This is a genomic window from Nocardia sp. NBC_01503, assembly GCF_036327755.1.
Classification (GTDB): domain Bacteria; phylum Actinomycetota; class Actinomycetes; order Mycobacteriales; family Mycobacteriaceae; genus Nocardia.
In genome coordinates this window covers 911954-969624 of the sequence record NZ_CP109596.1, presented here as the reverse complement: position 1 = coordinate 969624, position 57671 = coordinate 911954, and the positions used below count along the sequence as shown (strand labels likewise).

At 66.4% G+C, this 57671-nt stretch carries 52 protein-coding genes and 1 pseudogene (2 of these 53 running past the window's edge); 24 read left to right on the top strand and 29 right to left on the bottom strand.

What is annotated here, in order from left to right; translation table 11 throughout:
- A protein-coding gene (locus OHB26_RS04555) for an AMP-dependent synthetase/ligase (RefSeq protein WP_330182985.1) crosses the window boundary here: on the top strand, positions 1-121 show its end. The gene continues 1682 nt to the left of window position 1, outside the view; the window shows 121 of its 1803 coding nt (coding positions 1683-1803); its start codon lies beyond the left edge, outside the window; the stop codon is at positions 119-121.
- Between the two features lie 280 nt (positions 122-401).
- Positions 402-1622 (top strand): IS256 family transposase, encoded by a 1221-nt coding sequence (locus OHB26_RS04550; RefSeq protein WP_330181113.1) that lies wholly within the window; start codon positions 402-404, stop codon positions 1620-1622.
- Between the two features lie 1047 nt (positions 1623-2669).
- On the opposite strand, the gene OHB26_RS04545 is transcribed toward OHB26_RS04550, so the two are convergent.
- The 5 genes from OHB26_RS04545 to OHB26_RS04525 form a co-directional block, all read right to left on the bottom strand.
- Positions 2670-4628 carry an HNH endonuclease signature motif containing protein gene (locus OHB26_RS04545; RefSeq protein WP_330182984.1) on the bottom strand — a complete coding sequence of 653 codons (1959 nt, stop codon included), beginning with the start codon at positions 4626-4628 and terminating at the stop codon, positions 2670-2672.
- Between the two features lie 100 nt (positions 4629-4728).
- Positions 4729-5064 (bottom strand): thioredoxin, encoded by a 336-nt coding sequence (gene trxA, locus OHB26_RS04540; protein ID WP_330182983.1) that lies wholly within the window; start codon positions 5062-5064, stop codon positions 4729-4731.
- Positions 5061-6005, bottom strand: coding sequence for a redoxin family protein (locus tag OHB26_RS04535; RefSeq protein WP_330182982.1), 945 nt, complete (start codon positions 6003-6005; stop codon positions 5061-5063). The genes trxA and OHB26_RS04535 overlap by 4 nt, the downstream gene beginning before the upstream one ends.
- A 74-nt stretch (positions 6006-6079) precedes the next feature.
- Positions 6080-7489 (bottom strand): serine hydrolase domain-containing protein, encoded by a 1410-nt coding sequence (locus tag OHB26_RS04530; RefSeq protein ID WP_330182981.1) that lies wholly within the window; start codon positions 7487-7489, stop codon positions 6080-6082.
- Between the two features lie 36 nt (positions 7490-7525).
- Positions 7526-8536, bottom strand: coding sequence for a poly(ethylene terephthalate) hydrolase family protein (locus OHB26_RS04525; protein ID WP_330182980.1), 1011 nt, complete (start codon positions 8534-8536; stop codon positions 7526-7528).
- Between the two features lie 438 nt (positions 8537-8974).
- On the opposite strand from OHB26_RS04525, the gene OHB26_RS04520 reads away from it, so the two are divergent.
- From OHB26_RS04520 to OHB26_RS04485, 8 genes are all read left to right on the top strand, one after another.
- A complete protein-coding gene (locus OHB26_RS04520; protein ID WP_330182979.1) occupies positions 8975-9379 on the top strand; it encodes a hypothetical protein in 405 nt (134 codons plus the stop codon).
- Between the two features lie 102 nt (positions 9380-9481).
- Positions 9482-11152 (top strand): condensation domain-containing protein, encoded by a 1671-nt coding sequence (locus OHB26_RS04515; RefSeq protein ID WP_330182978.1) that lies wholly within the window; start codon positions 9482-9484, stop codon positions 11150-11152.
- 3 nt (positions 11153-11155) lie between these two features.
- The gene (locus OHB26_RS04510; RefSeq protein WP_330182977.1) at positions 11156-12592 is read left to right on the top strand and encodes a glycosyltransferase; all 1437 of its coding nucleotides are present in this window, start codon (positions 11156-11158) and stop codon (positions 12590-12592) included.
- The gene (locus OHB26_RS04505) at positions 12589-13548 is read left to right on the top strand and encodes an ATP-binding cassette domain-containing protein (protein ID WP_330182976.1); all 960 of its coding nucleotides are present in this window, start codon (positions 12589-12591) and stop codon (positions 13546-13548) included. The genes OHB26_RS04510 and OHB26_RS04505 overlap by 4 nt, the downstream gene beginning before the upstream one ends.
- Positions 13545-14378 carry an ABC transporter permease gene (locus OHB26_RS04500; RefSeq protein WP_330182975.1) on the top strand — a complete coding sequence of 278 codons (834 nt, stop codon included), beginning with the start codon at positions 13545-13547 and terminating at the stop codon, positions 14376-14378. The genes OHB26_RS04505 and OHB26_RS04500 overlap by 4 nt, the downstream gene beginning before the upstream one ends.
- A gap of 15 nt (positions 14379-14393) precedes the next feature.
- Positions 14394-15791: a hypothetical protein gene (locus tag OHB26_RS04495; protein WP_330182974.1), complete on the top strand. Its 1398-nt coding sequence runs from the start codon at positions 14394-14396 to the stop codon at positions 15789-15791.
- Between the two features lie 110 nt (positions 15792-15901).
- The gene (locus OHB26_RS04490; protein WP_330182973.1) at positions 15902-16714 is read left to right on the top strand and encodes an alpha/beta fold hydrolase; all 813 of its coding nucleotides are present in this window, start codon (positions 15902-15904) and stop codon (positions 16712-16714) included.
- A 3-nt stretch (positions 16715-16717) separates the two neighbouring features.
- Positions 16718-16912, top strand: a complete 195-nt coding sequence (locus tag OHB26_RS04485) for a hypothetical protein (RefSeq protein ID WP_330182972.1) — start codon at positions 16718-16720, stop codon at positions 16910-16912.
- Between the two features lie 2 nt (positions 16913-16914).
- On the opposite strand, the gene OHB26_RS04480 is transcribed toward OHB26_RS04485, so the two are convergent.
- Positions 16915-17475 (bottom strand): PadR family transcriptional regulator, encoded by a 561-nt coding sequence (locus OHB26_RS04480; protein ID WP_330182971.1) that lies wholly within the window; start codon positions 17473-17475, stop codon positions 16915-16917.
- 136 nt (positions 17476-17611) lie between these two features.
- Here OHB26_RS04480 and OHB26_RS04475 point away from each other — a divergent pair, with 136 nt between their 5' ends.
- Complete coding sequence (locus OHB26_RS04475; RefSeq protein ID WP_330182970.1) at positions 17612-18622, top strand: AurF N-oxygenase family protein; 1011 nt, start codon at positions 17612-17614, stop codon at positions 18620-18622.
- 84 nt (positions 18623-18706) lie between these two features.
- Positions 18707-20209: a flavin-containing monooxygenase gene (locus OHB26_RS04470; protein WP_330182969.1), complete on the top strand. Its 1503-nt coding sequence runs from the start codon at positions 18707-18709 to the stop codon at positions 20207-20209.
- Positions 20210-20304: 95 nt separating this feature from the next.
- On the opposite strand, the gene OHB26_RS04465 is transcribed toward OHB26_RS04470, so the two are convergent.
- The gene (locus OHB26_RS04465; protein WP_330182968.1) at positions 20305-20841 is read right to left on the bottom strand and encodes a hypothetical protein; all 537 of its coding nucleotides are present in this window, start codon (positions 20839-20841) and stop codon (positions 20305-20307) included.
- Positions 20802-21254: a hypothetical protein gene (locus OHB26_RS04460; protein WP_330182967.1), complete on the bottom strand. Its 453-nt coding sequence runs from the start codon at positions 21252-21254 to the stop codon at positions 20802-20804. Before OHB26_RS04460 ends, OHB26_RS04465 begins: the two co-directional genes overlap by 40 nt.
- Before the next feature lie 407 nt (positions 21255-21661).
- Between OHB26_RS04460 and OHB26_RS04455 the strand changes: the two genes are divergently transcribed.
- The 3 genes from OHB26_RS04455 to OHB26_RS04445 all read left to right on the top strand — a co-directional run bounded on the left by OHB26_RS04455 (position 21662) and on the right by OHB26_RS04445 (position 25198).
- Complete coding sequence (locus OHB26_RS04455) at positions 21662-22684, top strand: helix-turn-helix transcriptional regulator (protein WP_330182966.1); 1023 nt, start codon at positions 21662-21664, stop codon at positions 22682-22684.
- The gene (locus tag OHB26_RS04450) at positions 22681-24102 is read left to right on the top strand and encodes an aminotransferase class I/II-fold pyridoxal phosphate-dependent enzyme (protein WP_330182965.1); all 1422 of its coding nucleotides are present in this window, start codon (positions 22681-22683) and stop codon (positions 24100-24102) included. Before OHB26_RS04455 ends, OHB26_RS04450 begins: the two co-directional genes overlap by 4 nt.
- Before the next feature lie 106 nt (positions 24103-24208).
- Positions 24209-25198: a hypothetical protein gene (locus tag OHB26_RS04445; RefSeq protein WP_330182964.1), complete on the top strand. Its 990-nt coding sequence runs from the start codon at positions 24209-24211 to the stop codon at positions 25196-25198.
- Here OHB26_RS04445 and OHB26_RS04440 read toward each other — a convergent pair.
- Positions 25164-25403, bottom strand: coding sequence for an alpha/beta hydrolase (locus OHB26_RS04440; protein ID WP_330182963.1), 240 nt, complete (start codon positions 25401-25403; stop codon positions 25164-25166). The two genes, OHB26_RS04445 and OHB26_RS04440, sit on opposite strands and share 35 nt — an antisense overlap.
- Before the next feature lie 176 nt (positions 25404-25579).
- On the opposite strand from OHB26_RS04440, the gene OHB26_RS04435 reads away from it, so the two are divergent.
- A complete protein-coding gene (locus tag OHB26_RS04435; protein WP_330182962.1) occupies positions 25580-26638 on the top strand; it encodes an aminotransferase class V-fold PLP-dependent enzyme in 1059 nt (352 codons plus the stop codon).
- A gap of 32 nt (positions 26639-26670) precedes the next feature.
- Here OHB26_RS04435 and OHB26_RS04430 read toward each other — a convergent pair whose 3' ends face one another.
- Together OHB26_RS04430 and OHB26_RS04425 are read right to left on the bottom strand one after the other, a co-directional pair.
- Positions 26671-27369 (bottom strand): hypothetical protein, encoded by a 699-nt coding sequence (locus tag OHB26_RS04430; RefSeq protein WP_330182961.1) that lies wholly within the window; start codon positions 27367-27369, stop codon positions 26671-26673.
- Positions 27370-27540: 171 nt separating this feature from the next.
- Positions 27541-28491: a carboxylesterase family protein gene (locus OHB26_RS04425; protein ID WP_442942850.1), complete on the bottom strand. Its 951-nt coding sequence runs from the start codon at positions 28489-28491 to the stop codon at positions 27541-27543.
- 228 nt (positions 28492-28719) lie between these two features.
- Here OHB26_RS04425 and OHB26_RS04420 point away from each other — a divergent pair, with 228 nt between their 5' ends.
- Entirely contained in the window at positions 28720-30069 is a 1350-nt protein-coding gene (locus OHB26_RS04420) for a M20/M25/M40 family metallo-hydrolase (RefSeq protein WP_330182960.1), read from the top strand.
- Positions 30066-31592 carry a YfcC family protein gene (locus tag OHB26_RS04415; protein ID WP_330182959.1) on the top strand — a complete coding sequence of 509 codons (1527 nt, stop codon included), beginning with the start codon at positions 30066-30068 and terminating at the stop codon, positions 31590-31592. Before OHB26_RS04420 ends, OHB26_RS04415 begins: the two co-directional genes overlap by 4 nt.
- Here the strand turns inward: OHB26_RS04415 and OHB26_RS04410 are convergent, their stop codons facing one another.
- The gene (locus tag OHB26_RS04410) at positions 31593-32156 is read right to left on the bottom strand and encodes a TetR/AcrR family transcriptional regulator (protein ID WP_330182958.1); all 564 of its coding nucleotides are present in this window, start codon (positions 32154-32156) and stop codon (positions 31593-31595) included.
- Positions 32157-32264: 108 nt separating this feature from the next.
- On the opposite strand from OHB26_RS04410, the gene OHB26_RS04405 reads away from it, so the two are divergent.
- Positions 32265-33575 carry a family 1 glycosylhydrolase gene (locus OHB26_RS04405; protein ID WP_330182957.1) on the top strand — a complete coding sequence of 437 codons (1311 nt, stop codon included), beginning with the start codon at positions 32265-32267 and terminating at the stop codon, positions 33573-33575.
- A gap of 12 nt (positions 33576-33587) precedes the next feature.
- Here the strand turns inward: OHB26_RS04405 and OHB26_RS04400 are convergent, their stop codons facing one another.
- Positions 33588-34580: an LLM class F420-dependent oxidoreductase gene (locus OHB26_RS04400; protein ID WP_330182956.1), complete on the bottom strand. Its 993-nt coding sequence runs from the start codon at positions 34578-34580 to the stop codon at positions 33588-33590.
- A 126-nt stretch (positions 34581-34706) separates the two neighbouring features.
- Positions 34707-35174 (bottom strand): MarR family winged helix-turn-helix transcriptional regulator, encoded by a 468-nt coding sequence (locus tag OHB26_RS04395; protein WP_330182955.1) that lies wholly within the window; start codon positions 35172-35174, stop codon positions 34707-34709.
- A gap of 86 nt (positions 35175-35260) precedes the next feature.
- On the opposite strand from OHB26_RS04395, the gene OHB26_RS04390 reads away from it, so the two are divergent.
- Both OHB26_RS04390 and OHB26_RS04385 read left to right on the top strand, forming a co-directional pair.
- Positions 35261-35584, top strand: a complete 324-nt coding sequence (locus OHB26_RS04390; RefSeq protein ID WP_330182954.1) for a rhodanese-like domain-containing protein — start codon at positions 35261-35263, stop codon at positions 35582-35584.
- Positions 35585-35665: 81 nt separating this feature from the next.
- Positions 35666-36388, top strand: a complete 723-nt coding sequence (locus OHB26_RS04385) for a dienelactone hydrolase family protein (protein WP_330182953.1) — start codon at positions 35666-35668, stop codon at positions 36386-36388.
- Here OHB26_RS04385 and OHB26_RS04380 read toward each other — a convergent pair.
- The 3 genes from OHB26_RS04380 to OHB26_RS04370 all read right to left on the bottom strand — a co-directional run bounded on the left by OHB26_RS04380 (position 36289) and on the right by OHB26_RS04370 (position 39485).
- Positions 36289-37191, bottom strand: a complete 903-nt coding sequence (locus OHB26_RS04380; protein WP_330182952.1) for a sterol desaturase family protein — start codon at positions 37189-37191, stop codon at positions 36289-36291. The two genes, OHB26_RS04385 and OHB26_RS04380, sit on opposite strands and share 100 nt — an antisense overlap.
- Before the next feature lie 228 nt (positions 37192-37419).
- Positions 37420-38607, bottom strand: coding sequence for an MFS transporter (locus OHB26_RS04375; RefSeq protein ID WP_330185491.1), 1188 nt, complete (start codon positions 38605-38607; stop codon positions 37420-37422).
- 242 nt (positions 38608-38849) lie between these two features.
- Positions 38850-39485 (bottom strand): GntR family transcriptional regulator, encoded by a 636-nt coding sequence (locus OHB26_RS04370; RefSeq protein ID WP_330182951.1) that lies wholly within the window; start codon positions 39483-39485, stop codon positions 38850-38852.
- Between the two features lie 158 nt (positions 39486-39643).
- On the opposite strand from OHB26_RS04370, the gene OHB26_RS04365 reads away from it, so the two are divergent.
- Positions 39644-40108, top strand: a complete 465-nt coding sequence (locus tag OHB26_RS04365) for a PaaI family thioesterase (protein ID WP_330182950.1) — start codon at positions 39644-39646, stop codon at positions 40106-40108.
- Between the two features lie 72 nt (positions 40109-40180).
- On the opposite strand, the gene OHB26_RS04360 is transcribed toward OHB26_RS04365, so the two are convergent.
- Genes OHB26_RS04360 through OHB26_RS04350 form a run of 3 tightly spaced genes read right to left on the bottom strand, consistent with a single transcriptional unit; the run spans position 40181 to position 42443 of the window.
- Positions 40181-41197, bottom strand: a complete 1017-nt coding sequence (locus OHB26_RS04360; protein WP_330182949.1) for an NADP-dependent oxidoreductase — start codon at positions 41195-41197, stop codon at positions 40181-40183.
- Positions 41194-41745, bottom strand: a complete 552-nt coding sequence (locus OHB26_RS04355; RefSeq protein ID WP_330182948.1) for a TetR/AcrR family transcriptional regulator — start codon at positions 41743-41745, stop codon at positions 41194-41196. Before OHB26_RS04355 ends, OHB26_RS04360 begins: the two co-directional genes overlap by 4 nt.
- 5 nt (positions 41746-41750) lie before the next feature.
- On the bottom strand, positions 41751-42443 hold the full coding sequence (locus OHB26_RS04350) for a type 1 glutamine amidotransferase domain-containing protein (protein WP_330182947.1): 693 nt from the start codon (positions 42441-42443) through the stop codon (positions 41751-41753).
- A gap of 117 nt (positions 42444-42560) precedes the next feature.
- On the opposite strand from OHB26_RS04350, the gene OHB26_RS04345 reads away from it, so the two are divergent.
- Positions 42561-43484, top strand: a complete 924-nt coding sequence (locus OHB26_RS04345; RefSeq protein WP_330182946.1) for a LysR family transcriptional regulator — start codon at positions 42561-42563, stop codon at positions 43482-43484.
- 35 nt (positions 43485-43519) lie between these two features.
- Here the strand turns inward: OHB26_RS04345 and OHB26_RS04340 are convergent, their stop codons facing one another.
- The 3 genes from OHB26_RS04340 to OHB26_RS04330 are packed head-to-tail and all read right to left on the bottom strand — an operon-like array spanning position 43520 to position 46874.
- Positions 43520-45286, bottom strand: a complete 1767-nt coding sequence (locus tag OHB26_RS04340; RefSeq protein WP_330185490.1) for an oleate hydratase — start codon at positions 45284-45286, stop codon at positions 43520-43522.
- Between the two features lie 50 nt (positions 45287-45336).
- Positions 45337-46197, bottom strand: coding sequence for a 3-hydroxyacyl-CoA dehydrogenase (locus OHB26_RS04335; protein WP_330182945.1), 861 nt, complete (start codon positions 46195-46197; stop codon positions 45337-45339).
- Positions 46194-46874: a TetR/AcrR family transcriptional regulator gene (locus OHB26_RS04330; protein ID WP_330182944.1), complete on the bottom strand. Its 681-nt coding sequence runs from the start codon at positions 46872-46874 to the stop codon at positions 46194-46196. Before OHB26_RS04330 ends, OHB26_RS04335 begins: the two co-directional genes overlap by 4 nt.
- A 114-nt stretch (positions 46875-46988) precedes the next feature.
- On the opposite strand from OHB26_RS04330, the gene OHB26_RS04325 reads away from it, so the two are divergent.
- A complete protein-coding gene (locus OHB26_RS04325; protein ID WP_330182943.1) occupies positions 46989-48302 on the top strand; it encodes a hypothetical protein in 1314 nt (437 codons plus the stop codon).
- Here the strand turns inward: OHB26_RS04325 and OHB26_RS04320 are convergent.
- From OHB26_RS04320 to OHB26_RS04295, 6 genes and pseudogenes are all read right to left on the bottom strand, one after another.
- Entirely contained in the window at positions 48296-49471 is a 1176-nt protein-coding gene (locus tag OHB26_RS04320; protein WP_330182942.1) for a baeRF3 domain-containing protein, read from the bottom strand. The two genes, OHB26_RS04325 and OHB26_RS04320, sit on opposite strands and share 7 nt — an antisense overlap.
- Positions 49472-49560: 89 nt before the next feature.
- Positions 49561-49791: pseudogene (locus OHB26_RS04315) on the bottom strand (amidase family protein); the annotation flags it as partial.
- A 36-nt stretch (positions 49792-49827) separates the two neighbouring features.
- Positions 49828-50703, bottom strand: coding sequence for an alpha/beta fold hydrolase (locus OHB26_RS04310; RefSeq protein WP_330182941.1), 876 nt, complete (start codon positions 50701-50703; stop codon positions 49828-49830).
- Positions 50704-50783: 80 nt separating this feature from the next.
- Entirely contained in the window at positions 50784-51566 is a 783-nt protein-coding gene (locus OHB26_RS04305) for a phosphatase PAP2 family protein (RefSeq protein WP_330182940.1), read from the bottom strand.
- A 126-nt stretch (positions 51567-51692) separates the two neighbouring features.
- Positions 51693-53102: an aminotransferase class I/II-fold pyridoxal phosphate-dependent enzyme gene (locus tag OHB26_RS04300; protein ID WP_330182939.1), complete on the bottom strand. Its 1410-nt coding sequence runs from the start codon at positions 53100-53102 to the stop codon at positions 51693-51695.
- A protein-coding gene (locus tag OHB26_RS04295) for a type I polyketide synthase (protein ID WP_330182938.1) crosses the window boundary here: on the bottom strand, positions 53099-57671 show its 3' portion. Its footprint extends 1820 nt past the window's final position; only the last 4573 of its 6393 coding nucleotides appear in the window; its start codon lies beyond the right edge, outside the window; the stop codon is at positions 53099-53101. Before OHB26_RS04295 ends, OHB26_RS04300 begins: the two co-directional genes overlap by 4 nt.

The following is a 57671-nucleotide window of genomic DNA, read 5'->3' as shown; positions in this document are numbered from 1 at the left end:
AACCCGCATCCTCGCCGCCGACTGGACTCAGGAAACAGGCGAGCTGACTCCCAAGCTCTCTCTCAAGCGTGCGGTGGTCCTGGAGAAGTACGCCACCGAAGTAGCCGCTATCTACTCCTGATCTTGCCCTGTCGGCGTACTGGACAGGGGTGGCCGACCCATGTGTGTGGTCGGTTCGCGGGATGGTGTTGCCTTTGCTCAACCGGGCTGCAAAGCGGAACGGGCAGTGTGGTTGCCTCGCCTGCCGTACCCGGCTTTCGCTCCCGGTTGAGTCCAGCAGAATGGTGTACGAGCTGGCGGCCTGATCTGCCGCCGAGTCTGGCGTAATCCCCGGACAGCAAGGTGGTCACCGCGTGATCCTCGAAGGACCTCTCACAGTCTCTCGAAGGAGAACTCACGCGATGACCGATATCCAGCCTATCGACCCGACCGCCGTACTGTCCGAGCAACCGGACCTGCTGCGCGGGTTGTTGTCCACGTTCATCCAGTCCTTGATGAGTGCCGAGGCCGACGCGCTCTGCGGCGCCGACTACGGGCAACGCAGCGACGAGCGCGTCAACCAGCGCAACGGCTACCGCCACCGCGACTTCGACACCCGCCTGGGCACCGTCGATGTCGCGATCCCGAAACTGCGCTCGGGCAACTACTTTCCCGACTGGCTCCTCGAGCGCCGCAAACGCGCAGAGCGTGCCCTCACCAGCGTGGTCGCCACCTGCTACCTACTCGGCGTGTCCACGCGCCGGATGGAGAAGCTCGTCGAATCCCTCGGGGTCACAACACTTTCCAAGTCACAGGTCTCGATCATGGCCCGTGATCTGGACGCCCAGGTCGAAGCATTCCGCACCCGCCCCCTCGATGCCGGTCCCTACACGTTCGTCGCCGCGGACGCCCTGGTACTCAAAGTGCGTGAGAACGGGCGGGTGGTCAACGTTCACGCCCTGGTCGCGACCGGCGTCAATGCCGACGGGCACCGCGAAATCCTGGGGCTGCAGGTGGTTTCCGGGGAAAACAAGGCCGGCTGGCTGGCGTTCTTCCGTGACCTGGTCGCGCGCGGGCTGAGCGGGGTTGCCTTGGTGACCTCCGATGCCCATACCGGCCTCGTGGCCGCGATCGGGGCGACCCTGCCCGGCGCGTCCTGGCAGCGTTGCCGCACCCACTACACGGTCAATCTCATGTCGGTTTGCCCGAAATCGTCGTGGCCGTGGGTTCGCACGTTGTTGCACTCGGTATTCGATCAGGCCGACACCGAATCGGTTGCCGCCCAGTATGATCGGATGCTCGACGCGCTCGCCGGCAAGCTCCCGAAAGTCGCCGATCACCTCGATGGGGCCCGCGCGGATCTGCTGTCGTTCACCGCGTTTCCCAAACAGATCTGGCGCCAGATCTGGTCCAACAATCCCCAAGAACGGTTGAACAAGGAGATCCGCCGCCGCACCGACGTGGTCGGCATCTTCCCGGACCGCGGCTCGATCATCCGCCTGGTCGGGGCGGTCCTGGCCGAGCAACACGACGAATGGATCGAAGCCAAACGCTACCTCGGCCTCGAGGTGCTCGCCCGCTCACGCGGGCTGGCACCCACCGACGAACAGGAGGAACCAGCACCCACCGAACTCACCGCCTGACACGACAATTCGGATCCTGCGGTGACCACCGAGTTACACCACGCATTTGGACTTGACCTTCGCTCCCCCATCGGGAGCCGCACCCTCACGACCCAGCCTGGCCGGGTGGCCGTGGGAACCTTCAGAACCACAACCCCAAAAACCAAGAACAAAACGACAAGAACCAAGACAAAAGACGCCAGGACAAGAAGAAAGACGGGCCCAAGGGCCCGAAACCCCGCCACCACAACACTTTCAGGACCCCGAAGCACTCCGTCACATCCCGTTCGGAGCCTCCGACGACCTGGACCGTTCGCTCACCAGGAACTCACGCACCGAACCCCGGCGTGTCGCGTACATCAGTTCCTGCTCGACGCCCGAATCCCCCTGGACACGCGATCAGGGGGGCACTGGTGCGGCGATCTCCGGCGTGTCCCCTGCATGAGCGCCCCCCTGATCGCACGTCCAGGGCCTCGAGGGTGGTGGTTCTTCTCGTCTGGGCGTCATGGGGTGGGGTCTTTGTTCGCTCTTGTCTTTTCGGGTTGTGGTTCTGAAGGTTCCCACGGCCATCCAGCCCGGCTGGGTCGCGAGTATTCGCGCTCGATGGGGGGAGCGACAGTGGGGTACGGCAGGCGACGCCACCAGCACTGCCGCGTTTGTTTTGCGTGTCCTCCCGAACCCCGCTGGGACCGCGGGTGATTCGGGCGAGTGTGCTACGAAGTCCCCGGGTGGTAGCCCACTGGTCTTGCGATGGACCACGACCCACGGGTGAGCACCCGAGCCGCGAAAGGCACATAGCCGCACCAGCAGACCCGGTTGCACCGGCAGATGATGCTCTGACGGTTTCCTCGTATGCGCGATTCTCGCCCTCGGCAGCCAGTGTGGAAGTGTCGGGTCATGCGGTGGCACTCGCGGGAATGATCAGCGTCTGGATCACGGAGGCTGGGTGCAGGTGCAGGTGCGGGGTTGGGCGTAGGCGCAGGGCGAATAGGTCAGGGCCGCACCGCACAACACGCCTGTAGCACCGGCGGGTGGTTCCCTGTCGGTGGTACAGGCTGCTCAGCGTCGCTATCGCCGGGTGTGGGAGGTGTTGCGGGTGTTGAGCCATTCCTCGAGCCGTGCCCGCTCGCGTTCGTCACGGGCGTGGATACGGGCCAGGGTCGCGGCCGTCAACTCTCCCGGATGGTGCCGGTGATTCACTTGGGGTGTGCCGGTGGGGTCGATGTGCGGGGGTGCGATCCACCCCGTGTGGCCGGGGTAGTCGGTGTCCGGGCCCATGACCACGGTTTTCCATCCGCCGGGGCCGTCGTGGACCAGGCCGTGGCAGGCATCGCACGCCAGTGTCAGGTTCTCGATATCGGTCGGTCCGCCCTTGACCCATTCGGTGATGTGATGCACCGCCGACAGCGAGGCGGGCGCGGTGCATCCCGGTCGGGTGCAGCCTTTCTCGGCGGCGATCAACGCCAACCGTTGGGCTCCGGTGGCCAGGCGCTCGTTCTCACCCAGGTGCAGGGGCAGGTCGGTGACGGTGAAACCGGGTGCGGGACTGGCCGATACGGCACCGGTCGCAGCAGACGCGGCACCACGAGTGGTGACCGGTGTCGCGCCACAGGCCGTGCCGGATGCGGCGCTGCTGGATATGGCAGTGCCGGTCAGGGCACCGCCGCCAGATCCAGCACAGCCGGACAGGGTACTGCCGCCCAGGGTGCCGCCCGATGCGACACTGCCATTTGCAGTACTGCCATTTCCAGCACTGCCAGGCATGGCACCGATGGTGCATGACGCCCTGCCGCGAGATGCGCCGAGCACGGCACCACCGCACGCCACACTGCCAACTCCGGCCTTTCCCGCACCGCCAACTCCGGCACCGCCAACTCCCGCATTGCCGACTCCGGCACTGTCAGGTGTGGCACCGCTGGCGCGGGCAGCCTTCCCACGAGACCCAGCGGATGAGCGACGGACGCGGGCCAGGTGGATCGGGGCCCCGGCCTTGTCCAGCACCGCCACGAAAGTACTCGAATCGCTGGCGGTGGCAGCCAATTTCAGGGCCTCGGACACCGACAGGGTGCCCCCGGTCGCGGTGGTCGCGATACCGGCACCACGCTCCACATCGGCCACCGACATACTCAACACCGCCGCGACCGGCAGGCCACGATGGTTGCCGAGCATGGCCGGGTCCACTCCGAAACGCAGGAAACCCAGCAGCGCATCATGATTGCGTTGCGCGGCGGTGCGGCCATCACGCTTGGCCGCCGCCGCCAACACCCCACGGTCGGCGGCATCGGCGGTGCTACGAGGGCTGTCGGTGTCCTCGGGGTTACACACGCCCGGGCGCGCCCACTTGGCCAGCATCGGATCCAACACCGCACGCAACGCCGGAGTGATCTCCCCCGACACCGGGGACATACCGTTCACCCGCTGATGCCCGATACTCAACCCACGCAAACGTTGACGATCACGCTCGGCGGCCAACTCCCCGTCGGGGTGCACCCGGATCAGGATCTCGTTCCCCAACCGCGGCAGGGCATCGGGCAAACCCGCGCGCGCGTAGTCGGTCAGGATCCGTTCGGCGGTCTCCTTCCTCTCATCCGGGAGGGTGTCGGGGAGTTTGTGCAGCGCGGCCACGATGTGCCGGGTGTGATCAGCCGAGATCGCACCCGCACGCTGAGCCTCGGCAACCAAGGGCAGTATCGGGTCGAGCTCGCCGGTGGGAAACACCCGGGGCGACACCAGCTTCGCGGTGTTCCAGCGCCCGGTGGCCTCGGCATGGGACAGGCGCAGGGTTTGTTCCAGGAACTTGACCGGGGTCGACACACCCGCACGCGCGGCCAGGCAGCGGGTACCGGTCTCGACCGTGAAACGATGTTTGACCGCCTCCAGTGCGCGGATCGCCGTTTCCACCACCCGCATTACCTCGATGAATTCCTCATCGGAATGCGGAGTCAGGGACGCGTCCAGGAGGCCGTCCACCGCGGCGAGCAGCGCCGAAGCGCTGCTCACGAGTGCGGTGGTCCCTCCCGAATTCATGCCTTTATTCTACCGTGATAGAACAGGCCGGGAAAGGCTAATTCTATTGTGATACAAGAATATTCAGAAGCGATCGCCTTTCGCTGGATTGGACTTTCGACTATTCGTGGCTCGCGCTCAGTATCTCGTCGAGTTCGGCGAGCAGCTTCGCTTTGGATCGGGCTCCGACCATGGTTCGGACGGGCTCGCCGTTGCGGAACAGGATCAGGGTTGGTGCCGACATGATGTGGTAATCCCTAGCGGTGCTGGGATTCTCGTCGGTGTTCAGCTTTCGGATGGTGAGGAGTCCGTGCCGCTCTGCGGCGATGGCATCCAGGACGGGGGCGATCATTCGGCAGGGTGGGCACCATTCTGCCCAGAAGTCCACCAGGACAGCGCCTTCATGGGTGAGGACCTCGTGTTCGAAGGTTTCGTCGGTGACGGCGGTGATACTCACAGCGGGTTCTCTTTCAACCAGGAAAGCACTTGCTCGGCATGCTGATTCGGGGGGAATGCGGGGTAGAAGACGTGCTCTATCGCGTTGTTTCGGATGATCAGGGTCAGGCGCGTGTACAGGCGGGTTCCGTCGACCTCGAATGTCGGCAGGGATAATGCGTTTGCGAGGCGCAGTTCGGGGTCGGACAGCATGGTGAAGGGCAGACGCAGTCGATTGACGACTTCGCTTTGATAGTCGGAAGATTGACTCGAGAGGCCGAATACGTTATCCGCGCCCGCGGCGATCAGATCCGTGTGATGGTCGCGGAAACCGCACGCCTCCGCCGTGCACCCTCGAGCCCCCGGGAGGGCATCCCATCCGTCGGGGAGATCGGTGTCGGGCCGACCGGTCAGCGGATACAGGTAGAGGACGGTTCGCCGCCCCCCGAGCGTTGCGAGATCGATTCTCGCGCGGGCACTATCGGACATCGTCAGCTCGGGCATTCGCAGCCCGGGCAGATGTGCGGCCGCTCCGTCATCCTGGGGCTCCGGCATATCGCTGGGTAGTGTCGATAGATTCGGCGTGGATGTGACTGTCGGAGCTGCGGTATTGCGATGCGCGGCATCACGCAGCCGACGAACAAGTTCGTCCCTGCGCTCCGTCAGCGTCGCGATCTGATCGGTCAAATCGGCTATGGCCCTGCGGTATTCGGCCAATGATGCCGGGCAGTCATCCACGAATTCGCCACCCGATGACAGGCACTCGAGGAAGGGCCGCGTCTCCTCCACCGCGATACCCAGACGGTTCAAGGCCCGGATTTCGCGGACCAGCCGAACGGACTCGTCGTCATATTCGCGATAGCCGTTGGGATGGCGCGCGGGTGTGACCAACCCCAGCGCCTCATACCGCCGAATCGCCTTCGGGCTCACCGCGGCCAGTTGTGCGAGTTGACCAATCCTCATCAACCGAATGTAAACGCTGCCCCCGGGGGCAAGGTCAAGTCAGGCGCTCACCCACCTCGTGGTATCGAGACCGGTCAGCGCTGACCTTTGCCGAGCGCGGACAGCACTCCGGCGAGCTGGCCGGCGGTGTCGATGGTGGCGGCGAAGATGTCCTGGGGGACGAGTTTGCCGTTGCACCACAGGATATTGCAGTCGGTCGAGGCGTATGGGCCTGTGCCCAAAAGGATTTGGGCGACCTGGGCGGGGTCGGTCCAGAAGGCCAGGTCGTCCAGGGAGCCGATTACCGGGCCGAAGTTGTCGGCGTAGCGGTACGGGTCGTCGTAGGGTTCGGCCGGTTGGTCGGAGACCGCCGCGGTTACCCGGCGGAGGAATTCCTTGTTGTCCGGATTGGATTCGGCGGCGAGGGAGGTCTGGATATTGTTCGGGTCGATACCCGAGGGGACGCCCAGGCGGACGATCACCATATCTCGGCTGGGGATTACGGCCACGAATTGACCCAGTGCGCCTACGAAGGAGTAGAGGTCACGGGGCGCGCCGGGGAACATCGCGTGGTCGAATACCTTCGCGGTGGGGACCGTCGCGGTTTTGTAGGAGTCGCCCGCATTGAGCCAGAACAGGAAGCCGTAACCGCCATTGGCGGAGGTCGGTTCGGTGGCCTGGCGAATGTAGTCGGGGTCGATCAGTTGCCGATCACCCCAGCGGCCGTTGTCGAGCATGAGCTGGCCCAGCCGCGCGAGATCGTCGGCGCGCATGGCCATGCCGCCGTTGACGGCGGTATGGCCGCTGCGGTCGCGCAGCCAGATCCAGTTGCCGCGATCGATTCCCAAGGGGGACATGAGTTCTCGCTGGACGAAGTCCTGGAAGTCCAGACCGGTGGTGATCTCCACGATCCGGGGGAGCAGGACGAGCACGGCCTGGCTGTACTGGAAGGTGGTTCCGGGCGCGAAATCCAAAGGAGCGGATAGGGTTTGCAGTACCTCATCGGTGGCGATACCGGCGATATCCGCGGCCCAGCTGAAGTGCAGTCCGGTGGTCTGGTTCAGCACCTGGCGGACCGTCAGCGCGGCGTGTTCGGGATCGGCCCGAGGAAAGAATCGACCCAGCGGATCATCGAGGCTGAAGTAGCCCATGGTGATCGCCCGCCCGATGGCCACCGAGGCGACGCCTTTGGAGGCGCTGGCCAGCGGCGCCGGGAGATTGCCGGTTTTGGTGCGGTCGCCGACCAGGCAACCGTGCCGGTACACCTGTATGGCGTATGCGCCCTTGCCGGAGCCGAAATCGAGCGCGTCGTTCAGCACCGCGGGATCGAATCCGGCATCGGCGGCCTCCGAACGCTGGAAAGGAGTCGACCCGGCGGGTTCGGCGCATTCGGCGGGATCCGCTGCGGCGGTGGGTAGTACGGGCGACAGCAGCGTACAGGTGGCGGCCAGCGCGGTGCTGGTCAGTGCCGCGCCGAAGCCATGCCGCCAATGTCGAATTTTCACGGTCTTCCTTCGAAAGGTATTCGTCGAGAACATGATTCAGCGGACCTCGTTGGCCAGCGCATTGCGCTCGACACTGAAGTAGGTCTGGTCGGCGGGCAACTGCCAGTCGGGCCCGACGAAGTAGCTCTTGGCGGTCTCATCGCCGAATCCCAGATAGCGCAGCCAGGCCACCGCAGTACCCGCAGAGAGATAGTTGTCGATCCCGTCGACCACCGAGAAGTGGCTCACCCCACGCGCGTTCGCGATCCAGGCGGGTGCGTTGAAGGTCAGGTTGTACTGCCACCACCGCACCCACGCGAAGTCCGGCACCACGAAATCGTTGTAGCCGGTGAGGAATAGCGTCGGCACATTGATGAGCGCGCCCACCGCCAGCGGACCGGGCTGAATGGCCAGTACACCGGTCACATGCAGTTCGGGATCGACGGACTTCTCCACCGGCGGGAGCAGCGTGGCGATTTGCAGCGATGCCTGCCCGCCACCGGAGTGGCCCGCGAATACGGTGTGCGACAAATCGATTCGCCGATACAGCGGAGAGGCCGGATCGCGATCGGTCGTCATGGCCACGGCCAAGGCCGCCGCGGGCACATATGCCAGCGAGTTGAACCACTCGTAGGCGATCACCACCACGAACCCGTTGCTGACCCACTGCCGCGCCAGCCGGTCGTACTGGCCCGGATTGGAGTCGAATCCACCGGTGAGCACGATCAGCGGCGCACTGCCGAGGTCGGCGATATCGGCCGGATAGTAGGTGTTCACGCCCGCCGGGGACTCCAGGCCATTGGGGAACGCCTGCGTACAGGTCAGATCGTCGCGATTGCCGAGCAGGTGCACGGCGATGTGCTGGATCATCCCGTACACCGAGTCCTGGCAGGGATTGGTGCGCACCGACGTCGACACCGGATGTGGCCCGTCACCACCGAAGACGGTCTGCGCGGTGGCGGCGGGCGCGGGTTCATCGGCCGCCGCCACCGCGGTCCAGGATCCGGCGAGCATGGTCGCCGCCGCCAGTGCCGCCGCGACGGCGCGCCGCGGTGCCATAACCCTCATCGTCGAGGTCCTTCCATTCCCTGCCCCAGCCGAATGAGTGAAACCAGCTGGTCTCAGAGGAGGCTAGCGAAGAGTGGCGCACAGCACAATGACTCGAGTCGCCAGCGTGCACGCGCATCGGACCCCGGTGCCGGTGCGGCGCGGATTGTGCGCGCCCGCACCGAATTCCGCGCGCTGAAATCCGGTGAAAGTGAATGACGGGCCAATTTTGTTTTGCAGTGGCCTGGCGCACAGTGAAATGGCGCGGAACATTCCGTTAACCATTTGTTTGCGAGCACTTGTATTGCGGAGTACGCGAAACGGTGATGTTCTTGGTTCGCGCCCGAATCGGCGCCATTCCCGGCAGCGTCGCCGCCGCTCTCTCAAACTGCTCGTCAGCCGAGCCGCCGTTTCGGCGCACCGCTTCAAACTGATGAAGGTTCGAAAGGAATTCAGGCAATGAACGCACGTTTCGTCACCCGGGTTGCCGCCGTATGCACCGGCGCCGCACTGACATTCATCGCGCCTGCCCTGGCTACCGCCGCACCGGCGGGAGACGGCGCCTCGTCTCCCGCCGATGCGGGCAAATCTGGCGCTCAGTCCCTGTTGCCGCAGCTCGGTACCGGTTCCGCCGCTGTCGGCACCGGTAGCGCGACCGGCGCGGGTGTGCTGGGCGCACTCGGCACCGGCAGTTCGGCCGCGGGATCGCTGGCCGGACTCGTTCCCGGACCGGGCTCGATTCTCGGGCTGCTCGGCACCGGAAGTGGCGCGGCCAGTGGTTCCGCGCAGGCGGGCGGCACGCTCGCACAGGCACTCGGATCGGGCAGTGCCGCCGCAGGCGCCGGCTCCTCCGGTGCGAACTAGCCATTAGCTTCCAATTCGCTCGAGGTGAATAGAAGGGTTGTGGATCTTTACGAAATCCGTACGCCCCGACCATTGAGCATCTAATTCGATGAGGACATCGATATGGAATACACGCACCTATCCGAATTCGCCCTGCGCCCGGGAACATTGACGCTGTGGCGGCCCGAGCTCGGCGCGGACCACGATTGGACCGCCGACGAACGACCCTTCACCAGCGTGCAGGTCCGGCATTGCCTGGACACCGACCCGGACGATCCTCGCCCCGGTCGCGGGCGCTGGATCGGCACCATCTTCGAAATGGATGCGCCCTTCCAGGCCGAACATTGGCGTGAAACCGTACGCCGCTGGCATGCCCGGCACGAGGGACTGCGCACCACACTCGACACCGCGAGCGGACCGGAACCGCGCCGGATGAGCTGCGCTCCGGAGGCGGTGGACGTGGCCGACGAGCCGGTGCCGGGCATCACCGACTCCGGAGCGATCAGCGAATACCTCTGCGACACCTTGGAACAGCGGCTCTCCGCGCTGGTGTGGCCGCACTGCCTGCTCGCCACGGTCGAACACGCGACCCCCGATTTCACCGTGCTGATCGCCGCCGATCACTCCGTCATGGATGCCTATTCGCAGGCGATCGTGATTCTGGAGCTGCGCACCCTCTACCGCTCGATCGTGAACGGCGAACCCGTACGGGAGTCCGAAACATTCGGCAGTGCGGCGGATTTCGCGGTTCGAGAGCGCGATGCCGCCGCCACGCTCACCCCGGGCTGCGAAGCCGTGCGACTGTGGCAGAACTTCCTGGACGGCTCCGGCGGCATGCTCCCGCGTTTCGAACCCGCCATTACCAAGGGCAGCGGGACGCCGTCGGCGCTGCCGCAGACCAGCGTTTCGCGAAAATTGCTGCCGCTCAATGAACTCGAGCAGATCGAGACCATGGTCACCGCGCGCGGGCATCGCCTCTCGGTGGCGGTCTTCACCGCACTGGCGATTGCCTACCGGCGGGCTTACGGATACATCTCCATGCGGGCGATCATGCCCATCGCCACCCGTCCTGACCTGAAGTGGCTCGAATCCATGGGCTGGTTCGTCAATGTCGTCCCCATCGACATCACCCTGGACCCGGATCTGAACCTCGACAACGCATTGGAGTCCACCCGCAAGACCCTGCGCCGCTCCCGAGTCGCCAACGACGCCACCTGGACTCGCGCCCTGGAGCTGTTGAACTGCGGCGACCACCCGCGCTTCGGCATCTCTTTCCTGGATATCCGGGTCCTGCCCGACTACGAACTGGTCGAATCCCTGCGCGGCCACACCCTGCGCGCCGAGTCCTACTCCGGTGACGAGGTCTTCTTCTGGATCGTCCGCGCCGCCGACGGACTGCGCCTGTCCACCCGTTTCCCGGCCGCGTTCCCGGCTCACGAAATGGACCGCTTCCTCACCGAATTCACCCGCGCCATGCGCGAATTCGCCCAATCGGAGACCGCCGTCGATGCGGTATCGGAGGAGGTTGGCGAGGTCAGCTCCGCCGGGTCCAGAGCGCTACCCGACCCGATGCCCGCCGCACCTGTCCTCGCCTCGGCTGTGGCGGCGCGTGAACAGGCACCCGCTGTCTCCGGGCAGCGGTCGGCGGGGCGGCCCGCCGGCGAAGTGGTACCGGTCGCCAGCGGTCGAACGCCGATGGAAGGGCCGGAGTGTGCGGTGGTGCCCGCCGAAGCCGTCGCGTCCGCCGCTGATAACGCGGCCTCGCAACGGGTTCCGGTATCGGCGCGGGGCTGAGCCGTGAAGGTGCTATTGGCCTTCGCGGGCAGCCGGGGTGATGCACAGCCCGGAACGCTGCTGGGCCGGGAGCTGGCCGCTCGCGGGCATCGGGTGACGGTAGCGGTCTCGCCGAATCTGGTGGAATTCGCTGCCGGGTACGGGGTTTCGGGCGTGCCATGCGGGCTCGACACCGGCGAGCTGCTGCGCGCGCAGCAAAAGGACCGCCGATTCTCCAGCTGGAATCCGGTACAGCGGATGCGCGCCCTGGTGGATCTGCAACGTCGCGGATTCGCCGAGGCGGCACGGGATTTGCGTGCCATCGCCGAGGACGCGGATGTGCTCGTCACCGGCATGGCCTGCGAGGAGCTCGCCGCCGAGATCGCCCGCTCCCGTGGGATTCCCCTGGCGGCCATGCACTTCTTCCCGATTCAACCGAATCGCTCCGTGCCGGTGGTTCCCACCCCAGCGGGGAATCGTCTGCCGGGCACGGTGAATCAGCTGGGCTGGCAGCTGCTCGGCAGGGCGCGAGCGCGCTCGCTGACACCCGAGATCGCCGCGCTCCGCCGGACCATCGACAAGGGCGCTGAGGTACGCCGCGGCGAGGCGACCGACACCGCCTACCGTGCCGATGCGGTCGGCCGAGGCGAAACGGTTGGTGTCGAATCGGGGAGCATCCGCCCGGGGTCACCGGCTCGGATCGCTCTGCAGGCGTACGACATCGAGCTGTTCCCGGGTCTGGCGGAGGAGTTGTCCGGTTCGCCGGTGACAGGTTTCCCGGTCGTTTCCGGCGCGGGTTCGGCGATGTCCTCGCACGGCTCGACCGACGCCATCCCGCGCCTGCTGGCGGAGTGGCTGCGTGCCGGGGATCCGCCCGTGTACGCCGGATTCGGGTCCATGCCCGTCGCCGATCCGGTCGCGGTGGAGCGCATGGTGCGCGAGGTATGCCGCAGCCAGGGCCGCCGAGTGCTGTTGACCGGCACCATGTTCCCGGACGAGATCGGACCGAGAGCGGCGGTGCTGCCGCAGGTCGATCACCGGGCGGTACTGCCGCGCTGTGCGGTGGCCATCCACCATGGCGGGGCGGGTACCACCGCGGCGGCGCTGCGGGCCGGAGTGCCCTCGGTGATCTGCTCGGTCCAGGCCGACCAACCGTTCTGGGGACGCCAACTGGAGACGCTCGGACTCGGGGCCACACTCCCGTTCACGCAGTTGTCCGCGGATCGCTTGGAGCAGGCCCTGATTCGCGCCACCGAGCCCACCGTCATGCTGCGGGCATCCGCCTACGGTATGCGCTTCCGCGATGACGGCGTCGCTCGAGCCGCCGATGTCATCGAGTCCCTGAACGCGGCACCGGAAATCGATTCCGATGCACCACAGGCGAATTCAGCATCGTCTACGACCGTCTCGGCAGAGCTGCCGACGGGTGTGGCGACCCTCAGGATCGGAGGTACTCGATGAGTACCGAGCTGGCTATCGAAACAGAGTCGCTGGGAAAGACTTTCGGCGCACTCACCGCCGTTGACACGGTCGATCTGCGGGTCACCGCGGGCACCGTCTTCGGGCTGCTCGGCCCGAACGGTGCGGGTAAGACCACCATCGTGCGCATGCTCGCCACCCTGCTGCGCCCGGACTCCGGCCACGCCACCGTCTTCGGCCACGATGTGGCACGCGAGGCGACCGCCGTCCGCTCCATGATCGGGCTCACCGGCCAGTACGCCGCGGTGGACGAGAACCTCACCGCCGTGGAGAACCTGCGCCTCTTCGGTCAGCTACTCGGCCTGACCCGCCGCGCCGCCGCCCAGCGGGCGGACGAACTGCTCGAACAGTTCGAGCTGACCGCCGCCGCTCGCCGCCGAGTCGGGTCCTTCTCCGGCGGTATGCGCCGTCGCCTCGACCTGGCGGCGACGCTGATAACTCTGCCGCCCTTGATCTTTCTGGATGAGCCGACCACTGGGCTGGACCCGCATACCCGCGAACGCATGTGGTCGGTGGTCCGCGAACTCGTCGATCGAGGCGCGACCATCCTGCTCACCACCCAGTATCTGGAGGAGGCCGACGCGCTCGCGGACCGCATCGCCGTCATCGATCACGGCAGCGTGGTCGCCGAAGGCACAGCGGCCGAGTTGAAGTCATCTCTCGGCGAGGAGATGCTCCGCATCGACCTCATCGATCCGGCCCAGCGCCCGCTCGCCGACGCGGCGGTCGAACGCATCGTGGGAGTCACTCCGCTGCACGGCGATACGCCCACGACCCTCACGGTCCCGCTGCGGGACATGGACAGTGCCGCCGATGTCATCACCGCCTGCCGCACCAGCGGAATTCGCCTGCGCGGCTTCGCGGTCGATCGGCCCGACCTGAACTCGGTCTTCCTCGCCCTCACCCAGCACTCCGTGGACCGAAAGGTATCGGCATGACCGTCCTCGTCGAGACCTCCGTGGTCACCGAATCGCGACCGCGTATCGAGCGCAAGCCCACCGTTCATCACATCGGACCCGGTGCGGCGCTGCGGCAATCGCTCACCATGGCCAAGCGCGGCATGCTGACTTTCCGGCACAGTCCGCAATTGCTCTATGACGCGGTGCTTTTGCCGATCATCGGCCCACTGCTGTTCGGCAACGTGTTCGGCACCGCCATCGCGGGGAGCCTGCACGCGTATCTGCCGACCCTGGTGCCGGGTGTGCTGGTGCAGATCGTGCTCACCTCGTCGGTGGCGACGGGGGTGCAACTCTCCGAGGACATCCGGTCCGGTGTCTTCGATCGCTTCGTCGCCATGCCGATAGCCCGGTCCGCACCGGTCACCGGTGCGCTGGTCTCCGGCGCGACCAGATATGTGATCGCCGCGCTCATGGTGCTGCTGGTCGGATTCGGGATGGGTTACCGCCCTGAGCATCCCGGCGGTCTCGTGCTCGGCGCACTGTTGGTGGTACTCGCCACCACCGCCATGAGCTGGATCTTCGCCTTCATCGGTGTCACGGTGGCCCGTCCGGCGGCGGTGCAGGGTATGTCCATGCTGGTGCTGACCTTCCTGAGCTTCGCCTCGAACGCCCTGGTTCCGGTCGAGGCCATGCCCACCTGGCTTCGGCACGTCTCGGACTACAACCCGGTCTCGCATCTGGTGGCCGCCGTGCGCACCCTCGCCGATGAGGGCCGCGCGGGCAGCGATCTGGTCTGGTCGCTGGCGGCCGCACTGCTCGTCGCGATCGTGTTCGCCCCCTTGACCGTTCGTACCCTGCGCAATCGCTGATTGGAAGGACCGGCCATGTCCAGCACCGCAACCGCTCGCCCGATCCGTTTCGCCTCGCCCACCCCGGTCCGGTTGAACCGCCTGACCGCCGATGACGACCTGTTCCTCAAACTGCATTCGCTGTACGGCAACGCCCTGGTCAATCAGCTGGCCTGGCGTTTCGACGAGCCGGTGGATGCCGTTGTGCTGGAACGCTTTCACGCGCATCTGGCGCACGGCTTCCTGTCTCGGCGGGTGCGGACCACCGCCGTCCCGTTCGCCCGGCCGTGGTGGGTGCCCGCCGCCCGGTCGATTCCCCTGGACATCGGATCCGAGCCGGTCGCGGAGGATGGTGTGCTGGACTGGTTCTTCGACCAGAGCCGGGTGGAGTTCGATCCCGCCGTCGGGCGGGTATGGCGACTCTCCGCCGCACCGACCGCCGCCGGTGGCATGCTGCTGTCCCTGGTCACCTCGCATGTCGGCGCGGACGGGGGAGCGGTGCTGTACGCGGTCGGCGACGCGCTGGACCGGTTGGAGACCGGTGCGCCGGTGGATACCGCCACCAGTTCCGGTCGCCTGGTGGGGAATACGCCCCGAACCGGGTTGTACCGCAGGCATTTCGCCGATGCGCTGGGTCAATTGCGCTCCGCCGCATCGGGTATCCGTGCGGCCGTCGCCGCCCGCTCCGTACAGGAGCCCGCCCGGAATCCCCGACCGGCCGAACCCGCGCTGGTACTGCCGGATCGGCACACCGCCGCCAGCCTGGTCGTGGAGGTCGGACTGGTCGAATGGAATTCGGTAGCCGCCGCGCACCGGGGCACCGCCAACGGCCTCATGGTCGGGGTGGCGGTGGGCATTCTGGGCCGCTCCGGTCGAATCGCCGACGGCTCCGAAGTCCGCGTCGATATCCCGCACTCCATGCGAGTCCCCGACGACCCGCGCGGCAATGCCACCACCGGCCTGCCCATCGCCGTCCCCTACCGCGCCGGTGAACTCACCGACCTCGCCCGGGTCCGCGCCGCCATCAAAACAGCGGCCCGCGCCTACGCCGATCCGGCCACCACCCCCGCTCTGCAACACCTGCAACCGGTCCAGATGATGCTGCCCCGCTTCGTCCTGGACCGCTTCTCCCGGACCGCCAAGGCTCCCGAATGCCTGTGCACCAACCTCGGAGAAACCGGCCAGTCGGTGGCCTCCTTCGCGGGCGTCCGTGCGCGCTCGGTGCTGATGCGCCCGGTCGTCTGCGTCAATGACACCGAGCTGTTCCGCCGAGTGGAGGTCGGCCTGAACCTCTCCTGGTCCAGTGATGGTGCAACCGTCACCCTCGCGGCCACCGGCGCGGATCCCGACCGCTTCCCGACCCGCGACTCCCTGCGTGAATGCGTGGCGCGGGAGTTCGCGGCCTGGGGGTTGCGCCCGGTCTTCTGGACCTAGCCTTTGGGATATGTGTCAACGTACATATTGTTTACTTGGGCTCTTCGGGTATCTTCGCCAAGAAGGCGTAAATACATATGTGCCTATAGACACATTCCCAGGAGGATTTTGTGCGCACTCTCGCCGCAGCGACCGCAGCCCTGGCGATCGTCGGCGCGGTATCCGGGCCGGGGAGCGCGACCGCCGCGCCCACGCCGCCCACTCCGCTCGACACCCTGACCGCGTGCTCCGCGCAGACCCGTGCCGATCCACCGGTGCTGCTGATCCACGGCACCAATGCCACCGTCGAGGCGAGCCTGGGCCCGGTGCGCCAGGCGCTGCTCGACGACGGCCGTTGCGTCTACGGCCTCGACTACGACTCCCGCGGATCGGTCGCCGCCTCGGCGGCCTACTTCGCCGCCTCGGCCGAGCGGATTGCCGAACTCAACGCGGTGGACGCCATCGATGTGGTCGGAAAGTCCCAGGGCGCGTTGATCGCCCGCGCGGCGAGCCTGGAATTCACCGGCCGAGCCAATCCCATGCGATCCGTGGTCGCGATCAGCGGTCCGCACTACGGTGTCGAACCGGCCGGAATCAATCTCGCGCCGCTCGCCGCGGCGGTGCCGCCGGGCACCTCGGCCCTGCTGGACCTGATGGCGGGCTCCCCGTATCTCGCGAAGCTCAACAGCGGTCCCATGGTCGCGCCCGGCGTGCGCTACACCATGATCGGCAGCCGCGACGATCAGATCGTGACCCCGTACACCTCGGCCTTCATCGATGCTCCCGGTGTCACCAATATCGTTCTCCAGGACGGCTGCCCGCAGGATCACGCGGGCCATCTGGCCGAATCCACCGATCCCCGAACCGTCGATCTGGTGCTGCATGCCCTCGACCCGGATCGGCATCCCACCGTTCGCTGCACTCCGAACGAGGACCGGAAGTAGTTCATGCGCAAGAAGATCAGCAGGCGGGCCTTCGCCCTGGGCGCATTGGGAGCGGGTGCGCTGTACTCGTCGGCGCGCACCGCACCGCCGACCAGCGCGCCCGCCTTCGTCCCCGGCGATACCGTATCCGAAACGCGCACAGCGGTTTCCGGCTCGGTCGAGTTGCCGCCCTACTCGGAGACCGTTCTCCGAGCCTGAGTTCACTCCGGCCGATTCTCGAAATCGGCCAGGGTGACCTCGAGCCAGCCGATATAGGCGGCGGTGGAGGAGCGGCCGTGTTCGTGGGCCGCGCGCATGACCTGTCCGGCCCATTGCGGATCGATTCCGTCAATGGGTGCGAGCGCACCGGTCAGCGCGTCCACCCGGGTCGGCGTGCGCACCTGCGCGCGCCGATAGTCGAGTTCGGTGCGCAGTATGGCGATGGCGTGGTCGCGGCCCAGCATGCCCGCGAACAGGAAGCGCAGCATGAAGTCCGGATCCAGCGGTCGCGGTGCGGGTTCGTACGGTGTTGCCGCCCAGGCCGCGTGGGCCGCGCGACCGTCCGCCGTCAGTCGATACACCTTGGCGTCGGGTTTGCCCGCGCGGGCGTCCACATCGAACTCCACCAGTCCGCGCTCGACCAATTTGCCGAGCGTGCGATACACCTGCGGCAGTGAGACCCGGTAGCCGATGAATCGTCCCGGCCCGTCCATCCACTTGCCCAGGTCGTAGCCCGACAGCGGGCGCAGTGCCAGCAGGCCGAGGATGAGATGGTCCAGCATGCCCTCAGCATATGTGCTGGCGCAGCTATGCCCGCGATTGCCGGTGGGGCACAGCGGGATTGCTGTTGACGGGTTGCCAATTTAGGTGTAACCATGAGGTACAGTTATTTTGGTCACTCCTCGAGAGGCTCTGACAATGGCGTCAGCATCCATTACGACGACATCGGCCCAGCCCGATCCGGAGTTCGCGCTCGCCCAGCGGTACGCCGAGAAGCTCCTGCTGCTCTCGCAGGGCTCGGTCGACAGGCATTTCGATCCTTTCGCCGATATCGATTGGGACCACCCGGATTTCCAGGTCGACCCGCGCGATAGGCGCTGGATTCTGCCCAAGGCGGGCGATATGTTCGCCCGGCACCCTTGGTACCAGGCGCTTTCCGAGGCCCGCAAGATCGAGATCGGGCTGTGGCGGCAGGCCAATATCGCCAAGGTGGGCCTGCAGTTCGAGACCCTGCTCATCGGCGGCATGGTGCAGCACACCTTCAGACTGGCCAATGGTGATCCGGAGTTCCGGTACTGCACCCACGAGGTGATCGAGGAGTGCAATCACACCCTCATGTTCCAGGAGATGGTGAACCGCATCGGGCGCGATGTGCCCGGTATGGGGCCGATTCTGAAGAAGCTCACCTATGTGGTGCCACCGCTGGCCGCGGTCTTCCCGAATCTGTTCTTCATCGCCGTGCTCTCGGGGGAGGAGCCGATCGACCACATCCAGAAGTCGATCCTGCGCGCCGGGGAGCAGGTGCATCCGATCATGCGCGGTGTCATGGCGATTCATATCGCCGAGGAGGCCCGGCATATCTCCTTCGCCCACGAGTTCTTGGAACACCATGTCCCGCAGGCGAATCCGCTGAACAAGTTCGTGCTGTCGCTGGCCTTCCCGATCGTCATGTGGATCGGCGGGCGGGCCATCATCATTCCGCCGCGCGCGTTCTTCCGGGAGTTCGATATTCCGGACCGGGTGCGCAAGGACGTCTTCTTCGGTCTGCCCGACTCCAAGGAGACCTTCGCCGGGTACTACGCCGATGTGCGGACCCTGGCCAAGCGCATCGGTCTGATGAATCCGATCGCCAAGACCGTCTGGAAGGTGTTGGGTATCGACGGCCCGGCCACTCGTTACCGCTCGGAGCCGCAGCGTAAGGCAGCGTGAGTAGACGTTACCGCGAATAACAGATAATATTCGGCGAACCCGGACGACGGAGCCCGGGCGCGAACAGACGAAGCGAGTACCCCAATGACGCGGCATGTCGACGTACTGATCATCGGCGCGGGCCTCTCCGGTATCGGCATGGCCTGCCATCTGACCAGGGAAAATACCGGGCGCAGCTATCTGATCCTGGAGCGTCGCACCGCCATCGGCGGCACCTGGGACCTGTTCCGCTACCCGGGCATCCGCTCGGACTCCGATATGTACACCTTCGGCTACGGCTTCCGCCCGTGGATCGGCACCAAGGTGCTCGCCGACGGCCCGCACATCCGCCAGTACGTGGAGGACACCGCCGCCGAATACGGCGTCACCGACCGCATTCGCTTCGGCCGCAAGATGACCACGGCCCGCTGGGACAGCGCGGCCGGGGTCTGGACCGTCGAGGCCCTGGACGAGCGCACCGGTGAGACCGAGATCTACACCAGTAACTTCCTGGTCGGCTGCACCGGCTACTACGACTACGACAAGGGCTTCCGTCCGGAGTTCCCGGGCGAGGAGAACTTCACCGGGCAGATCGTGCATCCGCAGCACTGGCCGCAGGATCTGGATTACACCGGTAAGCGCGTGGTGGTCATCGGCAGTGGCGCGACCGCCATCACGCTGATTCCGGCGATGAGCGATAAGGCCGCGCACGTCACCATGCTGCAGCGCTCGCCCACCTACATCGCCGCGTTGCCCGCCGATGATCCGGTCGCGGTCGGGCTGAAGTTCGCGAAGGTGCCCGCGACCATTGCCTACAAGGCGGGGCGGGCGCGCAATATCGCCCTGCAGCGCGCGAGTTACCAACTGTCGCGGACCAATCCGAAGCTGTCCGCCAAGCTGATGCTGGCGGCGGTGCGGGCGCAGGTCGGATCCGGTATCGATATGCGGCACTTCACCCCGTCGTACAACCCGTGGGATCAGCGGCTGTGCGTGGTGCCCAACGGTGATCTGTTCAAGACGCTGCGCAGCGGAAAAGCCTCCATCGCAACCGATCACATCGAGACCTTCACCGAGAACGGTATTCGACTGCGCTCGGGCGAGGAGCTCGAGGCCGATATCGTGGTCAGTGCGACGGGTCTGAACGTGCAGATGCTGGGCGGTGCCAGCCTCGAGGTGGACGGTGAGCAGCTCGCGACGCGAGATCTGGTGGCGTACAAGGGCGCTCTGCTGAGCAACGTGCCCAACCTGATGATTATCCTCGGCTACACCAATGCCTCGTGGACGCTCAAGGCGGATCTGGCCGCGGAGTACTTCTGCCGCCTGCTGAACCATATGAAGGCCAAGGGTTATACCGAGGTCGTCGCGGTGCCGCAGGAGGGCGATCGTTCCGAGGCTTCGCTCATGGGTGGTGCGCTCACCTCCGGATACATCCAGCGCGGTGACAGCGTCATGCCGCGTCAGGGCACGCGCGGTCCGTGGCTGGTGATCAACAACTACTTCCGCGATCGCACCATGCTGCGCAAGGGCGCGATCGAGGACGGCATCCTGCGCTTCGGGCGCGGGGCCCGCAAGGCAGAGCCTGCCGGGGCGGAAACCCTCTCCGCCTGAACGTAATCCGGTAGCTGCGGGTCCAGGCCGCGCCGATCAATAGCCCGACCGCCGGTCGATGGCGATGTCCCCTCCACGCCGCCATCGACCGGCGATCAGCCTGTGGTGGTGCCGATCAACAGCGCCACCAGGACCAGGCAGGTCGCGGCGGTCATGGAGGACAGGGCCCAGCGGCTGATATGTCTACTGCCGGTGCGGATATTGGTGACGGTGGAGGCCCGGAACTCCCCGGACCGGCTCTCATGCCCCTCGGCGAAGGCCGGATCGCCGAGGTGTAGATCGGTGCCGAACCAGGGCAGGAAATGCAGTGTCCACTGTGCGCCGGCATCATCGGTGATGCCCAGCCGCATGCCCGTACGCCACCGAATAGGCGCGAATGCCCGTGCCGCGCGCGACATGGCCCCGATGTGTGCGGTCGCCAGCACGTGGACCAGCAGTGCCGTCGCCGCGACCGCGCCGAGCGTGCCGGCCATGACCTCCCGGGACAGCGGCCGCAGCCCCTCCAGCAGCAGTGTGACGGCGGCGAGCAGGAACCAGAAGGGTTGCAGTACCGGCATTTCCATCGGCCGCGGATCGGCCGTGACGGTGCCGATCAGGCTCGACCGGCGGTAGCCGGAGGTCGGCAGTGGCACTGCCGCGATCCGTGGCAGTGGCTGTGCGCAGCCGCGGCAAAGCTTGGCATTGCCGCGGCTGGTCCAGCCGCACCGGTGACATCTGAGTGTGGCGTCGGAATACACAGCTTCTCCTGACTGCGGAGCGTGTCCCGCTGTGCCACCCGAATCGACAGGCGCACAACGACTTCCCGGAGGGTGGTACCCAGCTCGCCGGCGCGGATGGCGGCCAGCTCCAGGGCGATATCGCCGTCGGCGGGGGCGGGATCGCTCAGGATCTCGTCCAGCACCATGCCGCTGACGGCCTGCTCGAAGGTCAACTTCCGGTCCGGCAGCCAGCTCAATTCCCATTCGTGCTCGGAAGTGGTTGAGCGGAGCGCTATTTCGGGCGTCACGTCACTGGTGATCAACCACGTGGTGAATGCGAGGGCCATGGGTGCGAACACCTCCTCGGGAGCTGCAGGCACTCTCGCGGCTGAAAGTGCCTGTGCCATAAAGGATATGTGATGTCACTCATGGCAAAAAGCGAGATCTTGTGGTGCTGGAAGTTGAAATAGATCCGAGCTGGATATCAAGTAAGCATCATGGTGAATTGGTGTCCTGAATCTGCGCCGAATTACGCCTGATCGCTTGAAATCCGAGGCGAATCGGCCTGTCTCGGAGCATCTGTGATTACCCGGCACGCTCCGAGTAGTCGCTGTTGAAGGCGATTTCGGCGGCTGCAATCTTGCAAATCGAAAACTCCCCGAGCCTGTATGGCACACATGACACATCGTGCTTACTATGGGTGCCGCATGGCACGTGGGTGGCACGGCAACGGAACTCTGATGGGAGAGGCAGCATGTCTCGCTCAGCCGCGGACGGCGAGCAGGTCGGCGACCTGGTCCGCCGACTCCGCAAGGAACGCGATCTCACGCAGTTGCAACTGGCCGAACAGGTCGGTTGTTCGCGCAGCCTGATCCAGCAGATCGAGAACGGCACTCGGATACCGCCGCTCGCGCTGCGCGAACGGCTGAGTTCGGTACTGGGCGAACGGATGCCGGTGGTCGGGACCGAGACCGCCGCCGACCTGGTCAGCAGTGATCTGCGCATGCAGTTCAATATCCTGCTCGGCAAGGATCCCGATGCGGTGGCGCGCGTGCTGGCCATCGCGCAGAGCCTGATCGACGTCGGCGCGGCGCGCGGTGAGGTGAAACCGCTCGGCTTCATCGCCAAACGTCAGCTCGAACGCGCCGAAGAACTTTTGACCCAGATCCCATCGGGTAGTGCCACGGTGTGGGAGTGGAACACCATCAATGACTGGTTGACGGTGCTGGGCAACGCCTCTCGGGCGATCTGCGCCATTCACACCGCCGACCTCGGCGCCATCGGCGGAGATCTGGGCGATGAGTACCACCTGGAGATTCTGCGGCTGGCCCGCGCCGGGGTCTCGGTGCGACGACTCTACGTCATCGACGAGATATCCGATGTGGTGCCGTACGAGGACAAGATCTGGCAACAGGTGCGCGCGGGCGTCGAAACGGTGCTGGTGGACCGCCTACACGCCAGCAACGCGCAGAGCATGCTCATAGTTGACGAGAGCTATGTGACGACAGGCGAATACGATTACGCGCGGCGCGAACGCGTCGCTACCCGCTTCTCCGCGCTCAAACACGACGTTCAGTTCGCGCAGAGCAGGTTCGACAAACTCTACGAACTCAGGAGTGCCGGAATGGCCCTCGTGGTCAACGAAATCATGGCGCGGCCGACGCTGGCGCGGCTTCCGCGACTCGGTCCGGATGACAGCCGTGCGCTGTTCCGCACCGCACTCGCGCAGACCTGGGCCGACGGCCCCGGCACGAGTGGGGAAGGCGGGTACCGGTGACCGAACGCACGGCAGTGCTGTGCCCGGACCCGGTGCGCCTCACCAATCGCTCCGATGAGCGCAAGCAGGCCGCACGCGCCTACCTCGGCCCCGATCCCTGGTTCCCCGGGACGCGGGACCGGGCCTATCGCGGGATCATCGACGCCTATCACGGCGAGACCGGGCTGCATATGGATGACGTCACGGTCGACGCCCTCAATACCGCCTGGCGCGAGGTGATGACCCGCACCCAACCCGACGAGTACCGCGATGGGCGGCTGTACGACAAGAAGCAACCCCTGGTGCTGCGAGAGTTGGCGGCGCAGCGGCTGTTTCAGCGCCTGCACGCGCCGGTGCCGGAGGTGGCCGGGGTGCGGGTCGATCCCGGCGAGGTGCTGGTATGTCCATACTCCAGCACGGTGCTGCTGGAGGAGGCCATCGCCACCATCGCGCGACCGGGCGGGGTGCTGGTGTGCCCGGAGGGGTACTACAAGAGCGCCAGCGTGCATATCGCCAAGTACGGGCTGCGCATGGTCTCCAGTAGGGCGACGCCGGACCGCGAGTTCAAAATCGATCCGGTCGAGTTGGCGCGCACGCTGGAACACCATGCCGCACAGGGGAATCTGTGCGGAGTCATGTTGACGCTGCCCGGTAATCCGGTGGTCGCGGAGTACACCGTGGCGGAGCTGACCGAGATCGGCCGGGTGCTGGTGGCCGCGCGGGTGCCCGTCATCTGCGATATGTCCTTCGATCTGCTCGTCGACGATCATCTGCCGATCGCCGCGCTCACCGTGCCGTCCCCGGACGGGCCGGTGCGGCTTTACGATCGGGTATTGAGCATCACCGGAAATTCGAAGGCATACAACGCTTTCGGTCCGAACAAGATCGGCGCGGCCTGTACCGGCAATACCGTGTGGCTGGAGGAGATCCGAGCGCGACTCTGCGTCTCCTTCCAGCGCGAGACCACGCATCTGGCCCGCGCCACCATCGAGCACACCGGTTGGGATCAGCTGGCGCACAATCGAAGTCTGCTGCGCGCACAGGTCGAGACCGCCGGTGCGCTGCTGGCCGGGATCAATGACCGGATCGGTGCGCAGGTACTGCGACCGCTCGGCAGTCGGCAGGGCATGTTCATGACCGTCGAATTCGATACCGATCTGCTGACGAGCGCCGGCGTCCGGACCAGTCCGGAATTGGAGGATCTGCTCCTCACCATGGCCGGGATCGACAGTGTGGCCTTGGGGCGTACCGGATCTCACCGTCTCGGTGTCCGGCTCAATGTGGCGGCACCCCGCTACGGGGCAGGTCAGGAGGACGGTGCGGTCGAGCTCCTGCACGAGCTCTTCGATCGCATGGAATGCCTCCTGCACCGGCTGCGCGGTGGTATGACCTACGGAGATGCCCTGTCGGAGCGGCGGATTCCCGCCATCGCGTCATGACCGCGGAGCTCGGGTCCGGTGCGCGCGCGTACGCCACGGCGGCTGGACTCGGGGGGCGTGGGCGTGCGGCCGCTACCGAACCCGCGCGGAGCGGTGGGTGTGCGCCATGATCGTCGGTGTGCCGCGAGAAACCGCCGCCCAGGAGCGGCGGGTGGCACTCACCCCGGCAGATGTCGCGCGGCTGCGGGGCAGTGATGTTCGGGTGCGCGTCCAGCAGGGCGCGGGCTGGCGGGCCGACTTCACCGACCGTGCCTATGTCGAGGCCGGAGCCACGCTCGTCGCACACCGCAGGGAGGTATTCGCCGACGCCGACGTCATAGCGTGGGTGAAGCCTCCGGTATACGATCTGGACGCCATGCCGCTGCATCCCGGTCAATCCCTGCTCGGTTTCCAGGATCCGGTCCACCGCGAGGCGCGTATCCGCTCGCTCGAGGCGCGTGGTGTGCATTCGGTGGCCTTCGAGCGGATATCCGCCGAACATACTGCCGCGCAACCGGATCCGCTCTCCGCAATGAGCATGATCGCGGGCGATGTCGCCTACCGTACCGGCCGTGCGTTGCTACCCGCCCGTGTCCAGGCCCGCCCCATCAGGACGCTCGTGATCGGCTGCGGCCGCGCCGGGTTGGCCGCCATAGCCGCGGCGGTGCAATGCGGTGACGAGCGTCCGACCGCGATCGGTATTCGCGCCGAACAGCGGGAATCCGCAATAGCCTGTGGCGCAGCGCATTTCCTCATGTCACCGACTCCGCGCGCCATTGTCGGCCACCTCACGGCCGATGATCCGGAACTGATCATCTGCGCCGCGGGCCATCGCGGCAACCAAGCCCCGATCCTGCTCGACGACTCAGCCCTGAACGCTCTCACCGCCGGTACCGTGGTCGTGGACCTCACCGCCAAGGCAGGCGGCAATTGCATTGCCACCGTGGCGAATTCCACCGTGCGGCTGCCGACCGGCATCACCATCGCGCACCGCTCCAACTACCCGGCAGACCGCCCCCACGCGGCCAGTCGCGCCTACGGTGCGGCTACCGCCACCGAAATCCTGCGCCTCGCACAGGATCTCAACCAGCCGGCGTCGCCTGCTCCACACCGGTGAGGAGGTCCGCGATCTCCGCGATGGCGCGACGAGCCTCCGGAATGGGGAAAAGCGGCCAGACGTGCGGCATGCCGGGGTATTCATGCCAGGACAGTGTGAGCCCGAGTTCGGTTGCGCGCGTGCGGAAGTGGTGTGCGTCGACATTGACAATATCCCGCGTGCCGGTGAACAGGGCGGTGGGCGGTATCGGCGACGATCGCGCCACCGAGGAGTTGATCGCGCGCTGTCAAGCCGCTCGTTTCCACTGTTCGGACGCCGATCTCCGCGCCTGCGGCCGGCCTGTTCGGCAGATCCGGATCCGGAAGTCCCTGAACCGAAACCATGCCAGTTCCGGCACCGGTGGATATTTCGCACCGGGCGCGGTGCGCCCAGACTGGGAAGATGACTACCGCGCCCGCCCCCGTGCTCCCCGCCACCGTCCGGGACGCTTTCGCGCCGACGGTCACCTACCTCAATGCCGCCAGCTACGGACTGATGCCCAAGGCCGCCCTCGCGGCGGTCGAGGCGGCCGAACGCGGCCGGGTGAGCGGCGAATTCGAGATACCCGATATCGATCGGACGGTACTGGACTGCCGTACCGCCTTCGGCCGGATCGCCGGGGTTCCGGCCAATCAGGTGGCGATCGGCAGTCAGGTCTCGCCGTTCGTCGGCTTGGTGGCCGCGAGTCTTCCGGCGGGTGCGCGGGTCCTGCTCGCGGAGCACGAATTCACCTCCGTCAGTTGGCCTTTCCTCGCGCGAGGGGATCTGCGGGTGCGGATCGTGCCGATCGCCGAGCTGGCCGCCTCGGTACGCCCCGACGATGATGTCGTCGCGGTGGCCCTGGTCCAATCCGCCGACGGCTATGTGGGGGACGCACAGGCCGTGGTGGCCGCGGCGCATGCGAACGGTGCGCGGGTGCTGTTGGATCTGAGCCAGGCGGCGGGCTGGGTTCCGGTGCATGACACCGGGGCCGATTGGGTGGTGAGTGTGGGTTTCAAATGGCTGCTCGGTCCCAAAGGCACTGCCTTCCTGGCCGGGACCGAGGCCGCGCTCGATACCCTGCGCCCACTCGCCGCGGGCTGGTACGCCGGTGACAAGCCGTGGGAGACCGTCTATGACGCGCCACTGCGGTTGGCCGAGGACGCCCGCCGCTTCGATGTATCGCCGGTGTGGCCCGCCTGGCTCGGCCAACTCCCGGCCCTGGAACTGGTGCTGTCGGCCGGTATCGAGAACATCCACCGGCACAATGTCGCGCTCGCCGATCGACTGCGCACGGGACTCGGTCTGCCCGTGGGCAATTCGGCCGTCGTCTCGCTGGAGGTCACGCCCGAGACCCTGGATCGGCTACGGGCGGCACGGGTGATCGGGGCCGTCCGCGCCGGTCGGTTGCGCCTGGGCTGTCATCTCTACAACACCGAGGCCGATATCGATCGGACGCTGAATGTGCTGACCGGACACTGACTTTCGAGAAGCAACCGACTTTCGCGAGTCCGTCAGATCGGCTGGAAGCCCGAGCCGATGCCCTTACCGGCGTCCACGGCGGCCCGCACCGAGTCGAAGGAGACCGCGATCACCGGGGAGTGCAGGGGATTCCCGGGATTGGTGCAGCTGAACCGCAGACCGACGGTGTCGTTGATGAGCGGTCCGGAGACCAGCCCGACCAGTTGATCGCCGATGGTCAGTGGCCCGCCCGAATCGCCGTAACTGGAACACGCCTGATCGATGAACCCGCCCGGACCCGCCGACCACACTGTGCCGCAGGCGAATCCGCTGGTGCGACCGTTCTGGCAGGCCACATCCCAGGTCGCGGGCAGTTCACCGATACCGGTGATGGTGGTCGCGCCGACCGTGCGCAGCGGGCTCACCATTGCCGGATCGAATTCGATCACGGCGTAGTCCAACTCCGCATCGGAGGTACGCACGACACCGAGCACTCCGGCATCGGGAAAGAGTTCACCGCGGACCGGGGTTCCGGCCTCGGCGCAGTGTCCCGCGGTGAAACCGACCAATCGCCCGGCCGCATCGTGACCGATGGTCGTGAGACTGCATTTGGTGGCCCGCCCCAGCACAATCCCGGATCCGCCGCCGAGCGCCGCCCGGGTGTCACCCGGATCCGCCTGCGCCTGTGCGGCGGACATCCCCAGCGTGGCCACGACCACGGCGGGCACGGCCCACCGGCGAAATCCGAGCATATGGAACCACCCATCCGTCTCGACACCCCGATTCGGAGTTGCCATCAGTTTGCCATTGCCGTACACGAACGGTGGCATACCCGGTGTGCGGACCGGTAACGCTCGCCGGTGGATATTCGTCGTGGGCGGGGGTTGGGCTGGTGGCCGGTTATCCCGGCCGCCGATGACCGCTCAGCGTAGCCAAAGGGCGCGCTGAGCGGCGAAGGGGTCGGCCTGGACCCGCGGCGATTCGGACCAGATCATGGTTTGCCGCTGCTCGGTGGTGTAGCGCGGCCAGGCATTGCCCGGATCGCCATTGGTGATGAAGGACACCCACGATTCGTGCACGGCATCCGCCAGCGACTGGGGTGGATTGTCACCCGCGACCGCGGTCACGCCCGGTGCCTCGAGGCAGTCGAAGGCGAACGGCACATCCAGGCGGTGGAAGGAGGCGCCCTTGAACCTCGGCGCATCCGAGGCCCAGGTGAATTCGTAGAGCCAGGTCGGCTGATCGCGATTCGCGCGATCCTCCGCGAGCTTGAACGAGGGCGCGCGCAGTAGTAGATCGCTCTGTGCCTGGCCGAGCAGCTGGGCGGCATTGTCGGTCGGGTACGCGGTGCGGAAGGCGGCGATATCGCTGGGCGGCAAGCCCATTGCGGCGAACGCGGCGGGCAGGGCGGCATCGGCGACCGGCTGATCCTGGGTCATGGCGTTGAATTCGTCGCGGGTGAAGCCCAGCAGCAGTGGAACATCGGTTGCTCCACCGGATTTCAAAAGCTCCGGGGTGGCGAGCGGAATGGTGCTGCCATCGGCGAAGGGCGCCAGGGCCAGGGCTGAGCCGCTGTCCGGGCCGATCTCGCGCAACTTGTCCTCCAGATCCTGAATCTGGTTGCCGGACAGGTCCTTCAGCGCGGCGGCGGTGGCGGGCAGGCCGGTGCGCTTGGTGAACAGTTCGGTGAGCGCCATCGCGGTGGCCCGGTCATTGGGCTGCGATACCGCGCCCGAGGCCGAAATGTCCGCGCGGAGAAGACCTTTCGCCGATGGTGCGGCCATGAGGGTCCATACCGCACCGCCACCGGCGGACTGTCCCGCCACGGTGGCCTTGGCCGGATCGCCGCCGAAGGCCGCGATATTGTCGCGCACCCAGGTGAGCGCCGCGATCCAGTCCGGTATCGCGCCGGACGCCTTTCACCGGGCCGTAGGTGGTGGTCTGTGCCGCCGTGCCGTTGCGCGCGATTCGAGCGGGCGTCTGACCGGTGCCCGCGGTCGGTTGGGGCGGGCGGTAGCGCCCTGCCGCGACACGAAGTCTCCATTGAGCAAAGATCGCCACAAATTCGCTGATCCGGCAATGTGGGATGGTTTTATAGCGTAATGGATCTGCGTCAGGACCTGCGTGGCACTGTCGGCGACCTCATGCCCGAGCTGAAATCTCTGCTCGAGCAGCTCGTCGCAATCCCCTCCATTGCCTTCCCGGAGTATCCGAAAGAGAATGTGCGGCGGGCGCACGATCTCGTAGCGGAAGAATTGCGGAAGTCCGGTGTCGATGATATTTCGGTACTGAACCTGCCGGACACCTCCCCGGTTATCTACGGCCGCATTCCGGCACCGCCCGGTGCGCCGACCGTACTGCTGTACGGGCACTACGACGTTCAACCCTCGGGTGATGAAAGCCTCTGGAACACACCACCATTCACACCCACCGAGAAGGACGGCGCGATCTACGGGCGCGGCGCCGCGGACTGCAAGGCCAACGTGGTCGCGCATATCGGCGCACTGCGGGCCTACGGCGGTAAGCCACCGGTCGGCGTCACCATTGTCATCGAGGGGCAGGAGGAGTACGGCTCCTGCTTCGACGACTATCCGGGTGAGAAGCCGGATCTCTTCCAGGCCGACGCCCTGCTCATCTGCGACGCGGGCAATATTCGGGCGGGCACACCCACCCTGGTCACCGCATTGCGCGGTGTCGCAGACGTTTTCGTCGAGGTGCGCACACTCGCGGCTCCGGTGCACTCCGGTCAGTTCGGCGGTGCGGCCCCGGATGCCCTGCTCGCGCTCGTGGCCGGGCTCGCGACCCTGCACGATGCCGATGGCAATGTGGCGGTCCAGGGACTGCGCCGGGACAAATGGACCGGCGCGAACTACACCGATGCCGAGTTCGCCGAAATCACCGGTATGGCACCGGGAATGCCGCTGCTGGGCACCGGACCGATCGGTGAACGCATCTGGTACGGACCCGCCATCACGGTCATCGGACTGGACGCACCGCCGGTGAAAACCGCCGCGTCGGCGGTGGTTCCGTACGCCAAGGCGTATCTGAACGTGCGCGTGCATCCCGAACAGGATCCGGCCGAGGGCCAGCGCGCGGTCATCGAACACCTGAGGAAGGTCAAGCCCTACGGTATCGAACTCACCGTCACCGGCGGCGATGTCGGAGCCGGATTCGCCGCCGGCACAAGCGGTCCCGCCTACGCCGCCATGCGTGAGGCCATGGGCAAGGCGTGGAATACCGAGGTGGTGGACTCGGCCATGGGTGGTTCGATTCCACTCACCAACTCCATGGCCGCCGCCAATCCGAACTCCGAGGTGATCATGATCGGCGCGGAGGACTCCAAATGCAATATGCACGGCTTCAATGAGCGAGTCCTGTTGAGCGAGTTGAGCAATACCGCTCTCGCCGAGGCCGAGTTCTTCCAACTGTTCGCGAACAGGATGCGCAAATGAGCGACACCACGGTGGCCGGTCCGGCATCCGGGACCGAACCCGCCCGGCACAAGAAGAAGCGCGGCTTCCCCTCCACCTACACGATTCTCGCGGGCGTCACGGTGGCGGTGTGGCTGGCGGCCTTCGTGATTCCGCCGGGCGCGTACCAGGTGGACGATAAGGGCCACACCATCGCCGGGTCTTATCACCGCATCGAGGGTGCGAAGAATTTCGGCGAGCGTATGCGCGATCTGTTCCTCGCGCCGATCAATGGGCTCTATGGGATCCAGGGTGAGAACGGGCAGGTCGCACCCGACAGCTCCGGCGCGCTCTACGGTGCGGCGGCGGTCTTCCTCTTCGTGCTCGCGGTCGGCGCGTTCATTACCGTCGCCTTCGCCACCGGTGCGCTGGACAGCGGAATCGGGCGGCTGGCATACAAACTGCGCAGCCGGTCGTTCCTGCTGATCGTCGGCATCATGGTGGTTTTCGCCATCGCGGGCACGGTCGAGGGTTTCGCGGAGGAGACCCTGGGCTTCTACGCGCTGCTGGTGCCCTTGACCCTGGCATTGGGTTATGACCGCATGACCGCCGTCGGCGCGATCATCGCCGGTGCGGGTGTCGGCGTGCTGTGTTCGACGGTCAACCCGTTCGCCACCGGCACCGCCTCCTCGGCCGCGGATGTGCCCATCGGTGACGGCATTGTGCTGCGCCTGGCCATGCTGGTGGTGCTCACGGCCGTCACCGTCGCCTATGTGCTCTGGTACGCGCGCCGGGTCAAGAACGATCCCGAGAAGTCGTGGTCCGGTTGGCAACCCGGCGATCGGGAGGTGAAAGCCGATGACCACGAACCGGATCCGCTGACCAAGCGCCAGATTCTGGTGCTGTGGCTGGTCGGTCTCACCTTCGCCTTCATGATCTTCGCGATCATCCCCTGGGCCACGGTCATCAATGGTCCGGACGCGAAATCCTTCGGCTGGGAACTGGATTGGTACTTTCCGGAGCTGACCGCGCTCTTCCTGGTCGGCGCGGTGGTGATCGGCCTGGTCGGTGGCCTCGGCGAGAGCAGGATGTCCGAGGCGGTCGGTAAGGGCTTCGGCGATTTCGTCGGCGCGGGCATCGTGATCGTGCTGGCCCGCGGCGTCACCGTGATCATGAACAACACCCAGATCACCGCCACCGTGCTGCACGCTCTCGAGGGCGTGGTCACCGGCACCTCCTCCGCGGTCTTCGCGGTCGCGGTCTTCCTGGTGAATGTGCCCCTGGCCTTCCTGATTCCATCGACCTCGGGCCACGCCACCCTCGCCATGCCGATCATGGCCCCACTCGCCGATTTCGCGAATGTCCCACGGTCCCTGGTGGTTACGGCCTGGCAGTCGGCCTCCGGCTGGGCGAACCTGGTCACCCCCACCACCGCCGTGGTCACCGGTGGTATCGCCCTGGCCAAGGTGCGCTACGACCGCTACGTCAAGTTCATCGCCCCGCTCATGGGCATCCTGTTCGTATTGATCTGCGCCTTCCTGGCCATCGCGGCCTGGATCGGCTGATCAGCGAATCAGATTGCGCCAGCACAGTTCCAAATGTGCCGCCATATCGAAGCTCGGATCGATGAGCCAGCGCGATTGCAGGCCGTCGGCGAGGGCGAAAAGGGTTACGGCGGCGGCATCGGGGTCGACATGCGCGGGTAGCTTTCCGGCATCGCGCATGTCGCGCAGCGAGGTCGAGAAGCCTTCGAGACCTATGCGATACCGCTCCCGCATATAGAAGTGTGCGGGATGCCGGGGATCGGCGGCGGCCGCCTGCATATGGGTGAACAGTTCGATCAGTCCGGGCACCTGGGCATTGCGCCGGACCACCTCGATGAGGGCCTCCGGCGTGCGGTCGGCGGCGGCCGATAGATCGGCCTCGTCGCGTCGGCGCAGCACAGCTACGAACAGCTCCTCCTTGGAGCCGAAGTAGTGCAGCAGCCCGCCCTGACTCAGCCCGACCGCCTCGGCCAGTTCGGCGACCGAGGTGGCGAAGAAGCCGCGTTCGGCGATGGTGCGCAGCGCGGCGTCGAGGATCTGCTCCCGCCGTTCGATGCCCTTGCCATAGGGTCCCCGTTTCACCACGCAGAGAGTGTAGAGCCCCGGGAGGGGCTCCTTGTCACTCAAAACCGAGCGATGTACGGTTTTCAATGCGGCCATTGCCGCGCACAAGCGAAGGAGAATCCGGTTCCGATGCGTATCCGTCCTCGATATTTCGCCCCCGCCGCCCTGGTCGCCGCCGCCCTGGTGCTGGGCAACGCCCCGGCCTCCGCCCGGCCCGCGCCGCCGACGCAGCTCGCGCCGCTGGGCAGTGACTTCCTGTGGGGTGTGGCCGCCTCCGGGTTCCAGTCCGAGGGTGACGCGCCGGACAGCAACTGGTCGCGGTATGTGGCGGCGGGCAAGACCGAGGACCCGTATCGCGACTCCATCGACTTCCATTCGCGCTTCCGGTCCGATATCCAGCTCGCCGCGAACCTGGGCGTGAAGGTGTACCGCATGGGCATCGAATGGGCGCGCGTACAGCCGCAGCCCGGGGTGTGGGATGAGAACGGGCTGAAGTTCTACGACGAGGTCATCTCCACCATTACCGCGGCGGGTATGCGGCCGATGCTGACCCTCGATCACTGGGTGTTCCCGGGCTGGGAGGTCGACCGTGGTGGCTGGCGGAATCCGGGCATCGTGTCGGACTGGCTTGCCAACGCGCGCACGGTGGTTGATCGCTACGCGCACTTCAACCCGCTCTGGGTCACCTTCAACGAGCCGGTCATGTACATGCTCAACGAGACTCGGCACGGCGGCATATCGGCCGCGGATATTCCGGCCATGACGGATCGGATCGCGCAGGCGCACAACGGAATCTACGACTATATCCACGGTGTGCAGCCCGGCGCGATGGTCACCAGCAATGTCGCCTACGTCCCGACCGCCGAGGACGCGATCAACGGTCCGCTCATGAACGCGATCGCGGCCAAGCTGGATTACATCGGCATCGACTACTACTACGGCATGTCACCCGACGATATGCGGGCCATCTCGAACGAACTGTGGCAGAACTCCTTGCAGCCCGACGGCATCTACTATGCGCTGCAACACTATTCGCGCGCTTTCCCGGGCAAGCCGCTCTACATCGTCGAGAACGGCATGCCGACCGAGAACGGTATGCCGCGGGCCGACGGCTACACCCGCGCCGACGACCTCCGCGACACCGTCTACTGGGTCCAGCGCGCCGCCGCCGACGGTATGAACGTCATCGGCTACAACTACTGGAGCCTCACCGACAACTACGAATGGGGTTCCTACACACCGCGATTCGGTCTCTACACGGTGGACGTGCTGACCGACCCCACGCTCACTCGCAAGCCCACCGACGCCGTCCCCGCGTACACGGCCATCACCGCCGGCAACGGCGTCCCGGCCGACTACCGCCCGACCCGCGACCCCAAGGCGTGCTCACTCGTCGACGCGCTGGCCAGCTGCGCCGATCCGGTGACGGTGCCGCGGTAGCCGGGCTTCGATTCAGCGCAGGGCGGGGATCACCTCGCGTTCGAAGAGTTCGAGGCCGGAGGTGTCGTAGGCGATCTCGGGGAAGTAGTGGATGCTGTACGTCAGGCCGAGATCCTTGGTGCGGGTGATGTTCTCGATGATCTGCTCGGGGGTGCCGACGCCGGGGCTGTTGCGGAAGAGGCTCTCCACGTGTCCCTTGGCCTGATCCGCGCCGATCACCTTCGCCAGGCGGGCCTCGAGTTCGGTGAGGCGCTGTTGCACCTCGGCCTCGGTCGAACCCACGAGGGTATTGAAATTGGAGCTGCGGGTGATGGATTCGAAGTCGGTGCCGACCTTCTCGCAGTGTCCACGCAGCAGGTCGGACTTGTGCGCGAACTCCGTCGGATCGCCGGAGAAGTTGGTGTACCGCGCGTACTGCGCCGCGATACGCAGCGTCACCTTCTCGCCGCCGCCCGCGATCCAGATCGGAATTCCGCCCTCCTGCAAGGGAAGTGGGCGCACGATCGCGCCGTCGACCTGGTAGTGCTTACCATTCAGGGTGGCCGAACCGGTGGTCCAGGCCTGTTTGAAGATCTGCACGCCCTCGTCGAGACGGCCGAGACGCTCACCGGCGGAGGGGAAGCCGTAGCCGTAGGCGCGCCACTCGTGTTCGTACCAGCCGCCGCCGATGCCCATTTCCACGCGACCGCCGGAGACGAGATCCACGGTGGCGGCGACCTTGGCCAGGTAGGCGGGGTTGCGGTAGCTGATGGCGGTACACATCTGGCCCAGGCGCACCCGCGAGGTGCTCGCGGCGAAGGCGGACATCAGGGTCCACGCCTCATGGGTGGCCTCTTCGGTGGGGAGGGGCACGGTGTGGAAATGGTCGTAGACCCACAGCGATTCCCAGTCCGGATTGGCGTCGATGCGCTGGGCGAGGTCGCGCATTACGCCCCACTGTGCGGCCGGATCGATACCGGCCAGATCCAGCCGCCAGCCCTGCGGGATGAAAATGCCGAAACGCACGAATGTCTCCTCCGTCTGAATGGATGGGTCCGCGACCACCCTTCCCGGTCGTCACCGGCGGGGCAACTATTCGACTCTGAACGCGTCGAACTCTCGGGCCTTGGTCGGTCAGCGTGTCACGGCGACTCAGTCGGTCTTGCCCGGCGCCGGATCAGGCAGGTCAGCGGGGGAAAGCACCTTGTTCAGGGCGGCGGCGACCGTCTCCAACTCACCCCGCGCCAGTTGCCCGCCGAACCGCCGCTCGATACCGGCCAGGTAATGCGGCGCGGCCTCGCGGAAGCGTTCGCGACCCTGGTCGGTAATGCTCACGAAGGCCGAGCGGCCGTCATCGGGATTGGATTCACGCCGCACCAGTCCCCGCGATTCCAGTTCGGTGACCAGGCGGCTCACCCGGGTGCGGCTGAGCACCACCCGGTCACCCAGGTCGCTCATCCGCAAGCGTTGCGGCCCATCGAGTTCCAGCAGGACGTCGTACCAGCTCAGCGGTAGGCCGGTGGCGCGGCGTAGTTCGGCGTCCAGCTCCGGGACCAGTTTGGCGTGTACCTGGAGCAGGGCGGCCCAGGCATTGACGGCGGGGTGGGATTTCGGTGGCACCGGCTCAGCATAACCGGTTGCGTGCGCGCGCACTTAAGTAGTAGCGTGCACACGCACATACTTTTGTGCTCGGGAAAGGAAAACCCATGACCACGTTGATCACTCGCGAAGAACTCGCCAAGGAGATCGAGGCCGGGACCGTGACGGTGCTGGACGCCCTCGGCGGTGAGTACTACGACAAGGCGCATCTGCCGGGCGCGCTCCCGTTGATCGAGTCCGAAGTGGACGCCCGCGCGCCCCAACTGCTCCCCGACAAGGCCGCCGCCATCGTCACCTACTGCTCCAATCCCGCCTGCGCCAACAGCCAGAGCGTCGCCACCGCACTGGAGCGACTCGGCTACACCAATGTCCGCAAATACCGTGAAGGCATTCAGGATTGGAGCGAGGCGGGGTTGCCAATCGAGAGCTAAGCCCGGAGAAATCGTCCCAGACGCACTAGGATCCGCAGCAGTCATCATTCGGTGTTCGCAGACCGCGGAGGGGGCTCGTCGATGAGCTCAATGCAATTGGACGCGCCCGACGGGCCCATCGAGGCCTATCTCGCCACACCCTCCGGGGACGGGCCGTGGCCCGGGGTGGTGGTGCTGCACGACATGCTCGGAATCGGCAGCGCCGTGCAGGGATCCACCCGCATGCTCGCCGACCACGGCTATCTCGCCATCGCACCGGACCTGTTCTCGCGCGGCAAGGTTCGGTGCGTGCCGGGGATGATCCGCGATCTCCTGGCCAATAAACGCGATAGCACCCCGGTACGCGATATTCTCGCCGCCCGCGCGCAGTTGATGAACGATCCGCGCTGTACCGGCAAGGTCGCGGTGGCGGGCTTCTGTTTGGGTGGTGCGTTCGCGCTGCTCGCCGCCACCGAGGGATTCGACGCCGCCGCGCCGTTCTATCCGGCGGGCCGCGGCAATTACGACGAGATACTGCGCGGGTCCTGCCCGATCGTGGCCAGTTACGGTCGGCGTGATCCGCAGAACATCGGACGCGGGCCGAAGCTCGAGCGCACCCTGACCGAGGCCGGGGTGCCGCACGATGTGAAGACCTATCCGAAATCCGGGCATTCGTTCGCCGACAACCATCCCGGGCAGCCGCTGTTGAAGGTCCTGGGCCTGGGCTACAACGCCGAGGCCACATCCGATGCCTGGCGGCGCGTCTTCGCCTTCTTCGACACCCACCTGTCCCCGGGCGACCAGCCGGGCGGACCGAAGGCGTAACCGACCCAGTCCCGAATCCGCCTGCTGGAGCGCAGATCCCGCCACAGCGCGCCGAATTCGTAGTACTGCAGCGTGAAGACGTTGGCGCTCTCGATGTTCTTGGTCAAACCGTAGGTGGGACGGAAGGTTTCGGCGCGGAAGGTGCCGAACAGGCGGTCCCACAGAATGAAGATGCCGCCGTAATTGCGGTCCAGATACTCCGGATCGCTGGCATGGTGCACGCGATGGTGCGAGGGCGTATTGAAGACGAACTCGAACCAGCGCGGCAGTCGGCCGATGGTCTCGGTATGCACCCAGAACTGGTAGATCAGATTGAACGACCACGCCGTGAACACCATCCACGGCGGGACGCCCAGCAGCGGCAGTGGAATCCAGGCCAGCAGTTCGAACCACGGATTCCACTTCTGCCGCAGCGCCGTCGCATAGTTGAAGTACCGGCTGTTGTGGTGCACCTGATGCGCCGCCCACACCACCCGCACCCGATGTGAGGTGCGGTGGTAGACGTACCAGAGCACATCCACCGCCAGCATGACCGCGACCCAGCTGAGCGGATTTCGCGGATCCACCTGCCACGGCGCGTGCACGTACAGCACCGCGTACCCGAGCAAGGCCACGAATTTCGCCGCACCGCTGACGAATACCGAGACCGCGCCCATGATCAGGCTGTTGCGGGCATCGGTCCGCTCATATCCGGTGCGCTCGTCGCCGTGCGCGCGCAGCGAGAAGATCTCCACGACCAGGGCGAGCACGAAGAACGGGACCGCGTACGTCACGGGCTGATTGATCTGGTCCCACAGGTTCACGACGACTACTCCACTCCCGCGCCGATGTGCGCGCGGTCACCGCATCTGCAACGACTGTAAGGCCCGCGATGCGATCTCCGAAAGACTCCGAACGCCCGGCGCGGGTCTCGGCCGCGCCCGCCACGATCGTGAACATGGCCGGGTATCCGATTCCGGCGCCATCGTGCGGCGTCACCAGGCCGACCGGGACGCCGAACCCGCGAGATCATCTCCTCGGGCGGCCGGGTTTCAGCTGCGGCGGCAACGCGCGACGAGTCCGAGGCAACCCGCCGCGGCTACCGCCAGCATGGTGAACATGGCCGGATAGCCGATGCCGGTGCTGTCGTGGAGCATTGCCATGAGGGCGGGGAGGCCGAAGCCGAGGTAGCTGACCGCGTAGAAGACGGCGGTCAGGCCCGCGAGATCATCGGGGCGGGCCATGCGTTCGATCTCCAGAAGTCCGGCGACCAGCCCGATGCCGAAACCGAGGCCGAGCACGATGGCGGTGGCGATGGTGAGCCAGAGCGTGAGTGGGCCCGAGGCTGCCGCGGCGAGCCCCATTCCGGTGGCGACGAGGGTCAGTGCCAGGGCGGGGAGGCGGATGGTGCCGGGGCGATCCAGGCGGCGGGCCACTGATTGAATGGCGAAACCGCAGCCCAGCGTAGTGACGGTGATCAGCGCGGAGAACGCGATGGGCGCACCGTGCACCTTCGGCATCATGAGGGTGGGCATGATGGCGTAAGCCGTTGCGGAACAGGCGAACAGCCATAGTGCGACGGGCAGCACGACCAGTCGGAAGCGGCGATGCGCCACGGCGGGGATCTTCAGGTCCTCGGTCAATCGCCTCGTAGTCGGCTCGGGCACCAGGGTTTCCGGAGCCCGGAGAATCCATGCGGCGGCAACCAGGCACAGCCCGACATTGATCAGGTAGGGGAGGGAGTCCGGCAGCGGCCCCCACTGTGCCAACACCCCTGCCACACCCGCGCCCACACCGAAGCCGCCGGTGAGACTCATGGCCGAGCGTCGCGCTCCGGTGCCGGAGGCGGTTTCGGCCGCGAATGGCGGCTGCGACAACTCCTTGAGCCAGCTGCTGCCGACCGCCATCGCCAGCCCGAGCGCCGCACCGCAGAGCACGCGTCCGGCGGATAGCATCGGCACGGAAGATGATCCGAAGGCGAGCAGCAGTGATCCCGATGCGGCGATCACCGGCGCGGGGAGCATGAGCGGTCGGCGACCGTATCGGTCCGACAGCGGCCCACCGATCAACAGCGCGGGCACGATCCCCAGCACGTACTCGAACAGCAGCAGATCAACGGTGGTGACCGGCAAGCCGTCCCGTTTGTACATGACCAGCAGTGGCGTGAATTCGTTTCCACCCCAGGCGATCGCGAAGATCGCCGTGGCCACGCTCAACCACGCGCGGGGGTCGCGAGCCACGGCCGCGGTAGGCCGGGTGAGAACGGCGGTGGCGGCGCCACCACCCGACACCTCGTGCTCGGCCGGTGAATCCGCCGGGCCGCCCCGTGAATCCGCTGGTTCGTGCGGTGAATCTGTCAGGCCACGGCGTGAATCCGCCGGACGTGAATCAGGCAGGCCGCGATACGAATCGGCGGGAGCGCCCGGAGAATTCGGGGTGCTGCCGCGTGGGGGTCTGGGGCTGAAGGGGGAGTCGCTCGTCATCACAGCCCTCTCAGGGTCACGCCGTGCACGTCCATCAGGTGCTGGGCGAGGGCGGTGGCGAAGCCGGTGGTGTCGCCGGATTCGATGAGGTCGGCGAGGCGGGCGTGCTGGGCGATGATGCGATCGGTTTCGATCTCGCCGCGGCGCAGGGCGACGCTGTTCATACGGCGCTGGCGTTCGCGGAGCGAATCGTAGAAGCCCGCGAGTAGCGGGTTGCCCGCGGCTACCACGTATTCGCGGTGGAAGTCGGCGTCGACCACGGCGAATTCATCGAGGTCACCGGTGGCGGCGAGCGCGCGCTGGCGTTCCAGACAGGCGCGCAACCGGATCATGAGTGCCGATCGATCGGACTCGGCGAGGGCTCGGACCGCGCCCGTCTCCACCACGTACCGCGCCTGTGTCACATGCTCGGCCTCGTGCGAGGGCACCGGCACCACCAGCGCACCCCGCTTGGGGTACAGCTTCATCCACCCCTCGGTCTCCAATCGCAGGAAGGCCTCGCGCACCGGAGTCCGCGAGGTGCCGAGCGAGGTGGCGATCTCGCCCTCGCTGATCAGCTCGCCCCCGGGGAGTTCCCCGCTCAGGATGCGTTCCTTGACCGCGCGGTAGGCCCGCTCGGCGGATGAATACGTCATAGACACAAGTCGCATCCTAGGTATCCGACCGGTCGGATTTGCTGGGTTGTGGCCGGTCTCACCGCCGCGCCGACCGTGGGACTTGCGCGCGCCGAGCCCTTACCCCGATGATTTGTCCTGTTGGCATGCTGCCAGTAAGTGAGACAGGGAGGTCCCGCATGGCGAATGACGCCACCCCGCCGCTGAACGAGATCGTGAACGGCGCGCTCGAATTCACGATCCCGATCGCGCACAAGATGGGCGTCCAGGCCACCGAGGTCCGCCCCGGTTACGCCGCCACCAAGGTTCCGGTCGAGGGCAATGGCAACCACTTCGGTGTCATGTACGCCGGAGTCCTGTTCACCGTCGCGGAGATTCTGGGCGGTGCGCTCGCCGTCGCCAGCTTCGACAGCGCCCTGTACTACCCGCTGGTCAAGGATCTGCACATCTACTTCCGCAAGCCCGCCGCCACCGATGTCACCGCGGTGGCCGAGCTGTCGGAGTCCGAGATCGCGCGCATCGCGGAGGAGGCCGAGTTGAAGGGTAAGTCGGACTTCGTGCTCAAGGCCGTCGTCACCGATGCCAATGGTGTGGTCGTCGCGGAGACCGAGGGGATCTATCAGCTCCGCGCCCACCGCAAGTGACCCGGCGCGGGTAACCGAAACGGCCCGGCATCGATGACCGATGCCGGGCCGACCGGAGTTCCTGACGGATCGTTATCCGTTGTGCGGCAACCGAACCAGCATCTTGCCGGTATTCGCGCCGCTCATCATGGCGGTGAAGGCATCCAGGGCCTGATCGATACCGTCGACCACGGTCTCCTCCGCGCGCAGTGAACCATCGGCGAGCCAACCGGCCGCCTTGCCGATCCACTCCGGCGCCTGGTGCAGATGATCGGTGACGTTCATACCGCGCAGGTTGATCCGCTTACCGATGGCCAGCGGCAGATGACTCGGCCCGGCGGCGAGTTCGGTGTCGTTGTACACCGAGATGGCCCCGCAGAGCGCGATGCGCCCACGCAGATTCATGGCGACCAGCGCGGCATCGAGGTGATCGCCACCGACATTGTCGAAGTACACGTCGATCCCCTCGGGCGCGGCGGCGGCCAACTGCCCCACCAGATCTCCCTCGCGGTAGTCGATGGCGTGATCGAAGCCGAACTCCTCCAGCAGGCGCGCGGTCTTGGCCGGACCACCGGCCGAGCCGATCACCTTGGCCGCGCCGAGCCGCTTGGCGACCTGTCCCGCGATCGAACCCACCGCACCGGCCGCGCCGGAGATGAAGACGACATCACCGGCCTTGACCGGGGCGACCTCGGTGAGACCGGCGTAGGCGGTGATGCCGGTGGTGCCCAGCACGCCCAAATACGCCTGGGCGGGCGCGATTTCGGCATTCACCACCTGGACGGCGGCGGCATCGAGCACGGCGTACTCGCGCCAGCCGTAGAAGTGGCTGACCACCGCGCCGACGGGCACAGCGTCCGCGGCGGAGGCGATGACGGTGCCGACCGCACCACCGGTCATGGCCTCACCGAGACCGAAAGGGGGGATATACGATTCGGCATCGTTCATCCGCCCGCGCATGTACGGATCCACCGACAGCCAGTCATTGCGCACCAGCACCTGTCCGGGCGCGGGATCGGGCAGCGTTACGGTGGCGAGCTCGAAATCGGCGGGCTTGGGCTCGCCGTGCGGGCGGGCGATCAGACGCCATTCACGGCTGTCGACGGTCATTGTTGTTCTCCTTCAAGTGTTTTCGTATCGAGCCCGGCAAGCAGGGCGTCGGTGGCGGTGCGCAGTAGATCGGTGCGGCCCATGGACAGCAGGCCGATGGTGGTGGCGAGAATGATTCCGGCGGAGTCGGCGGGGCGTTCCCGGCCCGCGTCGGTGAGGACGCCGGTGAGCAGTCCGTGCAGATCCTCGGTGAAGGCGCGGCAGATATCCCCGCAGAGCCGGGCCTGCTCGTCGATGAGCTCCGCGGCGTGCGGTGAATCCGCGAAAGGTCCCGATGCCAGTAGCACTTTCGCGGAGGCGATGCCGAAGACCTTGTCCGCCAGCGGAACAGGTGCGGCGGCGGCCTCCCGCGCGGCGGTCATCGCGGTCGCGTGCAGGCGATCGGCGAGCCGCCGCACGGCATCGTCCTTATTGCGAACGTATTGATAGACCGCCGACCTGGAAACGCCTGTCTCGGAGGCGATATCGTCCATGGTCGTCCGCCGCGCCCCGTACCGCAGCAGGCAGCGCAGGGTGGCGTCGAGTACGTCGGCGGTCCGGTCGGCCATCGGGCTCAGAGCGCCTTCAGCAGCTCCGCCGCCAGCGGGGCGGAGGAGGCCGGGTTCTGCCCGGTGTAGAGATTGCGATCGACCTCGATATGCGGGGCCCACGGCGCACCGGCCTGGAAATCCAGGCCGAGTGCGACGAGTCGATCCTGGAGCAGCCACTTGGCCTTGTCCGCGAATCCGGCCTGGGTTTCCTCGGCATTGGTGAAGCCGGTGATGCGATAGCCCGCGAACGGCGATTTGCCATCGGCATCGGCGGTGGCCAGCAGTGCGGCCGGGGCATGGCACACCACGCCGAGCGGTTTGCCCGAAGCCAATGCGGCATTGAGCAATTCGCCCGAGACGGCATTGACGGCCAGATCCTCCATGGGACCGTGCCCGCCCGGATAGTAGACCGCGTCGTACTCGGCGAGATCGACCGCGCCGAGGTCGATGGGATGGCTCAATTCGGTTGCCTTGCGCAGGGTTTCGGCGATCTTCTCGGCGCCCTCCGGACCGCCGTTGGCGTCGGGGGCGAGGCTGCCACGATCGATGGGCGGCACCACCGCGCCGGGGGTGGCGACCACGATGTCGTGCCCGGCCGCGGTGAATGCCTCGTAGGGCGCGGCGAACTCTTCGGCCCAGTACCCGGTCGGGTGCCGGGTGCCGTCGGCCAGCGTCCAATGGTCGACGCCGGTCATGACGAACAAGACCTTGGCCATGATGCTCCTCGCTCAGAACGGTCGCTTGCGATGAACTGACACTCCGTATGCGAAATGTCAGGTTGTCGAGATCCACCGTAGGTGCGCGAACATAGATCGACCAATAGACTCGCCTATATGAGACATAGGCAGACCGATGGCTCCGTGGATTTGGCGCAGCTCCGCACATTCCTCGCCGTCTACCGGGCCGGATCGCTCACCGCGGGTGCCACCCAGGTCGGCCTCTCCCAGCCCACTGTGACGACGCAGATACAGACCCTGGAACGCAGACTGGGCCCGCTCTTCGAACGGCTGCCCCGCGGGGTCACCCCGACCGCCGCCGCCCATGATCTCGCCGCCCGGGTGGCGAATCCGCTCGACGCACTGGAATCCGTGGTCGGCGACTCACCGCAGGATGACACCCCCGAGCCGCCGGTACTGCTCGGCGGTCCGGCGGAGTTGCTCGCCGCGCTCACCCTGCCCGCGCTGGCTCCGCTCATCTCACAGGGCATCCGATTCACCATCGCCACCGGCTTGGCCGATGACCTGCTCACCGATCTGCGCCTGGGCAAGCTGGATCTGGTGCTCTCCACCATTCGCCCGCGCGGCCGCACCGTACTCGCCGATCCGCTGGCGGATGAGGAGTTCGTGCTGGTGGCCGCCCCGCAGGTGGCGGCGAAGGTCGATATCGATCGCCTGTGCGGCAATGACTTCACGGGCGTTCCGCTCATCAGCTATGCGGCGGATCTGCCTATCCTGCGGCGCTATTGGCGGCATGTGTTCGACACCCGTCTGGAAGCCGAACCGGCCCTGGTGATTCCGGATCTGCGCGCGGTGCTCGCCGCGGTGGTCTCGGGTGCGGGGATCTCGGTGCTGCCGCGATATCTGTGCGCGCGCGAGCTCGATGCCGGATCCATTGTGACACTGCTGGATCCGGAGGATTCGCCGATCAATACCGTATATCTGGCGCGCCGGGTGGGCGGGTCGGCCCGCCCGCATATCGAGCGGGTGCGCACCCAGCTGCTCGAGGCGGCGGAGATATGGCGGGCCTGCGTGCACTGAGCACGCCGACCCGCCGAAATCCCAGGGCGGACAGCCTATTTCTCGGAGACCAAGCCGAACTCGGTGAGCAGTTCGCCGACCTCGGTGGCGTCGAGGCGCTGCATGATTCGCTTGCGCAGGATCTCGGGCCCGGGCAGATCGATGGTCTTACCGTCGCGCAGCCTGCTGGTCGCCGCCAGTAGCGAGCGAATGTCGTACGTGGAGTTGAAGACCTCCGGTACGCCGCGTTCGATATTCAACAGCTGATACGCCGCCTCCATACCGGTGCGCACCGAGTATTCGGTGGTGAAGATGCAGTCCCGGCTGGTTTCGGAGAACTGTCCGATGAAGGCGAAGTTCACCGAACCCTCGGGCACCACATTCGGCCGGTCACCGGCCTTGCGCGGCATGAAGAACGAGGTCACGTACGGCATCATCACCGGTACGCAGGTGGCGGCGTTCGCGGCCAGGTCCGGAATATCCGCGACCGGAACACCCATGTGGTACAGCCACTCCTGGGTGATCTCCTCGCCGGTGCACTCCTGCATGGTCTTCTTCACATAGTCGCCGGGCACATCCACGAACAACGAGTAGACCCACACCACGATCTGATCTTTGGGCTGCTGTTTGAAGTGCGGCTGCCGGTTCACCGTCCAGCTCATCAGCCAGCTCGAATCCCGCACCGTGACAATGCCGCCGGTGACGACCTTGCCGCTGAACGGATCTCGCTTACAGATCTTCTGAATGTATTCGGGGATACGCTGATCCAGCGTGGTGACGGTCGCCGATTCCCATTTGGTCTTCTCGATATCGCCCGCGAAGACCTCGGGTCGGCCGAAGGCCGGATCCTTGGCCGAGAGCGTGCGCCACAGATCCCACGCGGGTGCGGGTCCGGTATTCAGCTTGGCGGGGGTGTGCTGATCACCCTCATCGGAGTTCTCGGTGAGTGAGCCGATCGTCATGAACAGCAGATCGTCCGCACCGAGATCGACGCCGCCCTCGACGCCCTCGGAGACCCAGTGAATCCGCTTGGCCTGCTTACGTTTCGCGCTCAGGTCGAAATCCACATCCGTGACGGTGGTATCGAACTTGAACGTGACGCCCTGCTCCAGCAGCCACTGGTACAGCGGCAGCACGAGTGATTCGTACTGGTTGTACTTGGTGAATTTGAGCGCCGAGAAGTCCGGCAGCCCGCCGATATGGTGGATGAAGCGGTGCAGGTACAGCTTCATCTCCAGGGCGCTGTGCCACTCCTCGAAGGCGAACATGGTGCGCCAGTACAGCCAGAAGTTGCTCCGCAGGAAGTCTTTCGAGAAGACCTCGTCGATGCGCTTGTCCTCCATCTCCTCCCGGGTGGCCAGGAAGACCTTCACGATCTCCTTCTGCGCCTTGTCATTCAGGGTGAACAGGCCGTCGGTGTGCGCGTCCTGACCGCGTTCGATGGTGGCGCGCTGGAGTGAGAAGTTCGGATCGTCCTTGTTGAGCCAGTAGAACTCGTCCAGGACGCTGGCCCCGTCGATCTCCATGGACGGGACGGTGCGATACAGATCCCACAGGCATTCGAAGTGGTTCTCCATTTCGCGTCCACCGCGAATGACGAAGCCCTTCTTGGGTTTACGAATACCGTCCAGCGCGCCGCCGGGAAGCTTCAGCTCCTCCAGAATGGTGATCCTGTTGCCCGGCAGTTGACCGTCACGGATGAGGAAGGCGGCTCCGGACAGCGAGGCGAGACCGGATCCGACGAACCAGGCCGTTTTGGCGTCCACCCCTTCGGGCTTGCGCGGTCGGGTGAAGGCTTCGTAATTGCCACTGCTGTAGAATATATGACTCCTATCCCTGGTTTCGAACTTCGGGCGGATGACGCGCGGAGCCGTCACGCGGAGTACTTGTAGAAGCCCTCTCCGCTGGCGATGCCGAGCTTGCCCTTGCCGATGTAGTTGTCCTGCAACCACTTCGCGAGCGCCTTACCGTTCTCGTCACCATTGACGAGAATGTTGTAGGGCGTGGTCAGGCCGATGATGTCGAGAATCTGGAACGGTCCCATGGGCGCGCCGGTGGCGATCCGCCAGGTTTTGTCCACCGCTTCCGGTTCGGCGTAGCCGTTCGCGCTCAGATCCATGGCGGCATTGAGCAGCGGCACCAGCAGCGAATTGAGGACGTAACCCGCCTTCTCCTTATGCAATTCGATGGGCACCATGCCGATGGCGGCGGCGAAGTCGACCACGGCCTGATAGACCTTCGGATCGGTCGCGGGCGTGCCCATCACTTCGGCGGTATTGAACTTCCACACCTGATTGGCGAAGTGCAGCGCCAGGAATCGATCCGGCCGGCCGGTGAACTCGACCATGGCGCTGGGCAGCAGGGTGGAGGAGTTGGTGGCGAAGATGGTGCGTTCGGGGGCGAGTTCGCCGAGCTTTTCGTAGGTGTCCTGTTTGATGGCGAGCACCTCGGGCACGGCCTCGATAACCAGATCGGCGTCCCGAACCGCCTGTGCCAGATCGGATGTCAGCGTGATACTCGTGGCGGTCCTATCGGCCTTGCCGTCACCCGCCCCGTCGACCTCGCTCTTGTAGACGGCGGCCAGTTTGGTGAAGCGTTCGCCAGCGGCCTTCAAGGCGTCGTCGTTGATGTCGTAGGCGGTGACCTCGAATCCGCTGAACGCGGTCTGGTACGCGATCTGCGAGCCCAGCACTCCGGTGCCGAGCACGGTCACCTTGTGAATATCGATGCTCAATTGTCTCTCCTCTGTTCGGAATTGGCGGCAGCGTGCAGCGCCGCGAAGAAGCCCGCGACAATCTGCGCGATTTGGGCGCGCAGGTCCGCGAGCGGGTCGTAGCCCGGATGTGCCCCGGTCGCGGGGCGGGCCAGGGTGAGATGTAGAACCGCGAAGACGCTGCGGCCGGCCAAGCGGGAAAACTCTTCCAGCCGAGGTGAATCCAGTCCCCGCGCGCGGGCGTCGACGGCGAGCCGGTCGGCGATCATGGCCTCCATCCGGGCGACCAGGGCCAGTCCCTCGGCACGGTATTTCTCACTCGCCGTGCCGAAGAGCAGTTCGCGCTGATACGCGATGGTGTTCTCGGCATTGCGCGCGGCGGCGCGCACGGTCGGCCGAATGATCTCCAGCACCGTCTCCACCGGATCGTCGTGTGCGCGGGCGCGATGTTCCGCGAGGTCCAGGGCGGTCCGGAAATCCGCGTTGTAGACCATGAGCAGCAGTTCGCCCTTGGAGGAGGCGTATCGGAACAGGGTGCCCGCGGCGATATCCGCGCGATCGGAGATCTGCTGGGTGGTAACCCGTGCGAAGCCGTGTTCGGCGAATAGTTCGGCTGCGGCATCGAAAATGCGACTCTGCTTATCCTGCATACCGCGTGCACGCCGTCCGACCTGGGTAGATCGCTGCGGGGCGGTCATGCGACACCTCCGGATTGCCTGGAAAAATGAGCGGACTCATTTCTGAGCGTACCTCTGGCTACTGAAACCGCAACCCTGCACCGCAAAATGAAGACAGCGCAGTATGTTGTGAGGGTGCGTCGTCTGCGCGACCTCGTGGAAGTGGTGACCGCGTTCCTTGCCGCCGCGGTCGCCGGCCTGTCGGTCATGATGCCCGTGGACTTCGCCCGGGTGTCCGGTACTTCGGCGCTGCATCAATATCTGCTGGTGGTGAACGTGCCGCGCGCCGATACCGCCGGTGCGATCTCGGCGGTGGTGGCCGTGGTGCTCGCGGTCTCACTCGGCGATACCCGGCTCACCTGGATCGCCGCCGCCCTCACCGGTGTGGCGCTGCTGGCCAATGCCGTCCTGAGCCGAAACCTCGACACCGATCTGTCGCTGACCACGGTGAACTACATCGACTCCATCTTCGGCGGTGTGTTGCTCGGATTGATCGGTGCGGCTGTCCTGCGCAAGCGACGGACGGGGACGGCGTTCATGCTGGGCGCGATCGCGAGCGCCGTACTCGGTGACCTGACCGAATTACCCAGTGCGGACAGCACTTCCAGCGGGCTCGGCAACGACTCCCCGCCGCTGTGGTCGATTGTCGTGGTGGTCGTGCTGATCATTCTGTCGACCTGCTGGCATCAGCGGCGGCGGGTGGAGTTGGTACCGGACCGGGACGCGCCCTTCGGATCGGTGGTCGCGGCGGCCATTATCTCCGGCTCGACACTGCTTGCCGCGGAGTGGTTCGCGGGACATCGGGTCGGCACCCTGCCCGCGATCATGGCGGTGGCGGCAACCGTGCTCATCACGATGATGTCGGCCTTCATCCTCACCGGCCGGGACGGCAGCATTGTGCTGATCGGGGTCGCCTACGCGGCAGCCGCCAGCGCCATTGTGGCGGCGCCCCGGCCGAGCTGGGTGCTGCCGATCCTGCTCGTCGCGGTGGCCGCGGGCCTGTGGGCGGGGGACCGGTGGCGCTCTCCGCTGGCCGCGATCGGCCTGGTCGGGGCGCTGGCTTTCTTCGCCGCGGTGGCGCCGATCTCCGATACGGGGCAACTGGTTCCGTCGATCGGGGCGGTGGCGCTGGCCGCGATCGCGGGCTACAGCTACGGGGCGACACCTCCGCGCCTGATCCAGAATCGCGTGGTCGGGATCGCGGTGCTGTTCGTCCCGTCGGTGGTGCTCGCGATTCGCGGTGCGAACGACAACCTGATCGGATATTCGCACCTGTGGTACCGATCGCCCGCCACCGAACACAATCCGGTCGCCGGGTGGGCGGCACTGGCCATTGCGGGCGGTTGCGCGCTGGGTCTGCTCCGGCTGCGCGCGGTGCGTCCGGCCACCCCGCCGCGCCCGGTGAATTCGTTACGGGCGCAGCGGGATTCCCTCGTCGAGGATCAGTAGCGCAGCACCGCGACCGAGGATGGTGCGACCTCGCTCCGGAACAATCCGGCCAGCGCCTCGGGCGGCAGCAGGTAGACCGCGCCCTTGTGCTCCAGCGTCTTCACCGTCGCGTATTCGGTCAGGTCGATCACCGAAGTGCCCGGCTCGGAATGGGTTTCGACGGCATCGGTCATCTCGTCGAAGCGACCCCACTCCGCCGCGCCATCGGTGAGCAGCAGCGCGTCCACCCGGCCCTGGAAGGCCGCGCGCACCACCTCGCCGATGGTGACGGCCACCTTGGTCGGACCGTCCGCCAGCAGCAGCGCGGCGCGCTCCAGGGCGGCGCGTTCACCGGCCTCGAAGTGTGGCCGTACCACCTGGTAGGCGGTGTCGTGCAGGTTGCCATTGGCGAGCGCGGCCGGATTCTTCTCGACCGTGCCGATCAGCAGCGGACCCAGTGTGCTGCGCTTCTTGAACTGGCCGGACAGCTCCGGATCGGCGATCACGACCAGGGGAATGGCCTGATCCGCCAGGCGCCGTTCGACCGAGGAGGCGACCTTGCCGACCCAGTCGGCGAGGACGGATTTGCGCCAGTCGGTGGAGGTTTCGCCGTACGCCTGCGTCGAGGTGGTGGCCTTGCCGCCGGTATGCGGCCGGGCGGTGGGGCTGGCCAGCACGCGGCTCTGTTTATCGTCGTCGAGGTTCTCGGTCGGGCCGCCCGGCAGTTCGGCCGCGTGATCCCGGGCGAGCGCGAACTTGGAGCCGTCGTACAGCGTCGCACCGTCGGCGGTCAGGGTCAGCACCGCGAACTTGCCATCCGCGGAGAGCAGCGGCAGCAGCGGCTTCACATAGAACCCGGGCTCGATATGCACCTGTTCGGTGAAGGTCAGCGGCACCGTGAACCGGTACTGGGAGCCGTCCGCGCCGAGGAAGAGCGCCAGCCCCTGATCCTGATATTGCCAGAACGGATAGTCGTCGAGCAGGGCTGTACCGGGGGCGAGCAGGGTATCGGCCGCACGTTTGCCGAGCCCGTCGGCAACGAGCTTCGCGTGCGCCTCGGTGAGCAGATTCCGCAGCCGAATCGGGTCCTGACGTTTGTCCGGACCGCTGTTGTGCGTGGGCAGATAAATGGAGACACCGCGCCCCGGCGCGGCGGAGATGAGCGTCGACAGGTCGGACTGATTGAACATCGGCCGTCCTTCGGTAGAGGTTGGTTGGTCGATCCTCATGCAGGTTTCGCCAGCCTACGCTCCGCCGTGTTCGCCCGAAATGATCGCTGCTACGGCATCGGCCGGACCTCCGCGGCGAGTTGCCGCGGGGCCGTCGGCGGCCGATGCTGTGACCAGGGCGCGACACGTTCGAAGGCGGCTGCCAGGCGCAATACCCCGGCATCGTCGAGATGGCGGCCGATGATCTGAAGACCCACCGGGAGACCGCCTTCGGTGTAGCCCGCCGGGATGCTGACGGCGGGCTGGCCGGTCAGATTGGCGGGATAGTTGAAGCCGATCCAGGTCGAGTCGGAGACCTGTAAAACGCGGGGGTGGAGTCAGTCGCCGATCGGCGTGGGAGCGGTTGGGGCAACCAGGAACTCGCGCAGAATCTCCGTGAAACGTTGCGGAGTCTCGACATTGGGGCTGTGGCCCGCGGTGTCGATGAGCTCGAAGCGCGCGCCCGCGGTGGTGTAGCGATCGCGGGTGATCGCCCAGTCGTACATGGAGTCCAGGCGGCCGTGGATGACCAGGGTGGGCAGGGCCAATCGGCGGAGCTGGCGGTCCAGCGGGTCGGCGGCCAGTGCCCGGCGGCGAACGGTGCTGACCTCGCGATAGGCGCGCCAGGACATGGCGCGGTGATCCTGGATCATCTGGCGCATGCTCGGGACGATGCCGGAGGTGTTGAAGCCGGGCGCGAAGCCCTCCCGAAGTGCCTGGCGCACCATGGTTTCGGGGGCGAAGCGCTGGATGAACCGCGCGATCGGGCCGAGGGTGAGTACCGGGGTGATGGCCGGAACGTGCAGGTAGCTCAGGTCCGGAGCCTGGTCCAGGATGATGATCTCGGTAATGCGCGGCGAGCGCGCGGCCACGGCGAGGGCGGCGTCCGCACCCCAGGAGTGGCCGCAGACCGCGACCTTGGCGACGCCGAGTTCGGCCAGGACGGCGGCGAGCATACTGCCCTGACCGTCCTGGCCGAATCCGGCTTCGCCTCCGGTGCAACCGAATCCGAGCAGATCCACCCGGATCACCCGGTAGGTGTCCGCCAGCAGCGGGGTGACCGCGTCCCACCAGTGCACCGAGCCTTCGAAGCCGTGCAGCAGCAGTACGGGTTTGCCGTCGTAGGGGCCGTCCTGGCGGACGTGCACGCGACGGCCCTGGACGGTGATGAGATCACCGATCTGTGCGCGCGCTTTCGATTCGGTAGACGTCATCGTCCTCACCATCGGCTCTCTGTCTCATACGGTCGAGGCTGATCCTCTCATTTCTGACAAACCGTAGGGGTCCTGGAGCGTCACGCCCGAGGCTGTGGATGGTTCAGGACCGGCGGGTGCAGCAGGGTCGCCACGGCCAGAAGGGCGGTGGCGACCAGGGCGTCGAACCAGTAGTGGTTGCCGGTGCCGACCACTACGAGGGTGGTGATGAGCGGGTGCAGCAGTAGCACCCAGCGCCACGGGGTGCGGGTGGCGGCGATCAGGCCCATGGCCAACAGGAGTGCCCAGCCCACGTGCAGGGACGGCATGGCGGCGAATTGGTTGGAGAGGGTGTCGGTATCGGGTGGGCCGTAGACGGATTGGCCGAATTTGGCTGCCAGGTCCACGAATCCGTACTCGGGGAGCATGCGGGGTGGGGCCAGGGGGATGAGCATATGCAGGGCCAGGGCCGCGGCGGTGAGGGCCACCATGAGGTTGCGGGTGACGCGGTAGTACATGGGGCGGAAGGTCCACAGCCAGAGCAGGGCGCAGATGGCGACCGCGAAATGTGCTGTGGCGTAGTAGAAGTTGGCCGGAATGGCCAGGAAGTCGTGTTTCAGGAAGACCGACTGCACCGTCTGCTCATTCGGTATCTGCAATCGGTCCTCCCAGGCCAGGAGGGTGCGGGCATTGGCGAGGGCGCGGGTGGCCTCATCGGCGGCGAGCATGCGGCCGATACGGTAGACCAGGTACAGGACGGTGATGACCGACAACTGAACCACGGCTTCCCGCCCGCGGCCGTGTACCGCCGCGCGCGTTCGATCCAGGATGCCGGTTCCCGACTGCGAAACGTGTACGGGTGCATCGAGATCCAGTGCCACCATTGGCGCGGCCTCCTCCTTGCTCGGCTGACCGCCCTCCGGAAGTTAACCGGAGTGATATCCTCCGGTTAACCTAGCATCGTTCTCCCGTCATCAGAAATGGGGTGTGATCCGAGAGACACCGACCCGTCACACAGCCGCCGACTCCGGCAGACCCGCAGCCAAGGCGACCGCCTCGGCCAGTAGGTCTGCGGTCGAAATCAATTGCTGCTCAGTGTGTTCGGAAGTGATGAAGAAGCGCAGCCGCTCCTTGCCGATCGGCACCGCCGGGGCGGAGATGGCTCCGGCGTACACCCCGCGCTGGAGCAATGTGGCCGAGACGAAGCCGGCGCGGACCTCGCCGGGCACGATGACCGGGCAGATCGGCGTGCCCTGGGATTCGCCCAGGTTCAGGCCGCGCTCGAGCAGGGCTCCGTGCAAGAGCCTGGAGTTGCGCCAGAGCCGGGCGACCCGCTCCGGTTCGGCCTCGAGCACCTCGAGCCCGGCCCGCGCCGCGGCGATGGTGGACGGTGCGGGACCGCCGGTGAGCATGGCGACGCCGGGCGCGCTGGCCTTCATGGCCCCGATCAGCTCGGCATCGGCGGCGATGAATCCACCGCAGCTGCCCAGCGCCTTGGACAGCGTGCCCATCCAGATGTCGACCTCCGCGCCCGCCATCGCGTAATGCTCGCGGATACCATGCCCGCGCGCACCGAAGACGCCGAACGAATGCGCCTCGTCGACCATGACGGCGCAGTCGAATTCCCTTGCGATGGCGGCGAGTTCGGCGACCCGGCCCACGGTGCCGTCCATGCTGTAGTGCCCCTCGAGCACCACCAGCGCGCGATCGAACCCGGCGCGCGACATGCGCAGCACCGCGCGCAGCGATTCGGGATCATTGTGCCGGAAGTTGATCCGCCGGCACCCCGCCCACTGGGTGCCCGAGACCACGCTGCCGTGAATGAGCGCATCGCAGATGGCGACATCACCCTCGCCGAGCAGGAAGCCGATCACCCCGGCATTGGTGAGATAGCCGCTGGTGGTCACCATGGCATCGCCGGTGTCGTAGATATCGGCGAGCCGCCGCTCCAATTGGCCGTAGAGCGGAATCTCACCGGAGACGATCCGACTGGCCGAGGCCGAGGCGCCGTACTGATCGAGGGCGTCCTTGGCCGCCGCGATCACCCGCGGATGACTCGACAGCCCCAGATAGTTGTAGGCGCTGAAGTTGACCAGATCGGTGTCATTGGCGTGAATCACCGTGTCGTTCGGGCTGGTTCGCGGTAGGAACAGCGGATTCACCAGCCCCGACTGCGCGCTGATGGCCGCGATGGCCGCCTGTTTGGCCACCGTCGCCGCCACCTCCGGATGGTCGGCGAATTGCCTACCGGGTCCGCGCACCGGCCGGGCCGCCGGTGCGTTCGGGGTGAGCCGGGCAGCCGTAGCCGCCGGGCGCGGAGCGGTCGCAACGCCACCGCGATTGCCGACGCCGGATATATCGGCGCCGTTTCCATTGCCCGCCAGGAGTTTCCGGGCGAGCTCGCGTGCGGATTCGGTCATGCTGTCACCTCCTGGGCTGCCGGTGCCGATGCGGGCGCCGGTGTCGGATCGGCGGCGGGTGCGCCGATGAGGAATTCGGCGGCGCGGGCGCCCGCCTGTTCGAGGGTGAAAGTGCGGCCCATCTTGAGCGCGGTCAGATCGATGCCGAGCGATTTGCCCACCAGCGCGCCGAATTCCACCGCCATCAGCGAATCCAGGCCGAGATCGGGCACCGGGACGGTCAGATCGATGGAGTCCGGGTCGACGCCCATGACCACAGCGAGCTGTTCGGCGAGCATATGCGCCACCACATCACCGCGCTTCTGTGCGTCCAGTGCCCGCAGTGCGGCCACCAGATGCGATGCGGCGGAATCGTCCTCGGCCGCCGCCGCGATCTGCTCCTCCACCCGCCCGACCATGCTGAAGAACGGCACGCTCGAGGCGACCTTGCCCCAGTCCACCGGAATGATCGCCACCTGATGGTGGATGCCGAGTTCCAGTGCCTTCTCCAGGAATTCGGTGCCCTCGTCCATATCGATCGAGTCGAATCCGGTGGTGCGCAGGTAGCGCGCCACATTCTCGTCGTCGGCCATACCGCCGCCGGACATATGACCCCAGCCGACCGCGAGCGCGGTACCGCCCTCGCGAACCACCACATCGGCGACCGACTGGAGCGCGAGATTCGCTGCCGTATACGAGTATTGGCCGATCCCGGCGAAGATGGAGCTGCCCGAGGAGAACATGACGAACAGATCCAACTCGGCTCCGGCCAGATCCAGCCCGTATCGCAGCGCTCGCGCCCCCTCGATCTTGGGCCGGTACACCGAGGCGAGGCTGTCCCGGTCCATGAGCGAAATGCGCTTGTCGTCAACGACTCCGGCGGTGTGGACGACACCGCGCAACGGTAGCTCGGCGGTATCGGCGCGGGCGATGACCGCGGCCATCGCCTCGGCATCGGTGACGTCGACGCGTTCGGTGACGACCTCGATACCCTCGTGTTCCCAGGCCGCCAGCTGATCGCGCGCCGCTTCGGTGGTCGCGCCATTGCGCCCCAGCAGGGTGAGATGCCGCGCGCCCGAGCGCACCAGCCAGCGCCCGATCGCCAGACCGAAGGCGCCGAACCCGCCGGTGATCAGGTATCGCGCCGAGGCATCGATGCGCACCCGCGGAATCTGCGGCCGCACCAGCGGAGCCGCCGCCGCCATGCTCACCGCGATCCGGCCGAGCTGGGTGGAGCGCGCCACATCCTCGAAAGCCCTTGCCACATCATCGGTTTCGTACAGTTCGAACGGCAGTCGCCGGTATCGGCCCGCGGCCAGCGCGGCCTCCACCCGCTCCATGAGTTCGATGGTCCGGGTGCGTCGCAGCGCCAGCATGCGATCCAGATCGAAGGAGTGGTACGAGACGTTCTTGTCGAAGTACCGCATATCCAGTACCCCGCCGCCGTAGATATCGGCCTTGCCGATCTCCACAATGCGCCCGAACTCGGCCACCGCCTTGAAGTTTCGCCGCAGGATCTCCCCGGGCGCGGTGCTGATCACCACATCCGCGCCGCGTCCGCCGGTGAGCCCGAGCACGTCATCGGCGAAGTTCAGCGAGCGTGAATCGAGGACATGATCGGCACCCTGTCCGAGCGCGTAGGCCCGCCGGTCACCGGTGCTCGCGGTGCCGATCACGGTGGCCCCGTGCAGTTTCGCGATCTGTACCGCGGCCGTGCCGACACCGCCCGCCGCACCGTGCACCAGCACCACATCACCCGCGGCGACCCGGGCCAGCTCCAACAGTGCGTACTCCGCGGTGGCGAAGGCGACCTCGCTGGTGCAGTAGCCGGGTTCGGCATCGGGGGAGACCGGACTGACCAGGGTGCGGTCGGTGGTGTGGAAGCGGCTGATCATGCCCTTGGACGAGAGCATGACCTTATCGCCGACCGCGAGATCGGTGATATCCGAACCGATTCGGGTGACGATGGCATCACCCTCCATACCCGGGACGCCGCCGAAGTAGGTGCCCGCGAGCTCCTCCTCGTTCAGTACCCCGAGCACCTTGAGCGGATCCTTGTAGCCCAGGCCGACGGCGCGCATGCGCACCTCGACCTCGCCCGGGCCGGGTTCGCGCCGGTCGCAGCGCCGCCAGCCGAGCTTGGACAGCAGCCGGGATTTGGGCAGCTCCAGGGTGAAGTTCGCCTCCGGATCGGTCAGCGGGACAGCCTGATCCAGGGCCTCGATGCGATCGGGCAGCGAGGCCTCGACCACGGGTACCCAGCGCAGGCCATTGCGCAGGAAGATCTCATCGGAGTTGTCGTAGCTGAACGCGCCGGGAATGGCGAGTTCGGCGGCGAGATCGGCAGCGGTGACCTCGGATTCGATATCGACCAGGCGCCAGCGCAGCCGCGGCTGCTCGTTCAGCAGCACCCGGCGGGCACCGGCGAGCGCGGCATGCGCCGGATTGGGCGCGGCCTGCTCCTCCGGATGGGCGAAGGCGCGTTCGGTGACCACACTGACGTGCAGCGAACCGTCACCCGTCATGGGAATCTCGACCCCGCGCCGCTCCAGCCAGCTGTCGAAGAACTCATCGACAGTGAGGGCGATCCGACGTAGCGCCCAGAGGTTGTCGAGGTCCTCGTATTCGTCTCCGGCCACGAGGATGACGTGCAGCCGATCCACCGACTCGCCGGTGGCCTGCCGGAGGTGTTCGAGGACAAGGGATTCCAGGTCCTCGCGGTTCGGATCGCCGAGGGTGACGATCTCGCTCGCGCCGACCGCCACGGCGATCCGCGCCGCTCGCGTGCCGGGCACTACGCCCAGCTCCAGGATCAGCGCGAAGGCATTCGCGCTCGCCGGCAGCGCACCGCGATCGATCGGATCCCGCATATCCCAGCGGTCCTCGTAGAAGAACTCCGTCATGCGTTGCAGCGCACCGCGACCCGGTGCGATGGAGCCGAACCGCATACCGATGATCTGCATGACCACCCGGCCCTCGGGATCGAGCAGATCGATATCGGCGACCGGATCCGCGGCGGCATCCAGCCGCGCGACCACGGTCACCTGCTCCGGAATCGCCTCGAACGCACGGACTTCGGCGACACCGACGGGCACCATGGCCCCGTCCTCCGGACCACCGGTACCCGCGAGCAGTGCGGCCACGCTCTGTAGTGCGGCATCGACCACGCACGGATGCGCCAGATGTCCGGGTGCCTTGGCGCCCGCGCCATCGAGCGCCTCGGGCACGGTGCCGTCCAGGGTGGCCAGCACCGTCGATCCGGAGATGCGTACCGAGGTGGCCCGCTGGAAGGCCGGACCGTATTGCAGTCCGCGCGTGGCCAATCCGGCATAGAACGCGGCGGGATCGATGGCGTGCATCTCGTCGATGGCGGGCAGATCCACCTTCGCGGATTCGAACGTTCCCTCGACCAGTCGTCCGGTCGAATGCACCGTCCACAGCGCGTCGGGATTGGCCCGCGAGCGAATGGTGAAGCGGCGGGTCGACTCCTCCACATGCAGTTCGAGCGTCGGCGAAGTGCCGTCGTCGATGATCAGCGGCGAGATGAACCGCACCTCCTCGACCGCGACCCGGTTGGTCTCGGTACGCAGGGCGGCAGCACTCAGCGCGGCGTCCAAATAGGCCGCGCCCGGCAGGATTCGGGCTCCACCGACTACATGGTCGTCCAACCACGGCATGGCCCCGACACTGAGCTGAATCCGCCATGAGGTCGAGGAGTTGTCCATATCGGCATCCCCGAGCATGGCGTACACGCCGGGTGTCCCATGCTGGAGCTGCTTGAAGACCGGCAGCTCATGGCGCAGGTGGGTGCGCTGCCACGGGTAGCGCGGCAGGTCGATATGCGGGGTCACGATATTCCCGAACAGCGCCTCGGTATCCAGCACGCCCGCGCTGTACAGCCCGGCGATGGTCTGGCGGATGCTCTCGGCATCGGCCTGCTTACGGTTCAGCGTGCCGATGGAGGTCCCGGTTTCGCCCGCGCCGATGAGGATTTCGCGAATATTGGCACCCAGCACCGGATGCGGTCCGACCTCCAGGAATACCCGATGGCCCGCGCCCACGAATTCGGTGATGGCATCGGCGAAGCGGACCGGTTGGCGCACATTCGCGCACCAGTATTCGGCGTCCCAATCGCCCGCGGTCACCTCGCGGCCGGTGACGGTCGACAGCAGTGGCAGCGTCGGATCGTGCAGCGTGAGATCGGCCAGTGCCGTGCGCAATTCGCCGAGGATCGGCTCCATCAGATAGCTGTGATAAGGCACTTCGACCTGTAGTCTGCGCGCGAAGACTCCCTGTGCGGTGAGACTTTCGGCTATCTCGTCCAGCCGCGCCTCGGATCCGGCGAGGGTGACCGCGCTCGGGCTGTTGACGGCCGCGACATCGACGAGGTCGTCTCCGTCGATCAATTCCATTGCGGCGGCCGGCGGTAGGCCGATGGCCAGCATCCCGCCGGAGCCCGCCGTGGTGGCCTGCAACCGGGCGCGGTGATAGCTGACCAGCAGGGCATCGTGCAGCGACAGCATGCCGGTGACATAGGCCGCGGACACCTCACCCACACTGTGGCCGACGACGGCGGCCGGGTGAATGCCC

Coding starts and splice junctions, on each gene's coding strand:
- OHB26_RS04550 (WP_330181113.1), top strand. CDS start 402: ATGACCGATATCCAGCCTATCGACCCGACCGCCGTACTGTCCGAGCAA.
- OHB26_RS04545 (WP_330182984.1), bottom strand. CDS start 4,628: ATGAATTCGGGAGGGACCACCGCACTCGTGAGCAGCGCTTCGGCGCTG.
- OHB26_RS04535 (WP_330182982.1), bottom strand. CDS start 6,005: ATGAGGATTGGTCAACTCGCACAACTGGCCGCGGTGAGCCCGAAGGCG.
- OHB26_RS04525 (WP_330182980.1), bottom strand. CDS start 8,536: ATGAGGGTTATGGCACCGCGGCGCGCCGTCGCGGCGGCACTGGCGGCG.
- OHB26_RS04520 (WP_330182979.1), top strand. CDS start 8,975: ATGAACGCACGTTTCGTCACCCGGGTTGCCGCCGTATGCACCGGCGCC.
- OHB26_RS04515 (WP_330182978.1), top strand. CDS start 9,482: ATGGAATACACGCACCTATCCGAATTCGCCCTGCGCCCGGGAACATTG.
- OHB26_RS04505 (WP_330182976.1), top strand. CDS start 12,589: ATGAGTACCGAGCTGGCTATCGAAACAGAGTCGCTGGGAAAGACTTTC.
- OHB26_RS04500 (WP_330182975.1), top strand. CDS start 13,545: ATGACCGTCCTCGTCGAGACCTCCGTGGTCACCGAATCGCGACCGCGT.
- OHB26_RS04495 (WP_330182974.1), top strand. CDS start 14,394: ATGTCCAGCACCGCAACCGCTCGCCCGATCCGTTTCGCCTCGCCCACC.
- OHB26_RS04485 (WP_330182972.1), top strand. CDS start 16,718: ATGCGCAAGAAGATCAGCAGGCGGGCCTTCGCCCTGGGCGCATTGGGA.
- OHB26_RS04480 (WP_330182971.1), bottom strand. CDS start 17,475: ATGCTGGACCATCTCATCCTCGGCCTGCTGGCACTGCGCCCGCTGTCG.
- OHB26_RS04475 (WP_330182970.1), top strand. CDS start 17,612: ATGGCGTCAGCATCCATTACGACGACATCGGCCCAGCCCGATCCGGAG.
- OHB26_RS04470 (WP_330182969.1), top strand. CDS start 18,707: ATGACGCGGCATGTCGACGTACTGATCATCGGCGCGGGCCTCTCCGGT.
- OHB26_RS04460 (WP_330182967.1), bottom strand. CDS start 21,254: ATGGCCCTCGCATTCACCACGTGGTTGATCACCAGTGACGTGACGCCC.
- OHB26_RS04455 (WP_330182966.1), top strand. CDS start 21,662: ATGTCTCGCTCAGCCGCGGACGGCGAGCAGGTCGGCGACCTGGTCCGC.
- OHB26_RS04445 (WP_330182964.1), top strand. CDS start 24,209: ATGATCGTCGGTGTGCCGCGAGAAACCGCCGCCCAGGAGCGGCGGGTG.
- OHB26_RS04435 (WP_330182962.1), top strand. CDS start 25,580: ATGACTACCGCGCCCGCCCCCGTGCTCCCCGCCACCGTCCGGGACGCT.
- OHB26_RS04430 (WP_330182961.1), bottom strand. CDS start 27,369: ATGCTCGGATTTCGCCGGTGGGCCGTGCCCGCCGTGGTCGTGGCCACG.
- OHB26_RS04420 (WP_330182960.1), top strand. CDS start 28,720: ATGGATCTGCGTCAGGACCTGCGTGGCACTGTCGGCGACCTCATGCCC.
- OHB26_RS04415 (WP_330182959.1), top strand. CDS start 30,066: ATGAGCGACACCACGGTGGCCGGTCCGGCATCCGGGACCGAACCCGCC.
- OHB26_RS04405 (WP_330182957.1), top strand. CDS start 32,265: ATGCGTATCCGTCCTCGATATTTCGCCCCCGCCGCCCTGGTCGCCGCC.
- OHB26_RS04390 (WP_330182954.1), top strand. CDS start 35,261: ATGACCACGTTGATCACTCGCGAAGAACTCGCCAAGGAGATCGAGGCC.
- OHB26_RS04385 (WP_330182953.1), top strand. CDS start 35,666: ATGAGCTCAATGCAATTGGACGCGCCCGACGGGCCCATCGAGGCCTAT.
- OHB26_RS04370 (WP_330182951.1), bottom strand. CDS start 39,485: ATGACGTATTCATCCGCCGAGCGGGCCTACCGCGCGGTCAAGGAACGC.
- OHB26_RS04365 (WP_330182950.1), top strand. CDS start 39,644: ATGGCGAATGACGCCACCCCGCCGCTGAACGAGATCGTGAACGGCGCG.
- OHB26_RS04360 (WP_330182949.1), bottom strand. CDS start 41,197: ATGACCGTCGACAGCCGTGAATGGCGTCTGATCGCCCGCCCGCACGGC.
- OHB26_RS04355 (WP_330182948.1), bottom strand. CDS start 41,745: ATGGCCGACCGGACCGCCGACGTACTCGACGCCACCCTGCGCTGCCTG.
- OHB26_RS04350 (WP_330182947.1), bottom strand. CDS start 42,443: ATGGCCAAGGTCTTGTTCGTCATGACCGGCGTCGACCATTGGACGCTG.
- OHB26_RS04345 (WP_330182946.1), top strand. CDS start 42,561: ATGAGACATAGGCAGACCGATGGCTCCGTGGATTTGGCGCAGCTCCGC.
- OHB26_RS04330 (WP_330182944.1), bottom strand. CDS start 46,874: ATGACCGCCCCGCAGCGATCTACCCAGGTCGGACGGCGTGCACGCGGT.
- OHB26_RS04320 (WP_330182942.1), bottom strand. CDS start 49,471: ATGTTCAATCAGTCCGACCTGTCGACGCTCATCTCCGCCGCGCCGGGG.
- OHB26_RS04310 (WP_330182941.1), bottom strand. CDS start 50,703: ATGACGTCTACCGAATCGAAAGCGCGCGCACAGATCGGTGATCTCATC.
- OHB26_RS04305 (WP_330182940.1), bottom strand. CDS start 51,566: ATGGTGGCACTGGATCTCGATGCACCCGTACACGTTTCGCAGTCGGGA.
- OHB26_RS04300 (WP_330182939.1), bottom strand. CDS start 53,102: ATGACCGAATCCGCACGCGAGCTCGCCCGGAAACTCCTGGCGGGCAAT.